Source organism: Emticicia sp. SJ17W-69 (assembly GCF_051209875.1).
In the GTDB taxonomy this organism is placed as follows: Bacteria; Bacteroidota; Bacteroidia; order Cytophagales; family Spirosomataceae; genus Emticicia.
Genome location: NZ_JBNTQY010000001.1, coordinates 3,344,947 through 3,402,617 on the forward strand (window position 1 = coordinate 3,344,947; position 57,671 = coordinate 3,402,617).

45 protein-coding genes, 1 tRNA gene and 1 riboswitch (1 of these 47 running past the window's edge) are annotated in these 57,671 nt (G+C 34.0%); of the genes, 28 read left to right on the forward strand and 18 right to left on the reverse strand.

Annotated elements, in window-relative coordinates; genetic code table 11:
• The 7 genes from ACQUQZ_RS13630 to ACQUQZ_RS13660 form a co-directional block, all read left to right on the forward strand.
• Positions 1 to 673, forward strand: partial view of an eIF2A-related protein gene (locus ACQUQZ_RS13630; RefSeq protein WP_435355549.1) — the end only. The gene continues 2,450 nt to the left of window position 1, outside the view; the window shows 673 of its 3,123 coding nt (coding positions 2,451-3,123); its start codon lies beyond the left edge, outside the window; its stop codon occupies positions 671 to 673.
• Between the two features lie 711 nt (positions 674 to 1,384).
• Positions 1,385 to 1,714 (forward strand): LytR/AlgR family response regulator transcription factor, encoded by a 330-nt coding sequence (locus ACQUQZ_RS13635; protein ID WP_435355550.1) that lies wholly within the window; start codon positions 1,385 to 1,387, stop codon positions 1,712 to 1,714.
• 38 nt (positions 1,715 to 1,752) lie between these two features.
• Positions 1,753 to 3,129: a hypothetical protein gene (locus ACQUQZ_RS13640; protein WP_435355551.1), complete on the forward strand. Its 1,377-nt coding sequence runs from the start codon at positions 1,753 to 1,755 to the stop codon at positions 3,127 to 3,129.
• Between the two features lie 32 nt (positions 3,130 to 3,161).
• The gene (locus ACQUQZ_RS13645; RefSeq protein ID WP_435355552.1) at positions 3,162 to 4,238 is read left to right on the forward strand and encodes a M43 family zinc metalloprotease; all 1,077 of its coding nucleotides are present in this window, start codon (positions 3,162 to 3,164) and stop codon (positions 4,236 to 4,238) included.
• A 126-nt stretch (positions 4,239 to 4,364) separates the two neighbouring features.
• Positions 4,365 to 5,468: a M43 family zinc metalloprotease gene (locus ACQUQZ_RS13650; protein WP_435355553.1), complete on the forward strand. Its 1,104-nt coding sequence runs from the start codon at positions 4,365 to 4,367 to the stop codon at positions 5,466 to 5,468.
• A 165-nt stretch (positions 5,469 to 5,633) separates the two neighbouring features.
• Positions 5,634 to 5,707 (forward strand) — tRNA-Ala (locus ACQUQZ_RS13655).
• Between the two features lie 306 nt (positions 5,708 to 6,013).
• Positions 6,014 to 6,346 (forward strand): hypothetical protein, encoded by a 333-nt coding sequence (locus ACQUQZ_RS13660; protein WP_435355554.1) that lies wholly within the window; start codon positions 6,014 to 6,016, stop codon positions 6,344 to 6,346.
• A gap of 163 nt (positions 6,347 to 6,509) precedes the next feature.
• Here ACQUQZ_RS13660 and ACQUQZ_RS13665 read toward each other — a convergent pair whose 3' ends face one another.
• The 4 genes from ACQUQZ_RS13665 to ACQUQZ_RS13680 form a co-directional block, all read right to left on the reverse strand.
• Positions 6,510 to 9,770, reverse strand: coding sequence for a VCBS repeat-containing protein (locus ACQUQZ_RS13665; protein WP_435355555.1), 3,261 nt, complete (start codon positions 9,768 to 9,770; stop codon positions 6,510 to 6,512).
• A gap of 93 nt (positions 9,771 to 9,863) precedes the next feature.
• Positions 9,864 to 11,468: a SusD/RagB family nutrient-binding outer membrane lipoprotein gene (locus ACQUQZ_RS13670; protein ID WP_435355556.1), complete on the reverse strand. Its 1,605-nt coding sequence runs from the start codon at positions 11,466 to 11,468 to the stop codon at positions 9,864 to 9,866.
• A gap of 12 nt (positions 11,469 to 11,480) precedes the next feature.
• A complete protein-coding gene (locus tag ACQUQZ_RS13675; protein WP_435355557.1) occupies positions 11,481 to 14,567 on the reverse strand; it encodes a SusC/RagA family TonB-linked outer membrane protein in 3,087 nt (1,028 codons plus the stop codon).
• 255 nt (positions 14,568 to 14,822) lie between these two features.
• Positions 14,823 to 17,420: a hypothetical protein gene (locus ACQUQZ_RS13680; RefSeq protein WP_435355558.1), complete on the reverse strand. Its 2,598-nt coding sequence runs from the start codon at positions 17,418 to 17,420 to the stop codon at positions 14,823 to 14,825.
• A 306-nt stretch (positions 17,421 to 17,726) separates the two neighbouring features.
• On the opposite strand from ACQUQZ_RS13680, the gene ACQUQZ_RS13685 reads away from it, so the two are divergent.
• The 8 genes from ACQUQZ_RS13685 (at position 17,727) to kynU (ending at position 26,718) form a co-directional block, all read left to right on the forward strand.
• Positions 17,727 to 19,163, forward strand: coding sequence for an alpha-L-fucosidase (locus ACQUQZ_RS13685; protein ID WP_435355559.1), 1,437 nt, complete (start codon positions 17,727 to 17,729; stop codon positions 19,161 to 19,163).
• Positions 19,160 to 20,188, forward strand: a complete 1,029-nt coding sequence (locus ACQUQZ_RS13690) for a sialidase family protein (protein ID WP_435355560.1) — start codon at positions 19,160 to 19,162, stop codon at positions 20,186 to 20,188. Before ACQUQZ_RS13685 ends, ACQUQZ_RS13690 begins: the two co-directional genes overlap by 4 nt.
• 59 nt (positions 20,189 to 20,247) lie before the next feature.
• Entirely contained in the window at positions 20,248 to 21,438 is a 1,191-nt protein-coding gene (locus ACQUQZ_RS13695; RefSeq protein ID WP_435355561.1) for an alpha/beta hydrolase family protein, read from the forward strand.
• Positions 21,439 to 21,569: 131 nt separating this feature from the next.
• The gene (locus ACQUQZ_RS13700) at positions 21,570 to 21,887 is read left to right on the forward strand and encodes a Dabb family protein (protein WP_435355562.1); all 318 of its coding nucleotides are present in this window, start codon (positions 21,570 to 21,572) and stop codon (positions 21,885 to 21,887) included.
• A gap of 92 nt (positions 21,888 to 21,979) precedes the next feature.
• Positions 21,980 to 23,269, forward strand: coding sequence for a WD40 repeat domain-containing protein (locus tag ACQUQZ_RS13705; protein ID WP_435355563.1), 1,290 nt, complete (start codon positions 21,980 to 21,982; stop codon positions 23,267 to 23,269).
• A 127-nt stretch (positions 23,270 to 23,396) separates the two neighbouring features.
• Positions 23,397 to 24,719 carry an APC family permease gene (locus ACQUQZ_RS13710; protein WP_435355564.1) on the forward strand — a complete coding sequence of 441 codons (1,323 nt, stop codon included), beginning with the start codon at positions 23,397 to 23,399 and terminating at the stop codon, positions 24,717 to 24,719.
• 47 nt (positions 24,720 to 24,766) lie between these two features.
• A complete protein-coding gene (locus tag ACQUQZ_RS13715; RefSeq protein ID WP_435355565.1) occupies positions 24,767 to 25,444 on the forward strand; it encodes an SGNH/GDSL hydrolase family protein in 678 nt (225 codons plus the stop codon).
• Positions 25,444 to 26,718, forward strand: coding sequence for a kynureninase (kynU, locus tag ACQUQZ_RS13720; protein WP_435355566.1), 1,275 nt, complete (start codon positions 25,444 to 25,446; stop codon positions 26,716 to 26,718). Before ACQUQZ_RS13715 ends, kynU begins: the two co-directional genes overlap by 1 nt.
• 108 nt (positions 26,719 to 26,826) lie before the next feature.
• On the opposite strand, the gene ACQUQZ_RS13725 is transcribed toward kynU, so the two are convergent.
• The 4 genes from ACQUQZ_RS13725 to ACQUQZ_RS13740 all read right to left on the reverse strand — a co-directional run bounded on the left by ACQUQZ_RS13725 (position 26,827) and on the right by ACQUQZ_RS13740 (position 31,012).
• Entirely contained in the window at positions 26,827 to 27,720 is an 894-nt protein-coding gene (locus ACQUQZ_RS13725) for an SDR family oxidoreductase (RefSeq protein ID WP_435355567.1), read from the reverse strand.
• A gap of 197 nt (positions 27,721 to 27,917) precedes the next feature.
• The gene (locus ACQUQZ_RS13730; protein ID WP_435355568.1) at positions 27,918 to 28,541 is read right to left on the reverse strand and encodes a YceI family protein; all 624 of its coding nucleotides are present in this window, start codon (positions 28,539 to 28,541) and stop codon (positions 27,918 to 27,920) included.
• Positions 28,542 to 28,598: 57 nt separating this feature from the next.
• Positions 28,599 to 29,060 (reverse strand): MarR family winged helix-turn-helix transcriptional regulator, encoded by a 462-nt coding sequence (locus ACQUQZ_RS13735; RefSeq protein ID WP_435355569.1) that lies wholly within the window; start codon positions 29,058 to 29,060, stop codon positions 28,599 to 28,601.
• 107 nt (positions 29,061 to 29,167) lie between these two features.
• The gene (locus ACQUQZ_RS13740; RefSeq protein ID WP_435355570.1) at positions 29,168 to 31,012 is read right to left on the reverse strand and encodes a hypothetical protein; all 1,845 of its coding nucleotides are present in this window, start codon (positions 31,010 to 31,012) and stop codon (positions 29,168 to 29,170) included.
• 137 nt (positions 31,013 to 31,149) lie between these two features.
• Between ACQUQZ_RS13740 and ACQUQZ_RS13745 the strand changes: the two genes are divergently transcribed.
• The 4 genes from ACQUQZ_RS13745 (at position 31,150) to ACQUQZ_RS13760 (ending at position 35,539) form a co-directional block, all read left to right on the forward strand.
• A complete protein-coding gene (locus ACQUQZ_RS13745) occupies positions 31,150 to 31,725 on the forward strand; it encodes a Maf family nucleotide pyrophosphatase (RefSeq protein WP_435355571.1) in 576 nt (191 codons plus the stop codon).
• Between the two features lie 74 nt (positions 31,726 to 31,799).
• Positions 31,800 to 34,586 carry an alpha-amylase family glycosyl hydrolase gene (locus tag ACQUQZ_RS13750; protein WP_435355572.1) on the forward strand — a complete coding sequence of 929 codons (2,787 nt, stop codon included), beginning with the start codon at positions 31,800 to 31,802 and terminating at the stop codon, positions 34,584 to 34,586.
• A gap of 78 nt (positions 34,587 to 34,664) precedes the next feature.
• Positions 34,665 to 34,910 carry a T9SS type A sorting domain-containing protein gene (locus ACQUQZ_RS13755; RefSeq protein ID WP_435355573.1) on the forward strand — a complete coding sequence of 82 codons (246 nt, stop codon included), beginning with the start codon at positions 34,665 to 34,667 and terminating at the stop codon, positions 34,908 to 34,910.
• A 74-nt stretch (positions 34,911 to 34,984) separates the two neighbouring features.
• A complete protein-coding gene (locus ACQUQZ_RS13760) occupies positions 34,985 to 35,539 on the forward strand; it encodes a Uma2 family endonuclease (RefSeq protein ID WP_435355574.1) in 555 nt (184 codons plus the stop codon).
• 70 nt (positions 35,540 to 35,609) lie between these two features.
• Here ACQUQZ_RS13760 and rho read toward each other — a convergent pair whose 3' ends face one another.
• The 8 genes from rho to ACQUQZ_RS13800 all read right to left on the reverse strand — a co-directional run bounded on the left by rho (position 35,610) and on the right by ACQUQZ_RS13800 (position 44,803).
• On the reverse strand, positions 35,610 to 37,316 hold the full coding sequence (gene rho / locus ACQUQZ_RS13765) for a transcription termination factor Rho (protein ID WP_435355575.1): 1,707 nt from the start codon (positions 37,314 to 37,316) through the stop codon (positions 35,610 to 35,612).
• 384 nt (positions 37,317 to 37,700) lie between these two features.
• Positions 37,701 to 39,674 carry an alpha-L-arabinofuranosidase C-terminal domain-containing protein gene (locus ACQUQZ_RS13770; RefSeq protein WP_435355576.1) on the reverse strand — a complete coding sequence of 658 codons (1,974 nt, stop codon included), beginning with the start codon at positions 39,672 to 39,674 and terminating at the stop codon, positions 37,701 to 37,703.
• A 9-nt stretch (positions 39,675 to 39,683) separates the two neighbouring features.
• Positions 39,684 to 40,814 carry a mechanosensitive ion channel family protein gene (locus ACQUQZ_RS13775; RefSeq protein ID WP_435355577.1) on the reverse strand — a complete coding sequence of 377 codons (1,131 nt, stop codon included), beginning with the start codon at positions 40,812 to 40,814 and terminating at the stop codon, positions 39,684 to 39,686.
• A 44-nt stretch (positions 40,815 to 40,858) separates the two neighbouring features.
• On the reverse strand, positions 40,859 to 41,842 hold the full coding sequence (locus ACQUQZ_RS13780; protein WP_435355578.1) for a YheT family hydrolase: 984 nt from the start codon (positions 41,840 to 41,842) through the stop codon (positions 40,859 to 40,861).
• 36 nt (positions 41,843 to 41,878) lie between these two features.
• Positions 41,879 to 42,823: a magnesium/cobalt transporter CorA gene (corA, locus tag ACQUQZ_RS13785; RefSeq protein ID WP_435355579.1), complete on the reverse strand. Its 945-nt coding sequence runs from the start codon at positions 42,821 to 42,823 to the stop codon at positions 41,879 to 41,881.
• A gap of 18 nt (positions 42,824 to 42,841) precedes the next feature.
• A complete protein-coding gene (locus ACQUQZ_RS13790; RefSeq protein ID WP_435355580.1) occupies positions 42,842 to 43,408 on the reverse strand; it encodes a phosphoribosylglycinamide formyltransferase in 567 nt (188 codons plus the stop codon).
• A 294-nt stretch (positions 43,409 to 43,702) separates the two neighbouring features.
• Positions 43,703 to 44,233 (reverse strand): hypothetical protein, encoded by a 531-nt coding sequence (locus ACQUQZ_RS13795; protein WP_435355581.1) that lies wholly within the window; start codon positions 44,231 to 44,233, stop codon positions 43,703 to 43,705.
• A gap of 45 nt (positions 44,234 to 44,278) precedes the next feature.
• The gene (locus tag ACQUQZ_RS13800) at positions 44,279 to 44,803 is read right to left on the reverse strand and encodes an OmpA family protein (protein ID WP_435355582.1); all 525 of its coding nucleotides are present in this window, start codon (positions 44,801 to 44,803) and stop codon (positions 44,279 to 44,281) included.
• A 267-nt stretch (positions 44,804 to 45,070) separates the two neighbouring features.
• On the opposite strand from ACQUQZ_RS13800, the gene ACQUQZ_RS13805 reads away from it, so the two are divergent.
• From ACQUQZ_RS13805 to ACQUQZ_RS13835, 7 genes are all read left to right on the forward strand, one after another.
• A complete protein-coding gene (locus tag ACQUQZ_RS13805) occupies positions 45,071 to 46,000 on the forward strand; it encodes a homoserine kinase (protein ID WP_435355583.1) in 930 nt (309 codons plus the stop codon).
• Between the two features lie 90 nt (positions 46,001 to 46,090).
• Positions 46,091 to 46,843 (forward strand): SDR family NAD(P)-dependent oxidoreductase, encoded by a 753-nt coding sequence (locus ACQUQZ_RS13810; RefSeq protein WP_435355584.1) that lies wholly within the window; start codon positions 46,091 to 46,093, stop codon positions 46,841 to 46,843.
• Between the two features lie 101 nt (positions 46,844 to 46,944).
• The gene (locus ACQUQZ_RS13815; RefSeq protein WP_435355585.1) at positions 46,945 to 47,994 is read left to right on the forward strand and encodes a CHC2 zinc finger domain-containing protein; all 1,050 of its coding nucleotides are present in this window, start codon (positions 46,945 to 46,947) and stop codon (positions 47,992 to 47,994) included.
• Positions 47,995 to 48,095: 101 nt separating this feature from the next.
• Positions 48,096 to 48,213, forward strand: a riboswitch (SAM riboswitch).
• 85 nt (positions 48,214 to 48,298) lie between these two features.
• Positions 48,299 to 48,778 carry a DUF1905 domain-containing protein gene (locus ACQUQZ_RS13820; protein WP_435355586.1) on the forward strand — a complete coding sequence of 160 codons (480 nt, stop codon included), beginning with the start codon at positions 48,299 to 48,301 and terminating at the stop codon, positions 48,776 to 48,778.
• A 38-nt stretch (positions 48,779 to 48,816) separates the two neighbouring features.
• Positions 48,817 to 50,562: a DUF885 domain-containing protein gene (locus tag ACQUQZ_RS13825; RefSeq protein ID WP_435355587.1), complete on the forward strand. Its 1,746-nt coding sequence runs from the start codon at positions 48,817 to 48,819 to the stop codon at positions 50,560 to 50,562.
• A gap of 2 nt (positions 50,563 to 50,564) precedes the next feature.
• Positions 50,565 to 51,575, forward strand: a complete 1,011-nt coding sequence (locus tag ACQUQZ_RS13830) for a homoserine O-acetyltransferase family protein (RefSeq protein ID WP_435355588.1) — start codon at positions 50,565 to 50,567, stop codon at positions 51,573 to 51,575.
• Between the two features lie 288 nt (positions 51,576 to 51,863).
• Complete coding sequence (locus ACQUQZ_RS13835) at positions 51,864 to 52,655, forward strand: hypothetical protein (RefSeq protein WP_435355589.1); 792 nt, start codon at positions 51,864 to 51,866, stop codon at positions 52,653 to 52,655.
• Positions 52,656 to 52,887: 232 nt separating this feature from the next.
• Here the strand turns inward: ACQUQZ_RS13835 and thrA are convergent, their stop codons facing one another.
• Entirely contained in the window at positions 52,888 to 55,347 is a 2,460-nt protein-coding gene (gene thrA / locus ACQUQZ_RS13840; RefSeq protein ID WP_435355590.1) for a bifunctional aspartate kinase/homoserine dehydrogenase I, read from the reverse strand.
• Between the two features lie 170 nt (positions 55,348 to 55,517).
• The gene (locus ACQUQZ_RS13845) at positions 55,518 to 56,441 is read right to left on the reverse strand and encodes an NAD-dependent epimerase/dehydratase family protein (RefSeq protein WP_435355591.1); all 924 of its coding nucleotides are present in this window, start codon (positions 56,439 to 56,441) and stop codon (positions 55,518 to 55,520) included.
• 189 nt (positions 56,442 to 56,630) lie between these two features.
• On the opposite strand from ACQUQZ_RS13845, the gene ACQUQZ_RS13850 reads away from it, so the two are divergent.
• Positions 56,631 to 56,930, forward strand: coding sequence for an autorepressor SdpR family transcription factor (locus ACQUQZ_RS13850; protein ID WP_435355592.1), 300 nt, complete (start codon positions 56,631 to 56,633; stop codon positions 56,928 to 56,930).
• An 82-nt stretch (positions 56,931 to 57,012) separates the two neighbouring features.
• Positions 57,013 to 57,624, forward strand: coding sequence for a hypothetical protein (locus ACQUQZ_RS13855; protein WP_435355593.1), 612 nt, complete (start codon positions 57,013 to 57,015; stop codon positions 57,622 to 57,624).
• Positions 57,625 to 57,671: the final 47 nt, after the last annotated feature.

Genomic DNA, 57,671 nt, shown 5'->3' on the forward strand with positions numbered 1-57,671 from the left:
ACTTTATATAGCTTATGTAGGAGATAATACTACCTTTGGAATGACCTCTCCACTCAATGGGTATAGGTATCGTTTTGAATTTTCAAAGTATTTTGGTGACTTTGCACATAACTCCATTACAGCTGATTTCAGAAAATATAAATTTATCAAACCTTTTACACTAGCTACTCGACTATATTATTATGGCCGTTTGGGGGCAAGTAATACCAATAATTATAATAAACTTTACCCCATGTTTTTAGGCTATCCTTGGTATATGCACGGACTTTGGGGTAGAGCATTAAGTAATCAAACCTCGACTTTGTCACTGAGTGAAGAACAATTAAAAGGTTCACAAATGGGTCTAACAAATTTTGAGATTCGATTACCTTTCACAGGTGCTAAAAAGTTATCATTGATTAACTTCCCTTATGTACCATCCGACCTTAATTTCTTTTTTGATATGGGTATGGCTTGGGATGACAAAAAAGCCATTGGACAAGAATCTCAATACAGTTTTAGTGATGGTAGTAAACAAACGCTAAAACTCAATCCAATTATAAGTACAGGTATAAGTTTGAGAATCAATGCTTTAGGATATTTAATTTTAGAACCGTACATGGCATTTCCAATTTATAATGGTAAGCGTCAATCTGCTGTAACGGGAATCAATTTTATGGTACCAGGCTGGTAATTTTTTAAATTTATATCACATAAGAAAGCAATTCTCAACTATGTGTAAGTCATCCTATATTTATTACTAAAATCAATATTAAGAACCGTTTTTTAAGAAATTGAGCAATCTTTTTTAGAAAATCAAATGTATTCTCTTCGTTATTACTCTTTTACTGAACTAATTAAAGTAAAAGTGCTATAAACCTTCATATTGTATAGTACAACAAATCAACCATTACTTCTGTAAATATTACCACTAACGCTACACAAATAAAAAATTATATTCGAAAATCTGATATTCATTTTTTACTATTTAGCGAATATTCCAAGGAAATAATTAAAAAAACTCTCCCAAAGCCGTATAATAAATAATTCTTAAGAATTACCAACTTTTCACAATTCTTAGCAATCAATTTATATAAATTTGTAGAGGATGCCAAATTGTATAAATAATTGTTTTATTAAAATACCCTTTTGCAGAATTAGGTAAACTAGGGTAGTATTAAAATTTGATAATTAACGAATTGTGTTATTTACATTCATTACCACAGATGTCAGTCAATACATAATTCTATTCCACTTATAGGTTCTTCTTTGTTAAAACACCACTATTTACTCATTTCTTCAATAGGAAATGATATTTATATATATACACATCGACTATAAATATCACGGCATACCGTGATTGACAAACGTATTTAATGTACATATTTTTGTATGAAAAAAGGTCATGAAAACAAATAAAAACATTCACGTTGGCTCCAGAACATATATACCTCCAGAAACAATAGTAATGATTCAGTCAGAGATTAATTACTCTTTAATTTATCTTATTGATGGTCAAAAATTTATCGTTTCTACTTGCCTCAAAAAACTTGAAGAACGCTTCGCAGTCATCCAATCTTTTGCACGTGTTCACAAATCTTTTTTGGTTAATCTTGATTACCTTAAATCTTACAATGAAGGTCATTTTTTGCTTGAAAACAACCTGACTTGTATTGTTTCAAGACGAAAATTCAGAAGGTTAAAAGAAGAGAAACGAGTAAATCTATTACAATAATAATCATTTTTATGTTAACCAATAAAACCCAATATACCATGAAAAAATTATTTATTACTGCGGTTATTTTATCCTTTTTAATTTCAAAAATAGGATTTTCTCAAAGTTTATTATTAACTCCAAATCAGATGAATTCAAAGCAAAGTTCATTAATTGATAATATAATTTTACAGGGAACTAACCCTCCAAACATTGTAGGTATTCGTTATAACGGAACTCTGGCAGTACCCACAGCAACCCCAGCTGATAGTTGGTTAATTTCAATGGAAGGTAAAGGCCATACTGGCACTGGTATTTCAAACACCAGAAGTGCTATTCGATTCATCACAACTCAAGCATGGACTTCAATAGCTAATGGTACTAAAACAGACTTTTATACGACACCTAACGGTTCAACCATACTCACTCATAGAATGGTTATTAATGAAGATGGAAAAATAGGAATTGGTACTGGTCCAACACAACCACCTACTGCAAGGTTACAAATTACACACGATGGAGGTGATACAGACCCACATATTAGACTACATACAACTGGGGCTAATTCAAGAATTACTTGGTCAACAAACACAAATGCAAATATTTGGACTGCTCAAAGTTATCTTGAAAATGCCACTGCGACAAACAACTATTGGGCATTAGAATATGGTGGGGCTTCACGATTTATTATCAAAGGTGATGGGAAATTTGGTATTGGAACAATTTCACCTGACACAAAACTTCATTTAATTGGTAATGAAAATGATGGAACAGATGCTTCCTTGAAAATTACAAGCGGTGCTCAAAATATGCTTTTTGATGGCAATGAAATTGATGCATTAGCTGCTGATTTATATTTAAACAATAATTCAAACCTAAATGTAATTCTTGCTCAAGGTGGTGGTAATGTTGGTATTGGTACAAATATACCAAGTTCAAAACTTCACCTGGTAGGTAACGAGAACGATGGAACAGCGGCTTCATTAAAAATTACAAGTGGAGCTCAAAGTATGCTTTTTGATGGCAATGAAATTGATGCTTTATCAACAGGCTTATACTTAAATAATAATACAAATCTTAATGTAATTCTTGCACAAGGTGGTGGTAATGTTGGGATTGGAACAACTACACCTAATAATAAATTAGATGTTTTGGGAGTCATTAGAGCTAATGAAGTGATTGTAGAAACAGGTTGGGCTGATTATGTTTTCAAAGAAGATTATCAACTCAAACCATTAGATGAAGTTGAGGCATTTATCAAAGAAAATAAGCATCTGCCTGCGATTCCATCGGCAGCAAATATCCAAGATAAAGGAGCTCATGTGGCAGAGTTAATGACCAAAATGATGGAGAAAATCGAAGAACTTACCCTTTATACAATTCAACAAAAAAAGGAAATTGATGCCTTAAAGAAACGATTAGATGATAAGAAATAAGTATTTTTTTTAACATTTAATCATTTCTCGATATGAAAAAGGTCTTAATTTTATTTATTTCAATGCTTGGAAGTTTTGTTTCCAAAGCTCAACAATTAGAATGTGGAACCAGAGCTGGAAGTGTACCATACATTTTTACAAAAGAAAAACAAGACAGTATCAATTCAATTATGGCAATCAATACTCCCTATTGTGTCAGGGTTTATATAAATGTTCTTGCAAATAATGATGGATCAAATCGAGCAGATACCGATGCCAATATTCTAACCAATTTTCAATATATGGTCAATGCTTTTAAATCTCATAATATTTGTTTTATGCTCATCAACATCAAACAAATCAACAATACAGATTTGAATAGTCATACAATTGCAGAGGAGTCCGAACTTTTGCCATATTTACAGTCAGAGTGTCTAACTATATTTATTCACAGTTCATTAAGTGGATATAACGGCAATGCTTATGCAATTCCAAACACGTATTTGAGTTTAAATGGGAGTAGTTATAATATCGCCACAATGGGACATGAAACTGGTCATTGCCTTGGCCTTTATCATACATTTCAGAAATTTGGTGACCCTGCTATTCAAGAAAATGTTACAAGAAATAGCGGAAACAGTTGTTATAACTGCAATACACAAGGAGATTTATTATGTGATACGCCCGCTGACGACGATGGTGGTGTAAATGGTGCTTGTGTTTATACTGGTGGCGGAACAGACCCCTGCAGTGGAGCTACTTTCGCCCCAATGACCTCAAATATGATGGCTTATGGGAATTTCATTTGTAGAACTACATTTACGGCTGGACAAGGTAATCGGATGCGTTCCACAATTCTTGGCACCCCTTCGATCAATAATTTGATAGCTGATGATATTGTTTACAGACCATCTGGAATTAATAGTACAATACTTTGGAATAATTCATCTGAAGGCTTTGAAACTGCCAGAGACGAATTATATATCAGTAATTTTACTAATGATGCCTATAATGTCACAGGAGCAGCAGTTCGTAGATTTATTTCGAAAAAGGTGTACTTAAAGCCTGGCACTCATTTTTATCCTACAACAGGAAAAGTTCATATTAAATCAAATCCTTATTGCAATTAAAGAAAAGAAGTGGAAAAAAACAGGAGGACTCTTTGTTAAAAAAGAACTCACTATTTTTATGCAAAATTAAAGAAGAAAAATGAAGAGTCTTGATTATTCTATTAAAATATTAAATCAACTTTCAAGATGAAAAAAAATATATTAATTCTTCTCCTCACCTTTCTTGTAAGTTTTGCTTTGAAAGCCCAGAAGGGAGAATGTGGAACAAATGAAGGAACAATACCTTACATTTTTTCAAAAGCAAAACAAGATAGTATCAATTCGGTTTTGGCAATCAATACTCCTTATTGTATTCGGGTATATATCACGGTTTTTGCCGATAATGACGGTACTAATCGAGCTGCAACTGATGCCGATATTTTAAGACAATTTCAAAATATGGTCAATCAATATCAGCCTCATAATATTTGTTTTATGCTTATCAATATTAAGCAGGTAAACAATACAGATTTGAATACCCACAATTATGACACAGAATCTTCTGAAGTCAGTCCTTATGTGCAATCAGGATGTCTAAATATTTTTCTACACAATTATTTAGACAGCAATGACGGCACTCTTAATGGTGTTGCATACGGTATTCCGAGTACAATTTTGAGTGAAGCAAGCTGGGCTATTGAAAGTACCACCAATATTTCTACTATGGGGCATGAAGCAGGGCATTGTCTAAGTTTGTATCATACCTTCTCAACAAGTTTCGGTGCAGAAAATGTTACTCGAAACCCTGCAAATTCTTGTTATGACTGTGATGCAGATGGCGATTTACTTTGTGATACTCCAGCCGATAAACTTAGTGATCCCGATGATGATGTAAATTCATCATGCCTGTATATAGGTGGGCGAACAGATGCTTGTGGTGTTGTATATACTCCGATGACAAATAATATGATGGCTTATGGATTTAGGCCTTGTAGAGATACTTTTACAAGTGGTCAGGGAAACCGAATGCGTTCGGCAATCGTGGGTACTCCTGCATTAACTGCTTTGATTAATGAAGATATTAAAAACAGTCCATCATCTAATAACAGTTTAGTTTTATGGAATAATAACGAAGGCTTTGAGACAGCACGAGATGCATTATATATCAGCAACTTCACTAATGATGGGTATAGCGTAACTGGTTCGGCAGTACGTCGTTTTATATCTAAAAAAGTCTATTTAAAACCTGGCACACATTTTTACCCAACAACAGGTAAAGTTCATGTTAAAACAAATCCTTATTGCAATTAATTAGATGGTATTAATTAAAGTTGTTAAGACTATTTGTTTTACAACTTTAATTTTTAGGCTCAAAACAAATTATTCGACTATTATAATTTTAGTAAATACGTTATTTAAATTTATCAATAAATTTTGCATTTGATTATTTCTATTGGATATTTGCAAATAGATCTCGGGGGTGTAGCTCAGTTGGTTAGAGTGCTTGCATGGCATGCAAGAAGTCGTGGGTTCGAATCCCATCTCCTCCACTATTACATAAAATCCTTATAATCAAATGATTGTAAGGATTTTTTTTGGCAGATTCCAACAAATCTGAAGTTGTATTACATAATTATATTTGTTTTAAGAATAAATTAAAAAAAAATCACTGCCAAATCTTCTCAAGTATCAGATATCAACTCTTTCAAAAAAGATAAAATACGACAAAAGCACAGCAAAAAAGATTATTTTGGCATGGTATTGGTGGTGGATAATTTATTACCTGCTATCATTATACAAGTATTATTACCATGAAAAAAAGAACGTTAATTTTCCTAATTCCCCTACTAACTAATATGTCCTGTTTTAAAGAAACAATAAAAAACAGTAGATATATTGGCACAAAATGGACTACCAATGATGACATTTCAGAATCAGTTTATGGCAAAAACTGTACAACTACCATTGAGTTTTTAAATCTTACAAATTGTCAAGTTATTGATAGAAGAGAAGTTAAAAACAGTAACCTTTCTGGTGTCTTTGTCAAAGAGGGTTTCTATAAAATCAAAGGTGATTCCGTTTTTTGGACAATCGACAAAGTTACCACTGGTGGTATTGTCAGAGGTAGTGTAATGGTCACAAATATGAAAACTATTACTGGCGGGAATCGAGTTTACTCAAAAAACTAAAAAACCTGTCTCTACAAAACATAAAAAAAAAGCTACTTAATAGTCATGAGTAAAAACTTGGGAAAGAGCCGAAAACTCTTTCCATAAGTTTTTTTGTCAAATTCCAATGAACTTAAAAAATGTATAAGGTATATATCATTGAAAAAAACATTAAATTTTAATTTCATTCTCTCATCTGATAGATCTTCATTGAAGCATTATTGATACCGCAAATTAATCTATTCCCTGAAAAAACAATATTTTTTACATCTCCACGCAAATTAAATCCTGATTTTGATTGTGGTATAAATTCAAAATTACCTTTGCCCTTATTGATAAATAATTGTCCGTGATTTGCGTCCAAATTTCCAATTCGTACTCTCATTTTTGAATTATTTCCAGCTAAAAACAAATCAAGTAATTTATCTCCATTTACATCTTTTAAAGTAATGGCATTGACCATAGAAAACTGTGCCTGAATAGGCAATCTACTATAAGTTAATTCTCCATTTTGATTAAGTAAAATTCCTGAAGATAGTTCGTTTATTTTATTGGTGAATGAATCTTTTTCACCTAATAAAGTAAGAATATCACTTGTTTGGGCTTCTGAATAAGATTGATAATTAGTATATTTTTTTCTAATACTCGGCACCTGTGCAGCCAATTCGTCTAAACTATACGCAGGGTGACTTTTACCTTGAATATAATAGGAAATAATTGGATCGATGAGGCCATTTCCATCAAAATCTTTTACTGTTAATGTAAATGGTTCATTTGTTGATGCTTTGTATTGTGAATTTAGACCAAAATTTCCTAAAACAAGATCTTCGTCACCGTCATTATCTAAATCAGCAGCTTCGATACTTTGCCAAAAACCATTCAGATTAGGCAATTCCTTTTTCTGAAATCTACCTTTCTTATTCATTAGCAAAGTAACTGTCATCCACTCACCTACTATGGCTAGATCTTTCAATCCATCTTTGTTAATATCAATAGCAACAGCATCTGTAACAATGCCTAACTTAGTAAAAATTTCATTCGATACTTCCTTAAAAAAACCGTTATCATTGAGCAATAAAGCACTTGGATTGTATGCAGGATAATGATGAGGAACAACATAACCTGTTAAAAACAAGTCTAAATCTCCATCATTGTCAGCATCAAATGGTACAACTTTACTTTTAGAATTTCGATTGACAGGCAATCTATCTTCTGATTTTATAAAATTCCCTTTACCATCATTCAAATAAAGCCGGTCTTGTAACAAAAAATCATCAACCAAATATTCATAACCACCACTTACTACGTATAAGTCAAGGTCTCCATCTTTATCGGCATCAAAAAAAGCTGCATCAGCGTCAGTACAAAGTTCATTTTGTTTAAAATCAACTTGTTCTTTCTCATGAAATTTACCTGTTTTATCCTGTAGAATAATTTTTCCTTTGAATCCTTTTCCTCCACCTAAGAATATATCTTCTAATTTATCACCGTTGACATCTCCAACCGCTAAAGCAGGGCCTTGATAAGAGTACATTTGTGGCAAAAGTAATTGACGGCTAAAATCATTGAGCGGCATTTGCTCGTGACTAAAATTTATATCTTGCAACTCATTAAAATAAGGATTTTGTTCGATAATTGGTTGATATTCAAGCCCTTTATGATATGCAATAGTATTGATTTTATTTATTGCGAGATTCTTAATAAGCTGTGTTGAATTATCATTCCAAACGACTCTGATACTATCAATTTTTTGATTTTTACCTAAGCCAAAATGTAACGGTGCAACCACACTACTTTGAAATCCACGTAAATTAGATGCCTCGATATATTGTTTCAAACCTCCTGAATAAGTATAAATTTTTGTTCCTTCAACGCTTTGATTATCTTTTTTTAAAGCAATTGAAACAAAATTTTGTGGGTCATTTTCTTGTTGTAAATTTTTATAAATGCTGGCTTCTTCATTCATATTATTGACAATCAATTCGAGGTCGCCATCATTGTCTAAATCAGCATAAACGGCTCCGTTTGAATTAATTGGAAGCTCAATACCCCAATCTTTTGTCAAATTTGAAAAAGTTAAATCACCATTGTTTTTAAAAATATAATTTGAACTAAGCGTAGCAGGCATTTCTTTGATAATATCTAAAATACTTTTGGGCGGCATTCCGCTCTGGCCACTGTTTTTTTGGTCGGCATAATATTTCATAAAATCCATATTCGTATAATCTCTCAAATAGCCGTTAGTAACAAATAAGTCTTTATAACCATCATTGTCATAATCGGCAAAAAGAGCTGACCAACTCCAATCTGTATTTGAGATGCCAGCCACTTGGCCAATTTCACTAAAAGTGGGTTCACCATTCGCACCATTCCCGTTATTCATCTGAAGCATATTCCGCATGATTTCTGGGTGAAAACCATTCTTCAACATAGACAAATACGCTTCATAATTATCAGGACCAAAAAGTAATTTCTGACGTTTATTATCTTCGGGAAGCATATCAAGCGTAATGATGTCTGGCAGTAAGTCATTGTTAAAATCTGCCACATCATTTCCCATCGAAAAATAACTTGTATGGTCAGTCATTTGGGCAATTTTATCACTAAAAGTGCCATTTTTATTATTAATATATAAATAATCTGATTCGATATAATCATTTGACACATAAATATCTGGCCAATTATCATTATTCAAATCAGCAATATGAAGTCCTAATCCAAATCCTATTGGATTGCCTTTAATACCCGCCTCAACCGAGACATCAGTAAAATGTCCACCTTCATTTTTCAGTAATTTATCTCCTGCTAGCGAATCACGCATGGCATGAATTGCTTGTACATCAAAGCGGTTAAAATCTTTAACATTATGATTCATAACATAGGCATCTAAATCGCCATCTTTGTCATAATCAAAAAATGCAGTTTGTGTGGTATAGCCATTGCAATCAAGTCCAAACTCAGCAGCTTTTTCGCTAAAAGTTAGATTTTTATTATTAATGTATAATTTATTTTTTCTTAAAGCAGCATTATCAATATTTCCTGAAATCGAAACATAAATATCATTCCATCCATCATTGTTTATATCTACTATTGATACACCAGTTTTCCATTCCCCTTTGTAAGTAATGCCTGCTTGTTCGGTAATATCTTCAAATTTAAAATCACCTTTATTGATATAAAGTTTATCACTAGAAAGATTGGCAGTAAAATATAAATCTGTCAAACCATCATTGTTAAAATCTGCCGCTGCAACGCCTCCACCATTATAAAAATACTCATAATTGAGTACATTTTGAGTATCATTTTCTTCGATTTTATTCACAAAATTGACACCAGTTTTATCAGAGCTTAGTTTATCAAATTTCTTGTTTTTAGACGAACAAGAAGTCAAAATCGTTAAGATAACGATAGAAAAGATATTTGCAGAAAGAAAATAACGGTTCATAATCTATAAAATGACTTGAGATTTGCTTTAAAAAGAAAGAAACGGAGCAAAGATAGCTCCGTTTCTAATTTAACTTACTATGAAACAAAACTACTATTTATCCCACCATACTTTTGCAGTGAAAGTATCACCACCAGATATAGCAGCCACAGCAGTCTTGTAATTTTCAGGGTTGTACGATGGTTCGGTTGATTTATATGGAATTCTTCTTGGAATTGTACCATTAGAAAATCCATTTGGATATACTACTGGAGTCAAAGCAGGATAGCCCGAACGACGCCAGTTAGACCAGTTTTCAATAAAATTGAAAGTAATACCCGTTGCCACCCAGATTTGCTCATTGATTTGTTTCAATGAAGCCTCTGTTGTACTAACATTCAATGGGTTTTTAGTTAAATAATCATCCATTGCTGCAACAGCTTTAGTAACAGCCGCATCAGCACTTGCAGATGAATTAAACTGTGCCAATGAGGCAGCAGCAGCTTTAACACCATTTTTGTAGTGTTCAGCAGCAGTAGTTGCTCCAACGTTCCAACCTTTTACTTTAGCTTCTGCCAAAAGCAATTCAGTTTCAGCATAAGTTAGTACAAAGTTTACACCGCTTCTGTCAACAAATATTGAGGTACGTGGACGAGAATATTTACCTACACGAGCTACATCAGCACCAGTACCAGAAGCACCAGGATATTGAGGATGCTTAGCAATGTCAGTTGCACCACCATTCAAATCATACCCATTTGGCAGACCGATTTGAGCTGCTTCAGCGTTATCACCAGCTAATCCTTGGTTTGTATTGGCTGCATAACCTGTTTGAGCAACCTCAGCAATCGCACTAACACGTGGATCAGAAGTAGCTTTCAAATAATCAATGAAAGTTTTGCTCCAACGTACTTCACGATAATCGTCAGGAACTCTCAAGGCTCCACTTGTATTGTTACCATTAGTAGCATTATCTGTCAACACTTTTGCATTGTCGTCAATACTAGTAAAAACACCACCAGCATACGCTTTTTCTGCCCATGTTTTAGCAGTAGCAGGATCAACTTTCGATAAACGCATTGCTAATCTTAACATTAACGAATAACCAAACTTTTTCCATTTAGCAACATTACCTGCATACATCAAATCGGCAGAAGGTCCTGCTTTTGAAGTACTAAGTGCAGTTATTGCACCATCTAACTCCGTTAACATTGCAGGATAAATTTTTGATTGCGAATCATACTTTGGCAAAGTAATTCCTTCTTTTGCTTTCAACGCTTCAGAATATGGAACATCACCATAACAATCAGTGATACGTGCTAAACAAAGCACTTTCATGATTGTTCCAACATTGTATAAGTTAGATAATTCAGGTTTATCTTTTACTAAATTTTGCATTTCGTAAGACAAGGATGCAGCACGATAAGTTTCTTCGTGTACACGGCCTTGATAAGCGATAAAGCTACCTGATGCTACATATTTATCTCCATTTCCATAGTATGAAAATGTAGAAGCCAATACTTGTGTCCACATACTTTGGAACAACAATTGCGAATAACCCGTATTGCCATATTCAAATTGTGATTGTGACAAAAGATAGTTTGGATTAAAAACAGCCGCACTTGTCTTATTCGGGTCGGTATTGATTTCTGCAAACTTGTCAGTACAAGAAGTTGCAAATACCGTTATTAGTGTTAATATATATCCTATTTTTTTCATATTAAGCCAAGTTTAGAATTTAACATTTAGGTTCAAACCGTACGTTCTGGTTGAAGGCAAGCTATTACCTTCGATACCTGCATAGCTCAAAATCGGTGAGAAACCAGCTTCAGGATCAATGTTATCAGTATGTTTCAAAAGAGTAAGTAAATTTCTACCTACAAATGAAAGTTCGATAGCTTTGATTGGAGTTTTACCCAAGATTTTAGGGTTGATTGAATAGCCTAAAGTAACTTGTCTAAGTTTGATGAAACTTCCATCCATTACATTTAAAGCCGAAATTCTTCTTGCTAAGTTTTGGTAGTAAGTTTGAGCAGGTACGTTAACAGAGTTTACACCACCATCTTGTGTAACACCAACAGCAACTACCCCTGTTTCACGACCAGCAAGTGTCATTTGGTTCAAACCTCTAAAAATTGTATAATAATTAGTAGCAGAAAGAACTTTATTACCAAAACGATAATCAATCAAGAATGAAAGATTGAAGTTTTTGTAGCTAAATTCGTTATTAAAACCACCATAAACTTTAGGTAAAACAGAACCCATTGGTGTACGTGCAGCTGCTTGTACTGGAATACCAGTTGCATCAATAACAATTTTACCTTGTGCATCATACACATAATCATAAGCCATGATTTGAGGGCCAGGTAAACCTTTGATCAATGCAGTATTAGCATTTAATGGACGGTACGTTCCTAAACCTAATTGTTGGTTTTCTGAACCAGAACCATCAATTTCTACGATTTTGTTTTTAATCCAAGTGAAGTTCAATGAAGTTGTCCATTTCAAACCGCCAGTTTCGATTGGCACACCCATTATCAAAGCTTCTAAACCTGAGTTTTGAGTAGAACCTGTACCAATTTGTTGGTTACTAAATCCTGTCGCTTCCGACAACGAACCATTGATGATTTCATTTTTGGTTTTACGATTGAAATAAGCTAAATCTAAACCTAAACGGTTTTTGTAGAATTTCAATTCAGTACCTAACTCAAATTCTGAAAGTGTATATGGTTTCAGGAATAAGTTAGGCAATGTGCTGCTGAATGAACCTGTTGTTGTTCCTTGAATAGCCGAACCAACGCTATAATACTGTGAGGTACTATATGGACTTGCTGGCTCACCACTTACTACTGCATACGATGCTCTGAATTTACCATAACTCAATTTTGAAGAATTCACTAATTCAGTAAAATCATAACTTAATGAAACTGAAGGAGTAAAAATACCATAATTGTTAACTGGCAAAGTAGAGAACGCATCATAACGACCTGTTGTTGATAGAATCAATTGATTTTTGTAATTGAAGTCTAATGAATAATAAGCCGAGTTGGTTTGTTTTTCGTTATAATCATAAGAACGATTGAACGAAAGAACGTTGAGTGGACTGTAGAAGAATGGTATTACGAATGGGCCACCGCCGATTGCCATTCTGTCGTATTTGTTTTTACGAACAGCTGCACCAACCAAGGCATCCATAGTAAAATCTTTAACCAAATTGAAGCTTCCGCCAACAATCGCATCTGCATTAAGTTCAGAAGTTGTTGATTTTGATAATTCATCAAAACCACCTTTCTGACCATTTGAATACGCAGTACCAGTCGGAGTAATTTTGAAAATTCCATCATTTAATTGATCATAACCTAAACGTACTTGTGAATAGATATTTTTTGTAATATCATATTTGGCAGTAATTGCCGAAATCATACGTTTACGTTTTACGTCATTTTGATAACGATTTACTACAAACCAAGGGTTTGTTACATAAATATCATCATTATATTGAATCTCATTACCATTTTCTGTGCTTGCATCATAACCAGGTTTTAAAACTGATTGGTCAACATTAGTTGCCAGGAAGTTAATATTATTGGCATTCATTGGACCATCACTTAGCTGTGGTTTATTGTTGTTTTTCTCATCAACATAATTGACCATCAAATCAACTTTCAATTTTTGTCCAAATTTTTGTGAACCTGTAAAGTTGAACGTCTTACGATCTAGACCACTATTACGAAGAATTGAGTTATTGCCTAAATTAGCCAAAGATAAACGGAAGCTACCAGTTTCATTTCCACTGGCAATTGCTAAAGAGTTTGTCAATGAAGAACCATTGCGATAAAAGTTTTTGATATTATCTTTAACCGCAGTGTAAGGATAACTTTTACCATCAAATTGGATAGTCGAAGCTCCGTCTAATTTTTCACCCCAACTCAACATACCACTATTTAAAGCTCCAACGGCATTGGTTGGTCTTTTACCATTCAAACCTTGTCCATAAACATATTGGTAATCTGTAAAGTTGATTGCTGATTCGCTTACTGCATTCAAATTATAATCAACTGACATCTTACCTTTTTTACCAGATTTGGTTGTAATTAAGATTACACCGTTGGCTGCTCTTGCACCATACAAGGCCGATGCCGAAGCACCTTTCAAAACTGACATACTTTCAATATCATCTGGGTTAAGGTTAGAGATACCGTCACCGTTATCTGCACCACCCCACTCACCAGCACTACCTCTTTGGGTATTGTCAATCGGCACACCATTCATTACAATTAGAGGTGAGCTTGCTGTAAAACTCGCCATACCTCTTAATAGAATTCTTGCCGAAGAACCTGAACCACCATTCGTACCTGAGATATTCAAACCAGCCACACGGCCAGCCATCGAATACGCTACGTTGGTTTCACGTGCTTTGGTCATTTGGTCACCACCAACAGTAGTCACTGCATAACCAACTTTACGAGCTTCTTTAGAAATACCCAAAGCTGTTACAACAACTTCATTCAAAGCCCCTGCTTCTGGAGTTAAACTTACATTAATTACACTTGAACTTCCCACTGTTATATTGATTGGAGCATATCCAATATAACTAAAAGTAAGAACACTTCCTTTGGCGGCCTCAATTGAGTATTCACCTTTGTCATCAGAAATTGTTCCTTTAGTAGAACCCTTTACGGCCACATTGACACCATAAAGTGGGGAACCTCCCTCGTCGCTCACTTTCCCTTTAATTTTCATGTTTTGGGCAAAACCCGCAACAGAAAGTAGAGAAAGCATGAAGGCGTAAAAAAACTGTCGTAGTGTTTTCTTCATACTTTTTAATTCGGTTAATAATTTATGAGTTTAGTTTAACTTAACTGCATTAAAAGTATTAACATACGAATAATTTTTTATTAATTTTTGATTAATAAGATTATAATTAGTTAATACTATATTAACCAATTTGAGGATAAAATAGTACCATATTGCCATAAAACATAGCAAAAAGGATTAAATTTTATATTTTTAAATTTTTTTAATAAATATTTAAAATATTATTTCAAGCAGAAGAGTAAGGAAGAGTTTTAATTAGGATTCCAATATTTCTTTGTAAGAAATGGCATATTCTTCTGAGTACAAACGCTGATAATCTTTAGCGAATTTTTCATAGGAAGTCTTGGCAAGGGAGTGTTTGCCTAAATGCACCAATGCTCTACATTTGAGCGACATAGCTGTTTCATCGACAGAATCAAATTTAAATATGTTGTCTGCAATCTCAACAATTTCTTCGGCGTGAGTGGCAATACTGAGTCGTTCACAATAGGCTAAATAGGCATCAATTACTTTATTAGAAATCTCACCTTTGAAATCATCCAGCCAATCATATTCAAGATTTGATAAAAAACCTCCACGATTAACGATTTCGGTCAACCCATATATTTGTTCTACGTTCAAAGATTTCTTAGCGTTAGTGAGTGTCTGAAATTCGGCATAATCAATATATACTTGAGTAGAATCAAAAACAATTTTCCAATTGCCTGTATCTTTTGTAAGCTGTATTGCTGGCAATTGCTCAAAAATCGTTTTTAATTTAGTGATATTAACAGAGCGATTATTTCTGGCACTATTGGTTGTTTTATCAAACCAAAACATCTCATTTAATTGACTTGAATCAATTCCTTTATTCCATTTAATCGAATTTAGCAGTAAATACAAAAACATCTCTTTCAATAAAGGTGTAAAATGATTGGTCATATCAACACCCTTATCATTCAAAAATTGAAAACCTCCAAATAGTAAAACCTTCCCTTTGATTACTTTCGATTCACCCAAAGTTGCTGTAATTTCCTGCTCAACAACTGATATTTCATGCGATTGTTCAACTGACTTCTGTACCGAAATATCAATCTCAGGATTTTGTATTTTTCCAACTCTCCTTTTGCGGACAAAATGAAACGCTAAAAATGCAATCAATAAAAATGGCAAAGCATAAAGTCCACTCATAACCGCTTTTTTCCATAAACTACCTTCTTTTTCAGCATCAATTGGAAGGTTGGAAGGTGGAAAATCAAGCGAATATATAATGATTTCAGTTGAATCAGCAGGTAAACGATCATGAAAACTTGTGACACAAAATAATTTTGAATTCGCTTTATCAATGTACAAATCAGCATTGCTTGCAACATCTATAAACTTATAAGGAATTTCTTTTGAAATTGTTCTAATTTCGGGCTTAGATAATGAGCCCTCGATAAGTTGTAAACTCGAATTAAACTTTAGTTGATTATAAATTAAACCATAAAAAGTATCTTTTTTTTCATTTAAAATCAAGGAAGAGGCTGCCACAAAGGGTGTTTCTGGTGATTTTAATTCATATATTTTTTTAATAGCATTAGTTTTCCAGTCTATTTCAAATAAATCATAATAATTTTGAGGGTTAAGCACCTGATCACCTGTTTTTGAGCCAAAACCTCCAAAAATATAAGATTTTGTTTCATTTTCATGACCCATACCAAACATGTAACGAGGCTCGATAACATCACCATTTAGCTTTACGTTAGACCATTTATTGGTTTGAAAAGAAAATTTTTGAAAGGTATTTTTATATTTGTATTGACCATATCCGCCAATCAATACAATAGCAGTATCATTTGGATAAATATATTTATTGTGATGCCAATATTCTGTCAGATTGTATTTTTCATTGGCAGAAATATTCCAAGAATTATTGCTTGCATTGTATTTAAAAATCTGCTTTTCATTGAGGCGAATATTGATTAATTGAGCTTTATGTTGCAAATAAACGCTCAAATCACCAAATGTAAATTTCTTATGTTTTAGTGCAAATTCTTTGGAAGAAAGCGAATCATTTCGAGTACTTAAAAAATAGGTTTTAATGTCTGTATTAATAATTATTTTCCTTGCATTTGCATCAAAAGAAAAATTTGAGTTTCCTTTGACTTTTATCTTGGCGAGCTGCTTCCATTCATAATGCTTGCGAAGAAGCCAAAGTGCATTTTTAGTAATTGCTTCTTGGTGTGCAAGTAAATCTTTAGAATAATTACCAAAAATCTCATTTAAAGGCCAATGATGCGTTGTTTCACCCCCAGACTTAAAAAAAACATTTCTCAAAAACATCGGTAAGACATCACTCGTTAAAAACTTAGGATGATTACATTCGCCAAAATAAATTTTGAAACATTCATTAAACCCAAACGGTATTGTACCCTCACCATAGAGTTTATTATTGCAAAAGATTTGAAGTTTTTTGTCCTGAATTTTAATATTGAATTGATTCCATTTTGAATATAATGAAACAGAATCTAATTGTTGATTCAATTTAATGTCTTTATCGCCCGAAATTATCCTAAAACTTTTTTGTTGACCATCAGCATTTGACTGAAATAAAAAATCTATATTTTTATTATCTTGGGTAATGATTCTGAAAACATATCCAAAATACGAGGTGACTTTTGGCTTAAATTTTAACTCGAAACTTAACTCAAAGTCATTTTTAGGGCAAATGATTTTATCATCGCCCAAAACCAGCGAAGTACGTTTATCCGAAACGACCTCATGTCCCAAAAACTCTAAGCCATATTCTTGCCCAAAAGCATTAATTGATAAAAACTGAACGAACAAAAATATAATATACAAGTATTTTAACTGTAGATTTTGTTTCAGCATCAGGTTTTAAAGTTGGTAAAGTAAAAAATAATAGGTTGTTGCTAAATTTTAATTTCTGCTACGACGGAGTTCCTTCTCCGTCAGTATAGAAATATAGGTCTTATTAATATCTTATTAATCTTTTATTTGTATAAAATTATACTTTTAAAAAATTAATATTTCAATACAAATCTATTTTTATTCCAATTGAGATACAAATTAAGCAATTCTTTTAATTAAAATATTTAATATATATAAGAATAATATTAAAATAATTAAGAATAATCCAATTAAAATCAAATATAATAGTTAGAATTCCAACTTAGCATGAAAAAAATCATCAAAATTCAACTCTTCTTTCTCCTTTCAAGCCTTTCGGTATTTTCACAGGGTGGCGTTCATTCTACTTCGAGTAAATATGAATATCCAAGTGACCCTCAAGTCAAACAAAAATTAGAATCATGGCGTGATCTTAAATTTGGAATGATTATTCATTGGGGCTTGTATGCAGTTCCTGGCATTATTGAATCATGGAGTTTGTGTAATGAGGATTGGATAAATCGTGACAGCACAAGCAAGTATGATGAGTACAAAAAATGGTATTGGGGGCTAAACAGTCAATTCAATCCTACAAAATTCAACCCCGAATCATGGGCAAAAGCTGCCAAAGATGCAGGAATGAAATACGTGGTTTTTACGACCAAACACCATGATGGTTTTAATATGTTTGATACTAAATTTTCTGATTTTAAAATCAGTAATGGTCCTTTTGCTTCAAACCCAAAAGCTGATGTAGCAAAGTATGTATTTGATGCTTTTAGAAAGGAAAACTTCATGATTGGAGCATATTATTCGAAACCCGACTGGCATTCTCAATATTTTTGGTGGGATAGATATGCTACTGCCGACCGTAACGTAAATTATGATATTCGAAAGTTTCCGTGGCGTTGGAATCAATTTAAAGATTTTACCTATAATCAAATCAACGAACTTACTACTAATTATGGCGGTATTGATATTCTTTGGCTGGACGGAGGTTGGGTTCGTCCACTCGAAACTGTTAATGACGAAGTGAGATCTTGGGGAGCAAGAATTCCAGAATGGAATCAAGAAATTGATATGCCAAAAATTGCAAAAATGGCACGTACCAATCAACCTGGTATTTTAATGGTTGATCGAACTGTTCACGGCCCTTTCGAAAATTATCGTACACCCGAACAAAGTATTCCAAAAATAAAATCAGATACACCTTGGGAAAGTTGTATCACACTTGGCGGGGCTTGGGGATATGTACCAAACGACCAATTTAAGTCTTCTACTAAAGTCATTCACTCACTCATTGAGGTTGTTTCAAAAGGTGGCAGTATGCTTTTAGGTGTTGGACCAACTGCCGAAGGCACACTACTTCCTGAACAAATTCTACGATTAAAAGAAATTGGAGAGTGGCTCAATGTGAATGGTGAAGCAATCTATAACACTCGTGCCATTGATGCTTTTAATGATAAGGAAGTATTTTTTACAAAAGGCAAATCAAAGTTTCATTATGCTTTGGTGAGAATTCCTGAAAATCAAAGTCCATCTGCTGTAATATCATGGACAGGCAATTCACCAAAAGCAGGAAGTAATGTGTTTTTATTAAGTGAAAATCTAAATCTGAAGTGGGAGAAAAAAGCTAATAAAACTTTTGTATATTTACCGTCAACATTAGTCGAAAAATATAAATCATACCCAGCCTTAGCTTTAAAATTTGAACTACAACAATGAAAATTAAACTGACCATCCTAACTTTATTTATCAATATTGCAGCTTTTTCGCAAGCAAAACTTATTAGAGAAGAATATATTAATCCAAATCCAGAAGAAAAATCATGTCATGCCTCAACGATTGTTGAGCTTACAAAGTCAAGTTTGATGGCAGCTTGGTTTGCTGGCGAACATGAAAATCATTATAAAGTTTGTATTTGGGCTTCTACTTTTAGCAATGGGAATTGGAGCAAAGCAACAAAAATTGCTGATGGAATTGTAAATGGTACCCAGTATGCTTGTTGGAATCCTGTACTTTTTAAATCGAAAGAAGGAAAACTTTTCTTATTCTATAAAGTAGGAGTAAATCCAAGAGAATGGTGGGGAATGATGAAAACCTCGACCAATGACGGTAAAACTTGGTCTGAACCTATACGATTGCCTGACAATATCTTGGGGCCAATTAAAAATAAACCAATTCAGTTAGCATCAGGCGAAATACTTCATCCTTCGAGTACAGAAAGTTTAGATAGTAAAATTTGGAAAGCTCATGTAGAAATATCCGATGCAAATGCTCAAAATTGGAAAAAAATCGACATTGAAAATGGCGAATATGGGGTAATCCAACCAAGTCTTTTAACATACCCCGATGGCAAAATTCAGATGCTTTTAAGAAGTCGTCAGAATAATATTATTCAATCTTGGTCATCAGATAATGGAAAATCTTGGGGCAAACTCTCTCCAATCAATTTACAAAATCCAAATTCGGGAATTGATGCCGTAACACTAATGAATGGTTCTCATGTATTAATTTATAATCCGCTTCCATCAGGAAATAAATGGTCAAATGGTAGAAACATCTTGAAAGTTGCTATCTCAAAAGACGGAATTAATTGGACAGATATTTACGAATTAGAAAACAAAGATAAAAGCGAATACAGTTACCCTGCAGTTATACAAACGCAAGATGGACTCATTCATATTACTTATACTTATGATAGAAAATTAGTAAAATATGTTGTTTTACAAGTTCCGACCGAAAAATAAAAGTAAGCATTCAAGAAAACGTTTTTTCTTTGTACTTTTGCCATACAATCAAAAACAACATGAAAACTAAATATTTTAAGTACGTTATCATTTCTTTTACGCTGACTTTATTAACGTGGTCATGCGGAAAAGTAGCAACCCCCGATCCACAACCAGTTGTTTTAGTTAGTTCAACTTTGGTGAAAGAATACACCAAAGAGCAACTCATTGCTTCACTTGGGCCATCTTTAGGTTCTCAAGTTTCATTATTTGTTCAGGGAGGCGTAAAACAATATAAAATTGTTTATAAAACAAAGAATACCGATGGTACTGAAATTCAAGCTTCTGGAGCAGTTATTATTCCAGTTGGAACGGCATTCACCAATGCTTTACCGGTATTAAGTTACCAGCATGGTACTATTTTTGACGATAAACAAGCACCATCCTATTTATCAGCCGACGGCGAAGGTGCAATTGCTTCATTCATTGCTACTTTAGGGTATATTGTGGCTGCTCCCGATTATATTGGTTATGGAGCATCAAATAATTTACCCCACACTTATGAGCAACGTGAGGGTTTGGCAACTGCTGGCTTAGATATGTTGCGTGCTACCAAAGAGTTTATTACGAAAGAAAAAGCGAATTGGAACCAAAGTTTATATATTGCTGGCTACTCAGAAGGTGGCTATGCTACGATGTCATTACAAAAGAAAATTGAAGAAGAAGCTCCATCAGAATTTAGTTTGAAAGCTTCAAGTTGCGGTGCTGGAGCTTATAATAAAACTTTGAGTTTCAAAACTTTAGCAACAACCAAATCAAGTGGAGATTCGCAACACAATGCTTCATATATTTGGGTACTTTTGACTTATGATAGAGTTTATAAACTCAATCGTCCGATGTCGGCATATTTTGCTGAACCTTATGCCTCTCAAATTCAGAAAGATCAACAAAATGTAAGAATTTCAGGTAGTTTAACAACTATTTTGAGTGATGCAGTCAAAAAAGGAGTTACTGAAGGAACCGATACTGCATTGCTTAATGCAGTAAAAGATAATGATATTTTTGATTGGAAGCCCAAAACCCCTACCCGTTTGTATCATGGAACTTCTGATACTTATGTTCCATTTTTCAATTCACAAACAGCTTTTGATGCCATGCAAAAACGTGGTGCCACCAATGTGGCACTATTCCCGATTCAGGGCGGTGACCATGGTTCATCTATCCAATCTTTTTTATTAGGAACACTTGAATTTTTTAGCAATACAAAATAATTTATTAAAGATAAATTGTTAATGTTTAATTGTAAATGATAAAAGCAACTGATTCATACATTTACGAAAATAAAAGTACCGTTAACAATTAATCATTCACCATTAATAATTTTAATAATTAATCAATAATCATGGCAAATTTAAAAACTGGCGTAGTTCATACTGTATTTTTTTGGTTAAAGGAAAAAGATAATGCAGAACATCAAGCCGCTCTTCATGCAGGTTTGAAAGAATTGGCACAAATTGATTTAATCAAAACTGCTTATGTGGGTAAGCCTGCTAATACTAACAGACCTGTGATTGATTCTTCTTATAGTTTTTCATTAACTTTTGTGTTTGATAATGCAGCAGACCAAGATACTTATCAAACTCATCCTGACCATCTTGTATTTATTGCAAATTGTTCTCACTTATGGGAAAGAGTGCAAGTTTATGATGCTGAAAGCTAATTTTTAGCAAAAAACTTTCAAAACCAGCTAAATTTTCAGAAATTTGCAGATCAAATCTGCAAACACTGGTTTGTTTTGTCCCCAATTTACCAATGAAAAAACTACTATTCTCAATACTTTTTATAGGAAACTTTACCGCCTTTTCTCAAAAACTATCTTTTGATGCAAAAGCTGTAATAGCCATTTCAGATGCAGATATGGCAGCTTCTGCCTACATTGATGGTAAGTTATTGAAGGAAAAAGGCTCTAAAGATGCTCTTTCAGTAATCAAATTTCCAATTGAAAAATATTCTGAAGAAATCAAAACCATCAGTGTATCCAATTCAGTGTTGAATTGGACAAAAGGAATGGTTCTTTCAAAAAACAACCATATTGCGTATGTAGTTGAAACTAGAGGTACACAGGCCGATAATGTTACTGAATTTAAAAACCTACATACCGATTTTCCATTGGGGGGCTTTATTTCAGTAGTAGATATAAGTGATTTATCTCAACCTAAAGTTTTATATAAATTCCCAACTGGCAAAAACCCTATCGCCGTTGATATTAGTCCTGATGGAGAGTATTTAATTATTTGTAGTGAGGAAGAAGAAAAAGAATTACAAGTATTAGAATTAGATTCTACAGGAAAACCTATCAGAATTATTAACAAACCAAAAGATTTTCCTACTGGCCGTATTACAGATGTAAGTTGGCACCCAAATAATAATTTCATAGCCTTTACTTTAGAAGATTCAAAAGAAGTTGGCTTAATTAAAGTAACAAGAGATGGGCCAACTGGCAAAATTGTTCGCATGGATTTAGCAGGCCATCCACTAAAAGTTGGGAAATTTCCTGGTGCAGGGCAGTTTTCTCCTGATGGTAAATATTATATTGTGCCAGACTTAAAGTGGGGAGATGATGCAAAAGCAGAGCAAGGATATGATGGTAAAGGGGATATGTTTGTCATAAAATTTAATTTTGAAGGAACAGGCGATCATTTCTTAATCACACGAGCTAAAGTTGGCGAAAATCCCGAAGGTTTTGCCATTAGCCCCGATGGAAGCATGATTGTGGTAGCTAATATCAAAAAAACACATTATCCCTGGGAAAACGCTGAATTTTCTAAAAATGCTTCTCTATCCTTATTAACACTCAATGCTGATGGAACCCTTACTAATGCAGGTGAATTTGATTTTGAAGGGATTTTACCACAAAATATACTTTTCGATAAAAACGGGGATAACATTGCCGTAACAGTTTTTGATTATTTCAATTATGGCAAACATATTGGTGGAATTGATTTTTGGAAAGTAAACAAAGGTGCAAAACCAAGCTTACAAAAACAGGATTTTAAGCTCTTTCTTCCTCATGGCTGTCATGCTTTTAGGTTGATAAAATAGCAATAAATATCAAGAAAAGCCTTCAAATTTCATCGTTTGGAGGCTTTTTTGTTTGGGTGAAAAAACTTAATTTTAAAACCAAATATACACTTCATAAGTTACAGATCTATATTACACCCCAAAACCAATGAATTCAACAAACAAAGTAGGTTTAAAAAGAGAAATTGGCGTATTAGGTTTGGCCGCAAACACCCTCAACCGAACAATCGGTGCAGGAATCTTCGTTTTGCCTGCTTTGGTAGCAAATATTTTAGGCAGTGCAAGTATTCTTGCTTATATCATTTGTGGTTTGTTGATGATGATTATTATGCTGTGTTTTTCAGAAGTTGGTAGTCAAATTACAACTACTGGTGGAGCTTATGCTTATATTCATGCAGCTTTTGGCCCTTTTGCCGGCTTTCTTGCCAATTCGATGTTTTGGTTTGTTGGAATTCTGGCTGATGCAGCCGTTGCCAATGCAATGGCTGATATGTTAGCAATCCATTTTCTAGCTTTATTTAATCCACTTTTTAGGGATATTTTCTTTTTCACTATTTTTGGAAGTTTTGCCTTCATTAACGTGTTGGGTGTAAAACATGGTGATAATGTAGTCAAAATCAATACTTTTATTAAATTAATTCCTCTGTTTATTCTGATTATTGCTGGATTTATAGGCACTTCTACTGAGAATTTACGTTGGGAATCCTTTCCTTCTTTGGAAAAATTAGGAGAAGCTTCTCTTCTATTATTTTTTGCTTTCGCAGGTGGTGAAGCATCATTGAATGTAAGTGGCGAAGTAAAGAATCCAAAAAAAGTGGTGCCATTGGGAGTATTATCAGGAATGGCAGCCGTAGTGCTTATTTACATTCTGATTCAAACGATTTCTCAAGGAGTGCTTAGTACAGATTTAGCCTTACAAAAAGAAGCTCCTCTTGCCGTGGTTGCCAACAAAGTTTTAGGAAAATTTGGTTCCACGCTCATTATTGCTGGTGCAGCCTTCTCAATGTTTGCCGCTCTAAGTGGTTCAATTTTATCTTATCCTAGAGTGATTTTTGCTGGAGCAAACAAAGGATGGATGCCATCATTCATGGGCAAAATTCATCCTAAATTTGCTACTCCTTATTGGGCTATTATTTTTTATGCCTTATTTGATTTTATTTTTGCTATTTCTGGGGGATTTAAGGAATTAGCAATTATCGCAAGTGCCTCATTATTAAGTATTTATATGGGCGTTGTTTTAGCAACCATTCGATTAAGATTGAAGAACAATAATCCACAAACTGATTCTTTTAAGCTCCCTGGAGGTATCATTATTCCTATTTTTGCCGCCTTGGCAATTCTTTGGTTTTTATCGCATTTGGCTCAAAATGAATTTATTGCTCTTGGTATTTTTCTAATAGTTTTATCTATCATTTACTTCTTGATAAACACTTTCGGTAAGAATAAAAATGTAGATTCCTCAATCTTTTAGTGATCAAAATTCGTTAGTATGGCTATCTCATAAAAATCTTTTAACTCATGAAATATCTCATCATTAGCTTATTTATACTTACCTTTTCATGCAATTTAACTTATAGAAAACCAGAAATGAACAATAAATTAACATATTTAGCATTAGGCGATAGTTATACAATCGGTGAAAGTGTTGCTGAAAATGAGCGTTGGCCTGTTCTATTGACCAAGAATTTAAATAATGCAGGAATCGATATTTCAGCTCCAAAAATCATTGCACGAACGGGCTGGACAACAGATGAATTGAAAGCAAAAATAGTTTCTGAAAACATTACTCAAACCTACGACTTAGTCTCTCTTTTAATCGGTGTAAATAATCAATATAGAGGAAGAAATGCAGAGGAATTCAGAGCTGAATTTGCAGATTTACTCGACATTTCAATCAAATTTGCAAAAAATAATCCTGCTCATGTTATCGTAGTTTCGATTCCAGATTGGGGAGTAACACCTTTTGCCTCCGATAGAAATAAAAAAGAAATAGCAGATCAAATCGATCTATTTAATGCCATAAAAAAAGAAGAAACTGAGAAAAGAGGTGTTTTATTTGTTGATATAACACCTATTTCCAGACAAGCTGTAAATGATAAAAGTCTTATTGCAGATGATGGCTTGCACCCTTCAGGAAAAATGTATCAACTTTGGGTTGAAAAAATTACACCAGCACTATTGAAAAAACTTTATTGATGAACTTAGAAAGCTATTACCAAAAAGCACTTGAATTTGACAAAAATGATTCTCTTGCTTCCTTTAAATACCAATTTGAATCACATGATGAGATTTATTTAGATGGAAATTCTTTAGGAAGACTTCCCAAAAAGACAATCGAATTAACAACAGATTTGATACAAAATCAATGGGGTAAACGTTTGATCAGAAGTTGGAACGAACACTGGATGGAACTTCCCAATAAAATTGCGGCCAAAATAGCTAAAATAGTTGGTGCAAGAGAAGATGAGATTTTTGTTGGAGAAAGTACTTCTATCAATTTTTACAAATTGGCTTACGCAGCACTCAATTTTGACAATACTCGAAAAAAAATCATTAGCGATTCTCTCAATTTTCCTACCGATTTATATGTTTTGCAAGGTCTAATTGAGCAACAATTCCCCTCTCATTCTTTAAAAATTATTGAAAGCAAAGATGATATTTGTATCACAGAAGAACAAATTGCCAATGAATTAGACAAAAACACAGCTTTTCTTACCCTAAGTCATGTTGTTTTTAAAAGTGCATTTATGTATGACATGAAAAAAATCAACGAAATGGCTCATCAGCAAAATGCTTTTGTGATTTGGGATTTAAGTCATGCCGCAGGTGCTGTTCCCATTCATTTGAACGATTCAAATGCAGATATGGCAGTAGGTTGTACTTACAAATACCTGAACGGTGGGCCAGGTTCACCTGCTTTTTTATATATAAGAAAAGATTTGCAAGAAAAACTCATCAATCCAATCTGGGCGTGGTTTAGCCATCAAAGACCTTTCGAATTTAGTTTAGAATATCAAGCTAAAAGTACAATTCAACGTTTTTCAACTGGAACACCGTCTGTACTCTCATTGGCTGCGACAGAGCCTGGTTTGGATTTATTGATTAAGGCAGGAATATCAAACTTACGTCAAAAAAGTGTTTTACAGAGTAGTTTCTTATTGGAAATGGTACAACAATATTTGGTTCCAATTGGATTTTCAATTGCATCACCATTGAATATCAACCAAAGAGGCTCACATATTTCAATTCAACACACAGAAGGTTATAGAATCAATCGAGCAATGATTGAGCCTTTTGATAGTTCAAAACCTATCATCCCCGATTTCAGACCACCTAACAATATTCGTTTAGGCATTGCCCCTCTCTACAATACTTTTCAGGAATTATATGAAACAGTGGTGAGAATCAAGCAAATTGTTGAAGAAAAACAATACGAACATTTTAGCCAAGAAAAACTCAAAGTAACTTGATTGAGTTCTGAGTCATGAGTTCTGAATTCTGAGGTAAAAAGACAAATAAGTCTTACCTATTCAAAATTTTCACTCTCACACTCAGAACTCATAATTCAGAACTCAGAACTACTTTTTCGTTTTATCCTTTATCACCGCTTGAATAATATCCCACATTTCGCTTGGAATTTGATTCAAATGATTGAATTCTCCTGCACCATTAATCCATTCGCCCCCATCAATCGTGACAACTTCTCCATTGATATAAGATGAAAAATCAGACATTAGGTATGCTGCTAAATTGGCCAATTCTTGATGCTCTCCTACCCTTTTCAAAGGCACATTACCAAAATCGGAGAATCGCTCACGCAAATGTTCTGGAAAAGCATCTACTGGAAAAAGTCTATCCCATGCTCCTTTGGTTGGAAATGGACCTGGGGCAATAGCATTGAAGCGAATACCATATTTTGCCCATTCAACTGCCAAACTACGTGTCATTGCCAATACTCCAGCTTTGGCCATTGCCGAAGGCACTACAAAAGCGGAGCCTGTCCAAGCATAGGTCGTTACAATACTCAATACCGTCGCTTTTTGTTTTTGTTCAATCCAATGTTTACCAAAAGCCAAAGTCGAATAATAACTTCCTTTCAAAACAATATCCACTACCGTATCAATAGCTCTGTGCGAAAGTCGCTCTGTTGGCGAGATAAAATTTCCTGCTGCATTATTTAATAAGCCATTTACCTGACCGAATTCTGCCAAAGCTTTGTCTTTCATCGCTTCAATTGCACCATAATCACGCACATCACAAGCAATAGGCAGCACTTTACCACCCGTTTCTTTTTCTAATTCATGAGCGGTTTCTTCCAAAACTGCCAGTTTTCTACTAGTGATAACCACATTTGCTCCGAGTTCAAGAAAATATTTCGACATTGCTCTGCCGAGCCCGGTTCCACCCCCTGTAACCACAAAAGTTTTACCATCTAATGAACCTTCTTTTAACATTGGTTGATTGTAAGCCATTTTATTTAATTTTTAGTGTTGAGTATTGTATATAATTAGTTGATTGCCAATAGACCACAGTCCACAGAAATTTACTAATCTACAAATTAAAGCAAAAAAGCCACAAATGAGTAACTCATTCATGGCTTTTTTATAAAAAATATTCGATGAATACAAATCTTTATACTATCGGCTTCTAATCATCGAAGCAATAAAAATTATTTTGAAGCAACAATTTTTACATCAACTTGGAAGTTGTCATAAATCATTTTGTCACCAATCGACTCAAAGAATGATTTTGAACCAAATTTACTGCCAAATTTTGTACGATCAACTTCAAATTTTGCAGTCGCCGTTGTTGCATCTTTAGCAACTGTTACAACCGCAGGGAATGTAATTGGCTGTGTAACACCATTGATTGTCAAGTTACCAGCAATATCATAATTTGTTGCAGTTTTTGCCGTTGCTTTTGTGATTTTCAAAGTAGCAGTTGGATATTTTGCTACGTCAAAGAAATCTGGAGAAGTTAAATGACCCACTAATTTTGCATTATAACCTGCATCTGTCAAATCCAAACATTTAATTGATTTCATATCAATCGTAAATTCACCACCCGATAATTTTCCGCCATTCACTACTAAACTTCCACTTTGAACACCAATTGTACCATTGTGTTCGCCTGTAAACTTCTTACCTAACCAGTTAAATGTACTTGTTTTTGCATCAACTTTCAAAGCTACTGGAGCGGCACTTTTTGAAGCTTTTTTTCCACCATCAGCCATTGCTGAAACACTTACCAATGCAGCAAAAGCTACAAACATCAAATTTTTAACAACTTTCATCTTTACTAAATTTTGGTTTAAACGTAATATAAAAAATAAAAAAATACTCCTATCCAATCAATCAATACTTCCTCTCAACTTATCTAATAAACTGCTTAATGTTTCTGCTTCCTCCTCTGTAATTTTTTTCAGAGCCATTTCCCATTCATTTTGCTGACTATCAATCATTTCTAACACTTCTTTTCCTTTATCTGTAATTCTAATATCACAAGCTCTGCGGTCATTTGCATTATCGCATCTTGAAACTAAGCCTTTCAACAAAAGCTTATCAACTAAGCGTGAAGCATTAGACATTTTATCCAACATCCTTTCGATAATACCATTGACAGTAATAGGAGTTGGGTATTGCCCTCGCAAAATCCTTAATACATTATACTGCTGAGAAGATAAATCATAAGGCTTTAATAAGCCTTGTTGCTCAAAATTCATCCAATTAGAGGTATAAATAATATTTACCAATAATTTCTGGTAAGGACTCTTAAAAGGCTTTTGCTGCTTAATATCTTTTTCTATTGACATGTCTATATTGCTGTTTAATGAATATACAAATATAATACATTAACAATAAATGTTGCTACATATATTACAAAAGTTTTTTTTGTTTAGTTCAAATTTAATAAAAAAAATTATCGAAGTGGTACAATCGAAGGTGCAGAAATATCAAAATCTCGGAGCCTTAAAGGCTGTGAACCATCGAAAGCAAAACGAAAAGCAGAAGTAATATCTGGGATATTTGGGTAATATCCCAAGCGAATTTGAAAAGTATTGATGGTAAGGTTTTCATTTCTTAAACGAAATCCAATTCCATAACCTTGATATAACCTACTGGAAATCAATGATTTATCTTTTAGACTTACCAGGCCAAAATTGGCAAATGCAAAATGTGCCACTCTAAATCCAAAAATGCTTTTGTATGAAAACAAAACAGATTCAAAACCAAGTGTCAATCTTTTATCACCTCTCAAACTTTCGCTATTGACACCCAAAATTCCATCATTTCCACTGATATTTAGATAATCTAAGGCATCACGATTAAGTCCATAAGTAAATCCCAAATTAATAAATTGACGTCCATTAGCTTTGCCAAATTTCATTAATTTACTGAAATAAAAACTTTGAATACCGATTGTTCCTTGTTGTATTTCTTTTTGTTTAAGGTAAGTCCCTGCATTTGCCAAAGCATAAAAATAACCCTGATTTTTGTGTAAATACATCCCTCTTGCAAACTGTACTCCCGCATAATTTCTATTACCAAATTCGGTATTTTCAGTACCAAAAGTCAATGAAAATAAATTTCCAATAGGAACGTCTTCTGTACGTCCAAAACCATAAATCAATATATCACGTTGATAATTACGATTAGAATACCCGATACTTCCAAGCCAAGTGGTACGATTCCAGTAAATTTTATTGGTATCAGCTCTTACTTCAGGACGCTTGGTATAGTCAAAACTGCTTCTTCTAGCTGCAATTATGATACGTTTGTTTGGATTTAAACCAACTATTTTGAACGATCGCCCATACCACACATCCGAATAAAAACTACCTACTTGATAAACCAATGAACTATCTATATTATTGATTATCAATCTTTTATACTCTCTTACTTTGACGTAACCAAGTTCAAATGAGCCTGCATTACGGGTTTCTGTAGTTAAAAAGGAACGATTTATTCTCGCAGCAAATTGCGTTAAATCACGCTCATAAATAGCCCTTACTTGTCCTGTAATAAAAGTTTTACCAATATATGGAATTGTATATATACTTCGTAATCCTAATCTTTGGTAAGGGTCATCAGCTCGCCATGTTATTTTATTTAGAAATGAATGTCCACGCCCTTGAAAATTTCTATCTTCCACCCCAAAAACAAAATTATTCAATCCATTTGCCGAAACATCAAAATTGATTGACCAAACATCTTGTATCAATATCAAAATATCAACCATCCATTTGACATCTTTTCGTTCAACCACTAAAATACGGGCATCATGAATGATCGCATTAGCTCTTAATAATCGTTCATTATCTTTTAAAGTTTTTGGATTGAGAAGGTCACCTTCTTTAAAGAGAAGAAAAGATTGTCGAATCACTCGTTCACGGGTATTATAATGAAACGTTTTGCTGGCAAAATGCTCAATTTTATTTCCTTTTCGGGTAGTATCATTGACACTAGGACCAAATATTTCAAGCTTTTTAATTAAAATTTTACCTATAACTTTTCCATCATATTTTTCAAAAGGGTTAATTTCTAATTTGTTTATTTCTTTTTTTTGAGCGTTAGTATTATACACATCTCTAAAAACAGCACCATAAATCTCACGCCCTACTCGGCTTTTAGTCATTCGTTGTTTCAATCTTGCATACATTACACTATCCTCCACAGATTTTCCACTGTCAAGGCTGTCGGCTCTACTTTTTTGTGCCAAGCTTACTTGAGTAATAAAAAACAATATAGCCACTATGAACTTCATTCCTAAATTACTGATTTTTAATCAATCTACTTACTTTTCAAGACATAAGCAATTTATATTCAAATTAGAATTATGATTTGTACGGATTTATTGCTTAAAAATAGTTTATTTCGTCTTTTGAAAACATATTATAAAGAATGAAATTATCAAAACCTTTAGTTTTAGCCTCTAATTCTCCACGCCGTAAAGAAATCATGCACAATGCTGGATATGACTTTTCGGTGAAAGTAATTCCGACCGATGAAAGTTTTTCGAGTGATATGCTCGTCGAAGAAGTGCCAATCTTTTTAGCTAAAACCAAGGCTGAATGTTTTAGAAAAGATTTAAAAGATGAAATCATTCTTTGTGCAGATACCGTTGTTATTGTTGATAATGAGATACTTAACAAACCAGCAAATGTAGCTGAAGCTACCGAAATGCTAAAAAAACAGAGTGGTAGAGTGCATAAGGTCGTTACTGGTGTTTGCATTATGACCCAAGAAGAAACGATTTTATTTTCAGATACCACTTTTGTATATTTCAAAGAATTGACTGATTGGGAAATTGATTACTATATCGAAAGATGCAAACCATTTGATAAAGCAGGCAGTTATGGAGTACAGGACTTCATTGGAATGATTGGAATACCTCGCATCGAAGGATCTTTTTATACAGTCATGGGTCTACCTATTCATCGGGTTTATGAAGCATTAGAAAAGTATTTAGTATTGTAAATCAAATTTCTAATTTGTGTATCGCTTAACCACAATTGAAGCAATTGTAAACAAAATACTTTAACTTATTACCTATGAAATCTTATATTTTATATTTATTTATTTTCTTTTTTGGTTTACAAGAGGCTTATAGTCAATTAGTTACAACTGATTCTTACTTTCCCAATGGAGATAATAATTTTACCATCATTTTTGATTTAAAACAAGCAAAAGATACTCGTGCAGCAGGACTTTTAGGCAAAACTTCTGATATTTATTTATGGTCAGGTGCAGGAACAGCAGATAATGCCTTCGAATATCAACCAACTGGACAAACAAATTTCTCAGTTCCTTTTGAATTAGGCAAAATGACTTCTCTTGGCAATGATCGATGGAGTATTAAAATCAAGCCAAGAGATTATTTTAAAGTTCCTGCAGATAAGTTGATCAAAAAACTGGGTCTGTTGCTCAAAAGTGGTGATGGACGATCTCAAACGGAAGATTTTATCTTATCATTATATGATAATAAACTCTATTATAAAGTTATAGAACCTGACTTAAACACTTTTTTTGAAGAAAATGAGACCATAAAAATTAGCCTCAAAACCTCAAAAAAAGCTGATAAAATTACGTTTGCATTCAATACTACAAGAACTGATTTTATTTCACATCTTGATATAAATAATTTTGTGAGCAAAAATACAGATTCAGTAAAAATTTCAATGTCTCCCACACCAAAAAATATGTTTCTTCAAATCAAAAGGGATAATGAAGAAATAATTGACGAAATTATATTTAAAATCAAACCTAAATTAAATATCTTGAATCTTCCACCAAACATCAAAGACGGCATCAATTACATCAATGATAACACCGTTACTTTTTCATTTTATGCCCCACAAAAAAGTTTTGTTTATCTCGTTGGAGACTTTAATAATTGGCAAGTAAATCCCGATTATTTAATGAATCAAACACCAGATGGCAATCGTTATTGGTTGACTGTCAATAATTTAGAAAAAGGTAAAGAATATGCTTTTCAGTATTATATAGATTATAAAATTGCCGTAGGCGACCCTTTTTGTGAGAAAATTCTTGACCCAAAATTTGATAAAGCAATTCCTTCGACCTCGTATCCAAATCTAAAATTATATCCTGCAAATAATCCTTTTGGCGGAACGGTTTCAGTTTTACAAACTGGGCAAGCCGCTTATGAATGGAAAGTAAAAGATTTTAAACGTCCTGCGAAAGAGAATTTGGTAATTTATGAGCTTTTAGTTCGAGATTTTATTAATTCCCGAAGGTACAAAGAAGTAGCTGACTCGATTGCTTATTTCAAGCGTTTGGGCATAAATTCCATCGAATTAATGCCAATAAATGAGTTTACTGCAAACGATTCGTGGGGCTATAATCCAACCTATTATACCGCCCCGGATAAGGCTTATGGCACAAAAGATGATCTAAAATTTTTGATTGATAAATGCCATGAAAATGGCATTGCAGTCATTTTTGATGTGGTTTTCAACCATGCTGACCTCGAATTCCCTTATGCAAAAGCCTATTGGAATGGATCTCAACCATCCGCTGATAGTCCGTTTTTGAATCAAAAGGCTACACATCCTTACTCCGTTTTCTTTGATTTTAATCATGAAAGTATTGCTACACAAGCTTATTTCGATAAAGTATTAGAATTTTGGTTAAAGGAATATAAAATTGATGGCTATCGTTTCGACCTATCAAAAGGTTTTACTCAAAAACTCACCGACCCTAATGTTGGTCTATGGAGTCAATATGATGCAAGCAGAATTAAACTTTTGAAGCGTTTTTATGATAAAATTCGAGTTTATGACAAAGACTGTTACTTGATTTTGGAGCATTTAGCCGAAAATAGTGAAGAAGTAGAATTAGCCGACTATGGATTTATGCTTTGGGCCAACATGAATGGAAATATAAGAAACATGATCAAAGGCACAAATAATAGCCTTACAGGGCTAAGTTATTTAGATAGAAATTGGCGTGAACCCAACTTGGTTAGTTATATGGAAAGCCATGACGAAGAACGTATTGTTTATGATGCGGTGAATAATGGCAAAAATGAAGTTAAAAACCTAAATACTGTTCTTGAGCGAGCAAAAGCGGCAGCAGCATTATTTTTTGCATATCCTGGGCCAAAAATGCTATGGCAATTTGGAGAATTTGGCTATGATATAAGTATTGATTTTAATGGACGGACTGGTGTAAAACCTCAAAAATGGGAGTATTTGAAAGATGTAAATCGTCTAAAACTATTCAAAGTTTACGCCGAATTGATTAAACTTAAAACTACTCAAGCAGCATTTTTATCGAAAGATTTTAGAGAATCAACAAGTGGAATTGTGAAACAAGTAGCATTGAATCATCCATCTATGAATGTTCGTATTATAGCAAACTTTGGATTAGGTGCTGAAAAGGGAATTATAAATTTTGAATCAACTGGGAAGTGGTATGATTATTTTACTGGTACCGAAATAAATATCAGTGAAACAAACCCTGAAATAAATTTGGCAGCAGGAGAATTTCATGTTTTTACCAATGTTAAACTACCAACTCCTGAGGCTAACTTAGTTCCTTGGCAAGGAATAACTACAATTACTGCCAATGAAATTCCAATACAAAATTCAAGATTTCAAGTTTACCCAAATCCAACAACTGACCGAGTAACTTTGAAGCTAAATGGAGAAAAAACACAGATTTCCTTAGAAGATTTGTGGGGAAAAACATTGTTTACTACCCAAACTAAGGAAATTGAACCAATCCTTGATTTATCCAATTTACCAGAAGGAATGTATTTGATTAAAACAGCCCAAAAAGGAAAAACAAGAACAACCAAAATAATCAAGAATTAATGTAGAACGAGTTTCCTAACTCGTTTGTTATTTAACGAAAAAAGATGGATTAGGAAATCCGTCCTACAAAATCAAAATATGAGCAAAGACGACTTAGTGATATATTATAACGAACCTGATGAAAAGGTATATGTAAAAGTTCCCCCAGGATACGAAACACAGTACCAACTTTCCAATTTATCAGGCAAGATTTTGCAAGAAGCTGTACATGAAAAAGCTTTGCATGACTTTGACTTATCGGGTCTTCCCGAAGGCATTTATTTTGTAATTGTCAACCAAGACGATGTGATTAGGTCGAAAAAAATTATAAGGAATCTTGACTAATAGAAATGTAAAAAATATCATTCTTATTTGAATTAAGAGCAAAATCTTATAAATTTGACTAAAACATTAAGATTATGACGGCAATAAGTGGAGCTGAAAACCCTATATCGACATTTCCAAAAACCTTAGAAGAGTTTTTGGAATGGGAGCCTGAAGATGGTTTCAAGTACGAATGGAATGATGGGGAAATCATACAATTTACTGGGATGGATAGAAAACATCTTTTTATTTTTGAAGCAATTAATGACCTTTTTATTGCAAAGGGGCTTTGGAAAACAGGTACTTTAGTTGCTGAACAAAATATAATGCTAACTGGTATTCAAATGCGACGACCTGATATTGTATATTTTACCAAAACACAGGTAAAAAACATGAAAGATTTCGAGGTTATTCCCGACTTTGTAATTGAGATTATTTCAACGTATGATAACTTAAATAAAGTGGAAGAAAAAATAACTGAATATTTTAAGGCTGGAGTAAAAGTTATATGGAATATCCTTCCTGAACAAAAATTGATTTATGTATATACTTCACGCAAACAAGTACAAATTTGTATGGATGATGATATTTGCTCGGCAAAACCTGTTTTGCCTGAGTTTGCGATAAAAGTAAGTGAAATTTTTGTTTAAAAATTATTAACAATTAAAAAAGCCCTTTCAATCAAAAATTGAAAGGGCTTTTTTTGTACATCATGTATTTTTATCTATTCATTGTCAATAAAAACTCTTCATTATTACGAGTTCCTTTCATTTTGTCAAGTAAGAACTCCATCGTTTCCATTGGGTTCATATCTGCCATGTATTTGCGGAGCAACCAAACTTTTTGAAGTGTATCTTTATCCATCAATAAATCTTCACGACGAGTACCAGATGCCAAAATATCAATGGCAGGATAAACACGTTTGTTAGATAATTTACGGTCAAGTTGGAGTTCCATATTACCAGTTCCTTTAAATTCTTCAAAGATAACCTCATCCATTTTCGAGCCAGTATCAATCAAGGCGGTAGCGATAATAGTCAGAGAACCGCCATGTTCTACATTACGAGCCGCACCGAAGAAACGTTTTGGTTTGTGAAGAGCATTGGCATCAACACCACCCGAAAGAATTTTACCAGATGAAGGAATAACAGTATTGTAGGCACGAGCCAAACGAGTAATCGAATCAAGCAAAATTACAACATCGTGTCCACACTCAACCAAGCGTTTTGCTTTCTCCAACACTACACCCGAAACTTTTACGTGACGGTCGGCAGTTTCATCGAAAGTTGAAGCAATAACCTCAGCACGCACACTGCGTTGCATATCTGTTACCTCTTCTGGACGCTCATCAATCAACAAAATAATCAAATAAATTTCAGGGTGATTACGAGTGATCGCATTGGCAATTTCTTTCAAAAGCACCGTTTTACCAGTTTTTGGTTGTGCTACAATCATTCCACGTTGACCTTTCCCAATCGGAGCAAATAAGTCGAGTACACGAGTCGAATAAATATCTGAGCGACTGCTCAATTTGATTTGTTCTTCAGGGAAAAGTGGAGTTAGGTATTCAAATGGAATACGGTCACGAATCTCTTCAGTTGTTTTACCATTGACTGAAAGGACTTTCAGTAGGGCAAAATACTTTTCACCTTCTTTTGGCGGGCGAATAGCTCCTTTCACAGTATCACCTGTTTTTAAGCCAAAAAGTTTGATTTGAGAAGGTGATACATATATATCATCTGGACTGGCTAAATAGTTATAATCGGCCGAACGCAAGAAACCATAACCTCCTTCTTGCATAATTTCCAAAACTCCTTCATTTTCAATAATTCCATCAAATTCTTTGATTAAATTATTGAATTGCTTTTTAATATCTTTAGTATAAGTATCAACGTAACGTTTATCTTCTTTCGGTTCTGGAACATCAGGAATAATATCCTCAGTAAGTCGAGCGAATTCATTCATTTCAGCATCAATTGCTGCCAAATCAAAATCAACTGGCTCTTCTAAATTCAAAACAGGCTCTTCCTCATTTTCATTTACACGCATATCAGTAAATGATTCGGGCTCTGTTTTCTTAACTTTTTCAAAAGGTTTTTTATTATCAGTTTTTTTAGGAGCACTCACCGGTGCTTCATTGGCAATGGCGGTAGTATTACTTAGAACAGGCTTTTCATCTGTTTTGGGTAAACGTTTGCGATTTTTTGCTATTTTTTCGTCATTGAAAAGTGGTTTTTCAGGGGTGACAGGTTCTATTGGAGATACCTCTCTCGGCATATTGAAGGCAGCATTATTGGTCTGTTGCTCTAAAATTTTTTCAATCAACTCTGTTTTAGAAGCAGTTCGGACATCCTTGATGCCAAGTTCAATACAAATTTTTCTTAACTCTGAGAGAAGTTTGATGTTCAGTTCTTCTGATGTGTACATACGAGAGAATTAACGATACGTTTCGATGCTATGGTTAGCGGTTAGATTTTTACAGGTGTTACTTAGAAAAGACACTTACAAGAATTTATAGAATTTATCCAAATACTTGGAGATTACTCGAAAAAAACAGAAATTTTGTTGGATACAATTGGCTGATTCAAATATGTTTGGTTCTGAGAACAGAAGAGCCGATTGAAGCGTTAGTTGGATTTGAGTGCAATGTTATAACTATTTTTTCAAATATCAATGTATTTCTTAAATATTTTTTAAAAAATATTGAGAAATTTTAAGTTTTACACTGACAATAAGTTTTATAACATTGAAAACATTTATTGACGAGTTTAAAGAGTATTCATAGCTTAGCCATGAATACTCTTTAAAAATTTATTTTTTTATTCTGAAAACCTTAAATGAATAGGGTTCTAATACAATATTTGCTTTACTTTTAGTAATACTGATTTCAGATTCAGCAGGGATAATTTTGTTTGGCTCGTTAATAGTATTATAATTTTTAATATCTTTTTCTATCATCGAAATTACTTTGCCAACAGCATTTTCAGCTAAACCATTGATATTTAAATCAATCGTATGTTTATCACTTGAAGTATTCACCAATTTCAAAATAACTTCATTGTTTTTTTCATCGAGAGAAGCAGCTCCATAAAGGCCATTTTTTCCAATAAGATTCTGTCCATTACTTTTTATTGAAATAGTTTTTGTACCAGCATTATTTGCGTAAAGTTTTTGTACATAATAATTGGCTGTACCGAATGAAGTAAGATTATCGAACCAAATCAAATCGGGAGTCCATTGCCAACGATTGACATGAGCAAAAAGTGGTGCATAAGAGGTCATATAAACTACATCTGCATTGCGTTCTAATCCTGTCATAAAAGCAGCCTCTGATAAGGCACATTCCCAGTTGTTTTTGTTATCAGGACTTACAGTCGCTACACTTTGAGCTGCATATTCTCCCGCAAAAATCTTGTAGCGATTACGGTCATAATTATCATAACGAGCTGCATTTTCTCTAAACCATTTCGGTGAATCATAATAATGTTCATCAACCAAATCGGGTTTCAGAACTGTCAATGCTTTTTCGGCAGCTTCAAACATTTCTCCTTTTGAACCAGGTCCAGTACCCGAAACAAGCTTTATAGTAGGGTATTTTGCACGAATTGCCTTAGAAAACACTTCATATCTTTCAAAATATTCTTGTCCCCACTGCTCATTCCCAACACCAATCGCTTTTAAATTAAACGGTGCAGGATGTCCCATTTCGGCACGCAAAGCACCCCATTTTGTATCTGTTCCGCCATTAGCAAATTCGATTAAATCCAAAGCATCTTGCACAAATGGCTCAAGTTCTTCTAAAGGAGTGGTTTCGGAAGAATTAAATTGACAAGCTAAACCACAAGATAAAATTGGTAAAGGCGTAGCCCCAATGTCTTCACATAATTGAAAATATTCAAAGAATCCAATTCCAAAAGTTTGATAATAATCAGGAGCTGGACGATGCTGAAATTCCATATTCCAACGATTTACCAATTGTTGACGATTTTCCACTTTGCCCACCGTTTTTTTCCACTGATAACGCTCAGCTAAAGTACGTCCTTCTACAATACAACCTCCAGGGAAACGCACAAAACCAGGTTTTAAGTCAGCTAAAAGTTGCACTAAATCCTTGCGAAGGCCTCCTTTTCTACCTTTCCAAGTATCTTGTGGGAAAAGCGAAATCATATCAATATCTAACTGTCCACCACCTTTAAAAATCACATTAACTTTGCACTTAGGGTCAGTTTCGGTAGCTGTTATCACTCCTTCGACTTTAGTCCATGTAGCATTTTTAAGTGCAACTGTAGTACTTCCAATTATTTGATTTTTGCTATTAACTATTTCAACCAATAAACTTATATCTCCTTTTTTTAATCTGGCAAATGCCGAAAAGTCATACTTTTCTCCTTTTTTGATGCCAATTCCATCAAATCCTTCATTTTGAAGTCCTATGTCTTTTGTGGCATCACGTTTATCGACCCTTACTATTCTTGGATTTGCTGCATTTTCACGAGCATTGTTAAAAATAGTAAGTTCGTTTACTAAATTGAAACGAGTTTCAGCTTCAGGAAGATGCTTCCATGCCATCCAAGGATATTCAAACTCAAACGAACGGTTTTTGATTAATTCGGCATATAAACCACCATCAGCAGCAAAATTTATATCCTCGAAAAAGATTCCGTACATGGTTGGTTGAATTACAACCAATGGCTTGGTGGCATCAACATCAATTTTAGTAGTTTTTTGTGCTGAAACATTGATACCAAACAATGCGGCAATAATAAGGGTTGTTATTTTTTTCATTTTATAAAATTAATAATCATAGTCAATATTTTTTTCGTCGGCAATACCGAAAAGTGTGGTAGTTGGTTGAGCAAGTTCGACTTGATGTTTTTCTAATATTTTAGAAATTACAAAATTCATGTCTTCTCTAATCGTTTTACTTTCCCAATAATCAGGGGTGGCAGCAAAAAAAACAATGAGTATATTGAGGGAGTACTCTCCTATTGAGTCAAATTTCACATGGCTCTCGTGTTCGCTTGTTAGTTCATTAGTAATGAGAACATCTTGAATTTCATCAACCACCAATTTAATTTTAGATAACGGTGTATCCAATTTTAATCGAACAAAAAACTTATGTCGGCGGTCTTTTCGTTGGGAAAGATTATTGAGTGTTTCAGAAACCAACATTTGGTTAGGTACTATTACCAGACTTCCATCTACATGACGAATACGAGTACTACGAAAGCCAACCTTTTCGATTTTCCCAACCATTGTGCCTAATTCAATATCATCACCAACAATAAAAGGTTGTTCGGTAAAAAGAGTAAATGATGCAAAAAGATTCTCTAAAGTTGCTCTTGCTGCCAATGCCAAAGCTACACCACCAATCCCTAAACCAGTGATTAAACTAATGACATCTTGTCTAAATACAAACCCTAAAATCAAGAAAAAAGAGCAAAAAACTATCAAAGCAATAATTATATCTCTAAAAAAAGGCACCAAATGTTCATCGGCTTTTGTTTCGTTTTCTTCGGCACGTTTGAGAAAAACAATGGCAAAAAATTTAATTAATCGAATAATTATCCATGTGATAGCAATGATAAACAAAGTATCCAATAATTTATCAGCAAAATCACTCACTCGCATTTTTCCGAAAGGAATAATCCGCCATTTCCGAGGAAAAGAAACTTCATCGACTGCCATATAAATAATTAGCAGACTTAAAGTAAACTCAACTGGGCGTTTCAATAAATCAACAAATTTTGCAACAGGAACATTTTGTGTTTCTTTTTTGATAAGTCGATAAGCAATATTACTTACTAAAACTGAAAAAACACGTTTGAATAGCCAGCCAATGAGTAAAATACCTAAAAACCAAAGCCAGTTTTCAAGCGAATTATATAAAAAAGTGGTTTTTAGAATTTTATCTATTTTGTTCATTTAGAATCGTTACTGGAAAATTTTGTTAATTTGAATCCTTCTGCTCAATTTTTATGCCCATTAATAAAATCAATCACCCGACATTCTACCCAAGTTTCATTTGAATTAGGCAACATAAAACCTACATGCCCCCCAAGTTCAAGCAACTGCAAGTGAAGATTCGGATTATTTGTTGCATCACCTAAATCAAGGCATTCGGGTGAGAGAAATGGGTCGTTTTTGGCCTGAATAATTAAGGTCGGAATATTGATTGACTTCAGAAAAGGTTTGGCGGCTGCTTTGTGATAAAAATCATGGGCATTTTTAAAACCAAACATTCGAGCGGTATAACGATCATCAAACTGTTCAAAGTTTTTTATTTTTTTATATCCATCATGATTAAGCAATTGATTATTAGGATGTTGCGTTGCTTTGACTTTAATTTTCTTGCCTAATTTATCAATAAATCGTTTCATATAAAATCTACGTCCAGGCTTGTAGAGTTCATAAACAGAAGTGAATAGATCTAATGGAACTGAAACTGCAATACCAAATTTTACTTGGTTTGGAAGTTGTTCAGGTTTTTCACCCATCAATCGAAGTGTCATACTGCCGCCCATACTAAATCCGACCAAAATCACTTCTTCATAATTGTATTTTTCAATGGCATAATTCACAACAAAACGAATGTCATCAATATCACCATGATGGTAGAATCTTGGTAAACGGTTCATTTCACCGCTGCAACTGCGACAGTTCCAACCAAGTCCATCGTAACCATTATCATTCAACTTTTTCACCATCCCCGTTACATAATGTCTTGTCGAATCTCCTTCTAAGCCATGTGTAACAATCACTAATTTTTTGCGATTCGATTTTTCAATCAAAGACCAATCTAAATCTAAAAAATCACCATCAGGCAATTCTACTCGTTCACGCTTATAATCAATTGGAATTTTACGAAATAAACTTGGGTAAATAGTTTGAATATGGGCATTAAATTGCCATCTCGGTGGTCGATAAGTTGAATTTGTTGGTAAAATGGGCATTAAATAACAAATTTATAAGGTTTGTTAATGAAACAATTAAATCCATTTTCTTCGTTTGAAGAAAAATAAAAAGCCTAAAGAAGAGCAAACCATCAAACCAACAGCAATCCAAAATCCATAAGGATGATTGGATGATGGTATTACTTGATAATTCATTCCAAAAACGCCTGCAATGAGTGTTGGTGGTAAAAAACAAATCGTTACAACCGTGAAAATCTTAATAATTTCATTCTGTTCAAGATTAATCAAACCCATGAATGTATCTTGTAGGTATTCTAAACGCTCAAAATTAAAAGTCGTATATTCCAGCAATGAATTGATGTCTTTTAAAACAATCCTGAGGCGTTCTTTTCTATCTTCAGGAAAATACATACTACGCAAAATCTGAGAAAGTACTCGTTGCTTATCAATGATACTTTCACGAATCATCATCGTATTTTCTTGTAGGTTATTAATAGTCAATAGCGAATCTTGTTTCGGCTTTTTCTCTCGACTCAATGCTCGGCTTATATTCTTTACATCTTTCGACATCGCCTCCAATAAATCAGCATCCGACTCTATGCGAGTTTCGAGCAATAATAGTAAAATATCGACCCCATCTTTAAAAATTTCCTCCCCTAATCGAATTTTTTTAACTGTATCTGCAAATGTTTTTGAGTCTCCTTGCCGAAATGTAAACAATATATTTTCCCGAATCATAAATGATACAGGATAAAAATGATACCCATCACCATCAGTTATCAGAAAATTGGAATTGGCATTAATGGTATTATTTTGCTCAAAATACCTTGCACTACTTTCAATTTCAACGATTTCTTGAGGCGTTTGAAAACTGATATTGCACTTTGTTTCAACCCATTCTTCTTCTTCATTCGTGGCTGAATGTAAATCTACCCACATCAAGTTTTTAAGAATACCTAATTCTCTAACATCGGTTTCTTTTTTAACTTGTTTTCCTTCTTTATAATAAATCCTAACCATATTTACATAGGTTTAGCACTAATTCACAATCAATTTTTCAATAATCTCAGGAAAATATTTGTGTTCGAGTAATTGAACTTTATGGGCTACATCATCGGGTGAGTCACTTGGTAAAACATCAAATTTTGCTTGAAAAATTACTTTTCCTTCGTCATAACGTTCGTTTACAAAATGAATTGTAATTCCAGATTCTTTTTCTTTATTTGCCACCACAGCTTCATGCACGAAATGTCCCCACATACCTTTTCCTCCATATTTTGGCAAAAGTGCAGGATGAATATTAATGATTTTATCGGGATATGCTTTGACTAAATTTTCAGGAATCAACCACAAAAAACCTGCTAAAATAACATAATCAATGTGTTGATTTTTGAGTAAATCTACAATCTTATCCGTTTTAGCAAACGTCTTTTTGTCAAACAAAACAGTTGGAATACCCAATCTTCTTCCACGTTCAATGACTCCAGCTTGTGGATTATTCGATAAAAACAAATCTACACTAATCAACTGACTATCAGTAAAATAACTGGTGATTCTTTCAGCATTGCTTCCCGAACCAGAAGCAAAAATAGCAACTTTCTTCATAGAGTTCTGTATTCTGAGTCCTGAATTCTGAGTTAAAAACTCAATTTACATTCAATTTTAATCAGAAAACTCAGAAATATAGCAGCAAAAAATACTACTTAGAACTCAGCATTCAGAACTCAGAATTATTTTATTTTCCTGCGAATCACGGTATTTTTTTTGAAAAAAACATCTATTTAATCAAATAAAAACGCCTCTGAAATAATTTCAAAGGCGTTTTGTATTTGATTAAAAAAGTAAAAGCAAGAAACGTTATAAAATTCATAATTCCACATTCATAATTCATAATTGTATTTAACGTTTACCTTTATAAAGTTCGTCTTGCCATTTTTTCAATTCATTCCATCTACCATCACGAGCTAAAGCTGATTGTTCGCCCCAAGTAGATGGGTCATGGATTTGAAAACGTGAGCCAGCGGCATCTAAAATGGCTTTCATTTTTTCAACCGAAGTATCTGCCAACTGGGCAAAGGTATAGATTCCTGCATTATTGAATAACTCTTCAATTTTAGGGCCAATACCTTCTACAATTTTTAAATCATCTTTTTTCACAGTACCTCCAAATGCAGCTCCTGACAAACCTGCTCCTCCAACAGTAGCAGCTGCAGCTGCAACATTGGCAGTACCTTCCACTGAAACTTTTGATTTACGGCAAGCGTCCAACTCACCCTCTAAAAAATTGATTTTATCTTGCAACTCACTTGCTTGAGCTTTCAATTGATTGATACGGCGAGTCAACCACCACCATAACAAAAGGAGTGGCAATAACCAGAAGAGAAATATATCCCAAGGGAAATTAGTAAATAAGCATTTTAAATTTTCCATTATCTTGATATTTTTAATTTTTTAATTTTCTTAAATGATGATTTCTTATTCTTTTAATCTGATAGTACTACGGCGATTTTTAGCTTTACCTTCAGCAGTATCATTGGAAGCCGCAGGTTCTTTTTCTCCTTTGCCATCTGTTACGATTTGAGTAGCTTTAATACCGTCTTTTACTAAGAATTCTTTGGTTTTTAAAGCACGATTTTCTGAAAGTCTCTGATTTAATTCATCAGAACCATCGCTATCAGAATGTCCTGTAATCAACAATTTTTTATCAGGATATTTTTCAAGATACTTTTTAGCCGTGGTGATAAAACTATCAACCTCAGCCGTTTTCTTGATACCAAATTGGTTTATATCAAAATAAACATCAAGTGGTGTAAAGAGTATTTGCTCTTCTTCACTTGCTACTTTTAAGGTGTCAACTGGTGGTGATGGTGCAACTACCGTTGAAGTAGTATCTGCAATAATCGTTTCACCCGAGCAGTAGGGTTTACGATGGCAATTCCAAAACCAGCTATACGCCAATGACCAAAGTAGAATCAGAAGGGGTAATAGGAATCTGTTCATTTCTTGATTTAGGGTTTATGACAATTTAATTATTTATAAAATTAGGTTTATGAAGCGAAAAGTAACAAAAAGTAACTAAAAAACAAGTTTTTTTATTATTTAAACCATAAATTTATTAAACATATAACAAAACAATCACACTTATTTTATAATTGACCCTACTTAAATATTGGAGTTCTGGATAAAATGAAGAATAAATTTCAATTAATGACCTAAAAAGCCTAATTTTGAGGCTACATAACAAAGAAATTTCTTTACCTTAGTTTGATGGAATCAATTAAAGTTTTTGCCCCTGCCACAGTTGCTAATGTTGCCTGTGGTTTTGATATTTTTGGATTTGCTGTTGATGCCCCTGGCGATGAGGTGATTGTTAGTAAAAGAGCTGATAATCAAATTATTATAACCAATATTACTGGTGAAGAGGGTAAATTAACTTATGATTCAACAAAAAATGCTGTCACCGTCCCAATCATAAAATATTTAACTAAGCTTGGTCTTGGACATGGCTTCGATATTGAACTTCATAAAAAAATGCCGCTCGGCAGTGGTCTTGGAAGTAGTTCAGCCAGTTCAGTAGCTGGCGTTTTTGCAGTCAATGAATTGTTAGACAAACCACTCAGTTCAAAAGAATTACTCCCATTTTCAATGGAAGGTGAACGTATTGCGTGTGGATCAGCTCATGCTGACAATGTTGCTCCTGCCCTATTAGGTGGCTTTGTAGTGGTCAGAAGTTATAGTCCTCTAGATGTTTTTAAAGTAAAAACACCCGATGAATTATACGTTACCATTGTTCATCCTGATATTGAGGTAAATACCAAAGATGCTCGACATATTTTACGCAATGAGGTTTCGATGAAAAATACCATTGCTCAAATGGGAAATGTAGCAGGAATGATAGCAGGCTTGATGCAATCTGACTATGACTTAATTGCCAGTTCAATGGTAGATTTTATCATTGAACCAGTGAGAGCCATTTTGATACCTGAATTTTGGGAAGTAAAACATGCTGCCTTAGAAGCGGGTGCATTGGGTTGTAGTATTTCAGGAGCAGGCCCTTCAATTTTTGCCTTTAGTAAAGGCCGTGAAACCGCCGAAAAGGTAGCCATTGTCATGAAAAATAGCTTTGAAAAAGTTGGAATTCATGGCATTTCTTACGTTTCGGGCATAAATCAATTCGGGCCGAAAATAATTGGCTAACTTCGACTAAGCTCAGTTACTAATAGCCACGCTTATGTAATGTTAGTAAAAATTTGTTAATCGTCATTCAAAAGTCGTAAATTGTTAAAAATGAATAGAATAGCCCTTATCACAGGAGCAACATCAGGTATTGGAAAAGCTACTGCCGAAGCATTTGCCAACAATGGCATTGATTTAATTCTTTGTGGCCGCCGTCAAGAGGTTTTAGACGAGCTGAAAGTTTATTTCTCAGAAAAAGTAAAAGTTACAACGCTAACTTTTGATGTCAGAAATCAAGAAGATGTATCAAATGCCATTGCATCTTTGCCCGAAGAATGGAAAAATATTGATATTTTAGTCAATAATGCAGGAAATGCTCATGGCCTTGAACCAATTCAACAAGGAAAAATCGAAGATTGGGATGCTATGATTGATGGCAATGTAAAAGGTTTATTATATGTTTCGAAAGCAGTAATGCCTACTATGGTCGAGCGTCAAACTGGGCATATTGTTAATTTGAGCTCAGTTGCTGGCAAACAAACGTATGCCAATGGTGCGGTTTATTGTGCATCTAAGTCAGCCGTTGAAGCCATTAGCGAAGGGATGAGATTTGACCTTACGCAATATGGCATCAAAATCACAAATATTGCCCCTGGAGCAGTAGAAACTGATTTTTCATTAGTGCGATTTAAAGGTGATGCCGAGCGAGCTAAAAAAGTTTATGAGGGCTTTGAACCTATTCAGCCAGAAGATGTTGCCGATGCGATTTTATACGCTATCAATACTCCTGCACGAGTCACAATCGCTGATATTGTACTTTACGCCAAAGCCCAAGCTGCTCCAACTGTAATTTATAGAAAGTGATTTCATCATTTGAATGACGAATTTTGAATACCGAATGACGAATATATCAATCGAAATTTGAATTCGTAACTCGTCATTCGTAACTTGTAACTGGCAAATTCGTGGATAATCTTCTTCAACGTGTAAAAGAAATTGACATTCGGCAAGTTGCACGAGATTTGGGTTTTGATATTGTGCAAAGTCGCCGAATGAATTGTCCTTTTCATGTTGAAGACTCTCCTTCTTTGGTATTTTACCCTCCTCCACAAAACGAATTTCATTGTTTTGGCTGTGGTAAACACGGTGATGTTATTAATCTTTATGCCGAAACTTGTCAGATAGATTTTAAGACGGCATTAGAAGAATTAGCAACTCGCTACATTCCTGCTTATGATGGCTCAAAAAATATAAAATTTCGCAAAATAGACATTAAAAGTGTTTATTCGAATAAGCCATTACCAGAAAAAACCTTTATTTTCAAACCAATTTATAGCGAAATCTACGAAAAATTCCAGCAATATTGTTTAAATCAAAATCCAACAGAGTCAACTCGAAAAGCAGCAGAATATTTACGAGGAAGAGGAATTGATGATTGGACAATCAGGCATTTCAAACTTTTTGTATTAAAAAACTATGGTGCTGCCAATGAGTTTCTGAAAACAAATTTTGCAATCGAAGACCTAAAGGCCTGTGGAATTGTGAATGAAAAGGGTAATTTAGTTTTCTTTGTTCATCCCATCATCATCCCTTATTTTCAAGATGGAAGAATTGTTTATTTACAAGGAAGAACCATTGGTGAGCCGCCCGAAGGAGCAAGTAAATATCAATTCCTTTCGGGAGTACCTCGTACTATTTTCAATATTGATTCTATCAAAAAACTTCGTCCCAATGCCGATGTATATATCACGGAGGGTGCTTTTGATTGCATGACTTTAGTAAAAAATGGCATGATAGCAGTAAGTTTAGGCAGTGCCAAAATCTTCAAAAAGGAATGGATTAAATACTTTAAAAAGTACAAAGTTTGGGTAAGTTTCGACAATGATGCTGCTGGTACTAAAGGAGCTGATGATTTGGTTGAAGAATTACTCGAAGCTGGAATTTTAGCAGAAAAAAGAGATTGGAGCAAAGGTTTTAAAGATATTAATGAATATTTTGGTAGAACAATTTTCTAAGTTGTTCTGCTATAAACAATTTAGAAAATTATTCTACGAAATTTGTTTTCTAACAATTCACACAGCATCTTTGCAATATCAATTCTTCTTCATAGAAAATTGATTTATACAGACGAGGGGAGAGAATAGGCTCTATGAACCCCGGGCAACCTGTCCCGCTACTTGCGATAAGGTGCCAATACCTACCGAAATGGTCAAAACCATTCGGACTTATAAACCAATCAAATAAAATCGTTGGTTTTAGATAGTACCTAAGTTCAAAGTGCCAATAGCACTCTGTATTTAACGCAATATTTTTAATTTTATGCCAAACGATATTATTCATTTCAAAGAAATTATAAAAAAAATGCCACCTAATCCTGCGGGTGCTTGGCATTATATTGATTTCCCAGAAAATGCTTATGAAGTTTTTGGCAGGCGAAACTTTGTAAAAGTTAAAGGTTTTATCAACGGAAAACCTTTCAAAAGTAATTTATTTCCAAAAGGAAATGCACTTCATGCCATTACTATTCCCTTGAAATTACAAAAAGAATTAGGTGTAAAACTAAATGATGAAATTACTGTTTCGATAGAAGAAGATTTTGAAGTGGTAATCGTCCCAATGCCAGTTGAGCTACAAGAAGCCCTTGATTTTGATGAAGAAATGGCTGAATTATTCTTTAAACAATCAAAATCTGTTCAAAAATTCCAAAAGATTTGGATAAATGATGGCAAACAAATAGAAACAAGAATCAATAGAGTAGTGGCACTTTCTGAAAAACTTAGAAAAAAGCGAAAACAGTAGCATTACAAAATTTCATCAACTAACATACTCATTTCTTTATGAAAAAAATACTTTTACTATTGTTGGCGTTGGTTACAATTCAGTCTCTTTTTGCACAAAAAAGCACTGGTCGTAGAGTAATTTTTAAAGTTGTAGCTGATTTAGAGAAATTTAACAAAGCAGAATTTCCTCGTGACACCATTAGTGACCATCCATTGGGTTCTTTTTCCGAAGAAGATTTGTTAAGAAGATATAAATTTCAATTAGCTGCTTATCAAACGCTTGAAAAAATAGATCAAAATACGCTTCCCTTCAATGACAAAATCAATTTAGAGTTATTAAAGCATGAAATTAAAAATCAGCTTACTTATTTTGAGTATCAAGAATATTTGAATCCGATCTTATCAGATGACGGTTTCCATATTGATATTGCTTTTATTGCAAGCAACAATTATAAAACTAAAAAATCTGTCGAATTATATATCCAAAAACTTAATGCGATTCCAAAATATACCGAACAGCATTTAGCATTGATAGCAAAAGGCTTGCAAGTGGGTATTTCTCAGCCAAAAGTGGCTTTGAAAGGCTATGAAAGTACTTACGAACAACACATCGTTGATGATGTAACAAAATCAGTATTTTGGAAGCCCTTTACTACAAAACCTTATGAAGTTAGCGATGCTGACTGGGAAATATTACAAAAAGAAGGCAAAAAAGCTATTTTTGAGCAAGTCATTCCTTCATTTCTACAAATAAAAACCTTTTTCGATAACGAATATTATCCAAAAACTCGCACTACTCTTGGAGCAAGTAATTTTCCGAACGGCAATGCGTATTATGCTGAAAAAGTTAAGTTTTTTACCACTACCAATCTTACTCCAAACGAAGTTTATAATATTGGTTTATCAGAAGTTGAGCGAATCAAAAAAGAAATGTATGATGTGATGAAAGAAGTAAACTTCACAGGTTCACTGAAAGATTTTATTCAAACATTAAGAACAGACCCTAAATTCTACCCAACCTCTGCAGAAGGTTTATTGAAAGAAGCTTCTTACATCGCCAAGAAAATTGATGGAAAATTACCTTTACTTTTTGGCAAACTCCCTCGACAACCTTATGGTGTTGTTCCTGTTCCTGATTTTTTAGCTCCATCTTATACAGGCGGGCGTTATTCTGGGGCATCTATTAATAGTACCCGTTCAGGAAGCTATTGGGTAAATACTTATAACCTCAATAGTAGAACGCTTTATACGCTCGAAGCTCTTACGCTACATGAGGCTGTTCCAGGGCATCATTTACAAAGTGCTTTGACGCAGGAATTAACGCATTTGCCTAAATTTAGACAAAATTTATACATCAATGCTTTTGGTGAAGGCTGGGGATTATATTCCGAATATTTAGGTACTGAATTAGGACTCTTTAAAGATCCTTACAGCCGTTTTGGGAAATTAACTTATGAAATGTGGCGTGCTTGTCGTTTAGTAATCGATGTGGGTATCCATGAAAAAAATTGGTCACGAGAACAGGCTGTTAACTATTTGGCTGATAATACGGCATTGTCGTTGCACGAGGTAAATACTGAAATTAACCGCTATATCTGCTGGCCTGGACAGGCGTTGGCTTATAAAATGGGAGAAATTAAAATAAAAGAATTGCGAAAAAGAGCAGAAAACCAGCTCAAAGACAAATTTGATGTGAGAGCGTTCCATGACTTGATACTTTCTGAAGGAACAGTTACACTTTCAATTTTGGATAAAATGGTTGATAGATATATTGCGGCAGAGTTGACGAAAATTAAAAAATAAGAATGGAAAATAAAGTATTTCATTACGACGAACCTTTTCAATTGGAATCTGGTCAGTGGCTACCCGAATTTGATTTGGCATACACAACTTATGGAAAACTCAATGAGGCGATGGATAACGTTATATGGGTTTGTCATGCTTTTACAGGAAACGCTAATCCATCGGATTGGTGGAATGGCTTGATTGGGGAGAAAAGATTGTATAACCCCAGCGAACATTTTATCATTTGTGCTAATATTTTAGGTTCACATTACGGCTCGACTAATGCTTTGAGCAAAAATCCAATTTCTGGCGAACCATATTTCCATGATTTCCCATTTTTAAGTATCAGAGATGTTGTAAATGCTCTTGACATTTTACGTAAAAGTCTAAATATCAACAAAATACAAACACTTTTAGGTGGTTCGCTTGGTGGGCAACAAGCCATTGAATGGGCAATTTTACAACCTGATTTGATTGAAAACTTGGTACTTTTTTCTACAAATGCGATCCATTCACCGTGGGGAATCGCCTTTAACGAATCGCAACGAATGGCGATTGCTGCCGACCCAACCTGGACAGAACGCAATCCAAAAGCGGGAATGAATGGCATGAAAGTTGCACGTTCAATAGCACTTTTATCTTATAGAAATTATGCCACTTATGGCCGTACACAATCGAGAGATGAAGGACAAGTTGATTTTTTTAGGGCCAACACTTATCAAAATTATCAAGGTGAAAAATTGGGTAAACGCTTCAATGCGTTTTCATATTGGACGCTTTCGAAAATGTTTGATTCGCACGATGTTGGACGTGGGCGAGGCAAAGTGGAAGATAGTTTGAAAGCAATAAAAGCTAAAACTTTGGTTATTGGAATTAGTTCTGATGTTCTTTTTCCACCCGATGAGCAAGCATTTTTAGCAAAACATATTCCTGATGCTCAATATGCTCTCATTGACTCCATCTATGGGCACGATGGTTTTTTGATTGAATTTGAGGCAATGACAACTACGATAAAGGCGTGGATGAAGTAGTTGTAACTTCTACGAAAATTATTTTCGTAGAATCAAACGACAGAAGCGATGTAGTTTTTATAGTGTGTAAGTAAATATTTTTTCGATTTTGTGAGGATGTTTTTGTTATTTAAATTAGATTTTAACTTGGTTTAACAAAGTTAAAATACTTTGTAAGGCTTTTTTTTGATTGAATTTGAGGCGACGACAGTGGAGATAAGTACTTGTAAGCCAGAAAGGCTTGATCAGTTTTTTTTAAATTTATAATCTCGAAACTCATGTTGAATTTACACCCTATAAAAAAAGAAAATGAAAAAAAAGTTTTTTATCCTACTGCTGTTAATTAGTAATCTAAAATCATTGGCACAAACGCAACAATTAGATTCATTGTTTACTATTGAGGGTCTTTTCTTTGTAAATGTTACAGAAATCACAAAAGATGAAGTCAAATATAAGTTCCCCAATGAAGATTTGTTAAATGTTATTCCTAAGAATACTGTATTAAGAATTCGGCTCAAATCAGGTAGAAATCTGACTTTTTTGCCTATTTTCAATCCAATTAATAGTCCAAATCAATGGTCAAAAGTAAAAGTAGTTTATACTGAATCTGAAGTAAAAGGTGCTATTAAATTAACTGAACCCATTTCTAACGATAACAAAAGCTGGCTTTTTAGAAGTGCCTCAAAAGTCCAGTTAAAAAGTCTTGAAAAATTTAAAAAACAGACCGCAATGCTGGGGGGCAATTTAGTTTATTTGAGTTCACATAAGGCTGATGCTTTTGGCATTCCGTATTCGAGTAGAAAATTGGTGCTGAATGACTATGTAAAATATCATGGAAATAAAATGGAATTTCAATTGACAAAAAAAGAAGAATTTAATTTCAATAGTCAAAGTGAAATTGAGAGCAAACTTTTTCCATCTCAGATAGTTACTTTAGAAGATTTTCAAGAAAAGAAAGATGGCTTGTATGTGAATACAAAAATTCCAAAATTAGCCAATGCTGAACTTCACAAAATTATTTATGTTGATTCAAAAAAAGTTATATTGATGTTGAATGACAAGTCAAGAATCATTAATTATACATTAAGTAAATTGGAATAGATAGAATTGGTTGGGCACTTTCTAAGTGATCAATGAAGCAACAAAGGAGAGCCATTCATCTTTCATCTAGAGGGTTTATACTTCATCAACGGCTTACATTGCATAAAGTCAACTATTCTTGCCCTCATTTTGGTTTTGTTCTTAAAATGCCTTGAAATTTCTTGAGTTTTACAATTTAAAAAGGGATTTCACGCAAAGCGAAATCCCCTTTAAAAGCAGTTTTAAATGATTCCTACACCAAATAACTACTAATACTCATAATATCAGCAAAAACACCCGAAGCGGTTACCTCTGCTCCTGCTCCTGGGCCTTTCACTACCAATGGATTATATTTATAACGTTCGGTTGTAAACGAAATAATGTTTTCTGAACCAGCCAAATTGAAAAACGGATGACTTCTTCCCACAGTTTTAAGACCAATACTTGCTTTGTTATCATCTAAAGTGGCAATAAATCTAAGCACTTCATCATTGGCTTCTGCTTCTTTCAAAAGTTTTTCAAAACGTTCATTGTCTTTTTCTAATTCTTCAAAAAAAGCATCAACAGTTGGTGCGTTCAAGCAAGCATCATTTAATAAATTGATAATTTTCACATCTTCTGGTTCGAGTTTCAAACCTGCTTCACGAGATAAAATCAAGATTTTGCGAGCAACATCCATTCCACTCAAATCGTCTCTTGGGTCTGGCTCGGTATAACCTTTGGCTTTTGCTTCTCGCACCACATCTACAAACCTATCTCCTACTTTAAAATTATTGAAAATGTATGCCAATGTTCCTGACAAAACCGCCTCAATTTTATTGATTTTATCTCCACTTGTAATCAAACCCTGTAAAGTATTGATGATTGGCAAACCTGCCCCCACATTGGTTTCATATAAAAATTTCACACCATGTTTTTGAGCAGCTTTTTGTAGCATAAAATACTGTTCATATTTGCCCGAATTAGCCACTTTATTAGGCGTGACAATCGAAACGCTGCTATTGAGCAAAGAATAATAATATTGAACAATATTTTTATCAGCCGTACAATCTACAAAAACACTATAAGGCAAATTCAAATCCTGCACATCTGAAACGAATGCTCCGATATTGGCAATTTCTCCGTTTTCGAGCAATTCTTCTTTCCAATTATCTAAACTAATGCCACCTTCATTCAATAACATTTTCTTAGTATTTGTCATACCTACCAACCTGATATTGAGGTTTTTACGTTGTTTCAAATACTCTTTTTGTTCTTGAATTTGACGCAGAAGCGTGCTTCCAATCAAGCCTGTTGCACCTACTAAATAAAGATTAAGTGTCAAACCATCAACTTGAAAAAAAGTTTCGTGGATGGCATTTAGGGCTTTCGTAATATCTTTTTTATAAATAACTACCGAAATATTCAGCTCCGACGAACCTTGTGCCGTTGCCACCACATTGATTCCATTTTTGCCTAAAACAGTAAATAATTTCCCTGAAGTTCCAGTACTTGACTTCATTCCTTCACCCACAACAGCAAGCACCGAAAGATTTTGCTCAATCGAAATATTATCTACTAAACCTTGTGAGATTTCCAAAGCAAAACCCTCTTCCAAAATTTCTTTTACACCATAGGCTGATTTTGGATCAACGGCAAAGCAAATCGAATGCTCGGACGAAGCTTGCGAAATCAAAATCACACTTATTTTATTCGCTGCCAAAATCGAGAATAATTTTGCAGAAACTCCAGCAACTCCCATCATTCCTCCACCTTGCACATTCACCAATGCAATGTCATCAATCGAAGAAATTCCTGTGATTGGATATTCTTTGATTTCAGCGGTTTTACTAATAAAAGTCCCAGAATGATGATGATTAAAAGTATTGAGGATTTTCAGTGGAATATTTTTCTGAAAAGCAGGCGTCAAACTTGGTGGATAAATAACTTTTGCCCCAAAATGCGACAATTCCATTGCTTCGGCATAAGTAATGGTTGGAATCGTAAAAGCATTTTTTACTTTACGTGGATCCGACGTAAGCATTCCATCAACATCTGTCCAAATCTCAATAACAGACGCATTGAGAGCTGCACCAAAGATAGAACCAGTATAATCAGAACCGCCACGACCGAGCGTTGTTGTTACACCATCAATTGTAGATGCAATAAAGCCAGTAATACACTGCAATTTATTAGTTTGAGCAAAATGCTTGCGAATCAATTCATTCGTCAAATCGAAATTGACATCAGCGTAGCCGAAATGGTCATCAGTTTTAATCACTTTTCGAGCATCCAAATATTCCGCTTCGATGCCACGATTTTTAAGTGCTTCGGTAATAATTGTAGTCGAGAGTCTTTCACCAAAACTTACGATAAAATCATTTGTACGTGGAGAAAGCTCTTTTATCAAGAAAACACCTCTCAATAAATCCTCTAATTCATTGAAAAGCCCCTTTACTTTGGCAATACTTCCACTTTGATTTTTTATGTCAATCAAGCCTCTGACCGCATTAAAATGGCGTTCTTCGACTAATTTCAATTGCTCTAAATAAGTCAAATCAGATGTTGAAGCCAATTTCCCAATTTCGATAAGGCGATTGGTTACACCACCCATTGCTGAGTAAACAACGGCAATTTTTCGCCCTTCATTAATATTTTCCTGCAAAATCTGAATGACTTGCTTGATACTTTCGACAGTTCCGACCGAAGTTCCTCCGAATTTTAATACTTTCATAAACCTCCAGCCCCTAAAGAGAAGCTAATATTATAATTGAAATTATTTGAAAAAGACACCCCTTTCAAATGAACGGCGTGTCTTTCTGCAAATATAATAATTTATATACCAAAGTAAGCATTTTGATTAGAAAATTGTGTTTTTCTAAGAATCGGCTTTTAAAAACTTCACTATTTTTCACTCAAAATCTCAGTAATCCCATCTTTCAGCGAAGTAGTTTTGAATTCTGTAAAGCGTTTATTAAACTTTGAACATTCAAAAACATAGTCTTGCTCCCATTGGTAAATCAACTCAACTACTTCCTGTATGTAGGGTACAAACAGACCAACTATTTTAATCAACCAAGGTTTCATGACTGTATATTTAAGCTCTTCACCTTTTACTTCCGAACACAATGAGATAAATTCTTTGGTTGTCAGTCTATTTGTATCGCATGGTAAATGCCATGTTTGATTATATGCGTCAGGAGTATTTCCGAGTAAAGCGGTGGCTCGACCCGCATCTGGTGTAAAAATGATCGTACGCAAAGTTGAATCTTTTACTAAAACTTGTAGTTTCTTGCCTTTTTTTATATTATCAAAAATAGTAGCGTTTGTCCCACTCAGGGTATTTCTAGGGCCATAAAACTCTGGAGCTCGGCAAATCATGGCTGTGAGTTGCTTATTATTAATCTCATTTAACAGCATTTGAGCAATTTTACCACGCACTTTGCCTTTGATACTTACTGCCTTAAAAGGTGTTTCTTCGGTCATTGTACCTAAAACTTGACCGTACATATAGACATTATCAAAAAAAACTAATTTCGCTTGATGCAACTTACACGCATCAATTACATTTTGCATCAAAATTGGCCATTGTTCATGCCAAATCTTGGAGTTATAAGGTAGTCCAGCAGTAAGATAAACAATTTCACTGCCTTTTACTGCATCTGCTGTTTGTTGAGCATTCAGTAAATCGGCCTTGAAAAGTTCATCTGTTTCATTCACTTTTTTAGGATTTCGACCAACTAAGCGAATGTCTTTTGTATAATTTTTATGTAATTCTTTAGCCAATTCATTGGCAATAATGCCACCAGCTCCAAGTATAGTTTGCATAGTTTTATAAGTATAACGTCATTAATAAAGGCTAATTTAAAGTTTATTTTAATCATTTCAATAATAAAATAGCATTGTTTTTAATTAATATATAGCAATTAGAGGATTATCTAAATATTTAATATATTATTTGTTTATCAAAAAAATGTTTTACAAATTTGTATAATTAAAGTTAAAACTTGAACCACAATGAATATTCTTTTTAGGGCATTAAATGATGCTACTCGTCGTGAAATTTTAGAGCTTTTAAAAGATGGTGATATGACTGCTGGTGATATTGCTGACCACTTTGAAATGAGTAAACCAAGTATTTCACATCATTTAGACCTCCTTCGACAAGCCGATTTAGTAGCGTCAGTGAAAAAAGGACAATTTGTACTATATTCACTCAATCTGACTGTTATGGACGAAATTATGGTTTGGTTTATGCAATTTAAACCTGCGGCTCAGACAGAAAAACCCCGTATTCGCTTACAGGTAAACAAGTAAAACAAGTTTTCAACTTGTTAAAGTAATATTTCATTGAAATTGTCAAGTCAGAAACTTGTGCTACAATTTAGATAAAAATTCGATGAAAAAACACATTCCATTTGAGCTGTGTATAATAGCAATTATCCTTTCTCCTTTTGCATATTTAAGTATCAATTGGAATGATGAAACAAGGCTAAATCTTCAAAACAGCATCTATTTATATGGAATTTCAATCAGTTTCTTCTATATTTTTCCACTTTTGATGCAATATTTAGATAGCCGAAAGCCCAATGCCGAATTGCTCATAAGAAGCGATAAACGCATACGCTTGATTTGGTCTTCCTATTTAGCCGCTCTTGGATTTATTTTATTTTACTATTTACTCAATAACCTCGAAAACGATCAACCTCGTCTGATGGGTGTTGCTTTGTCTTTATTTCTATTTGCGAGTGGAAATTTTAGACAAAATATTCATCCCACAAGTATTTTTGCAGGGAGCAATTTCAAAGATAAAGCCCAACAAGCTTATGAAGAGCGAAACCTGCGACAGATTCAACGATTTAATGCTCGATTTTTCTTCTGGGTTGGTATTGCTGGTACTATCTTTTTCTTGTATTTCAACCAAAAAAACCTTACAACTTGGGGACTAATATTTGTTTGTTTGGTTATTTTCTATGGAATTGTCATAAGATTAATCAGAAATGTTGTGTAGGTTATAGGTAATAGGAATTAGGAGTTAGGAGTTAGCACCTATAAACC

Bases quoted from the DNA above. Each gene is read 5' to 3' on its own strand.
- ACQUQZ_RS13800 (WP_435355582.1), bottom strand. From the start codon at position 44,803: ATGAACAGATTCCTATTACCCCTTCTGATTCTACTTTGGTCATTGGCG.
- ACQUQZ_RS13640 (WP_435355551.1), top strand. From the start codon at position 1,753: ATGAAAAAATTATTTATTACTGCGGTTATTTTATCCTTTTTAATTTCA.
- ACQUQZ_RS13680 (WP_435355558.1), bottom strand. From the start codon at position 17,420: ATGCTGAAACAAAATCTACAGTTAAAATACTTGTATATTATATTTTTG.
- ACQUQZ_RS13850 (WP_435355592.1), top strand. From the start codon at position 56,631: ATGAATATTCTTTTTAGGGCATTAAATGATGCTACTCGTCGTGAAATT.
- ACQUQZ_RS13750 (WP_435355572.1), top strand. From the start codon at position 31,800: ATGAAATCTTATATTTTATATTTATTTATTTTCTTTTTTGGTTTACAA.
- ACQUQZ_RS13790 (WP_435355580.1), bottom strand. From the start codon at position 43,408: ATGAAGAAAGTTGCTATTTTTGCTTCTGGTTCGGGAAGCAATGCTGAA.
- corA (WP_435355579.1), bottom strand. From the start codon at position 42,823: ATGGTTAGGATTTATTATAAAGAAGGAAAACAAGTTAAAAAAGAAACC.
- ACQUQZ_RS13825 (WP_435355587.1), top strand. From the start codon at position 48,817: ATGAAAAAAATACTTTTACTATTGTTGGCGTTGGTTACAATTCAGTCT.
- thrA (WP_435355590.1), bottom strand. From the start codon at position 55,347: ATGAAAGTATTAAAATTCGGAGGAACTTCGGTCGGAACTGTCGAAAGT.
- ACQUQZ_RS13670 (WP_435355556.1), bottom strand. From the start codon at position 11,468: ATGAAAAAAATAGGATATATATTAACACTAATAACGGTATTTGCAACT.
- ACQUQZ_RS13645 (WP_435355552.1), top strand. From the start codon at position 3,162: ATGAAAAAGGTCTTAATTTTATTTATTTCAATGCTTGGAAGTTTTGTT.
- kynU (WP_435355566.1), top strand. From the start codon at position 25,444: ATGAACTTAGAAAGCTATTACCAAAAAGCACTTGAATTTGACAAAAAT.
- ACQUQZ_RS13705 (WP_435355563.1), top strand. From the start codon at position 21,980: ATGAAAAAACTACTATTCTCAATACTTTTTATAGGAAACTTTACCGCC.
- ACQUQZ_RS13770 (WP_435355576.1), bottom strand. From the start codon at position 39,674: ATGAAAAAAATAACAACCCTTATTATTGCCGCATTGTTTGGTATCAAT.
- rho (WP_435355575.1), bottom strand. From the start codon at position 37,316: ATGTACACATCAGAAGAACTGAACATCAAACTTCTCTCAGAGTTAAGA.
- ACQUQZ_RS13685 (WP_435355559.1), top strand. From the start codon at position 17,727: ATGAAAAAAATCATCAAAATTCAACTCTTCTTTCTCCTTTCAAGCCTT.
- ACQUQZ_RS13735 (WP_435355569.1), bottom strand. From the start codon at position 29,060: ATGTCAATAGAAAAAGATATTAAGCAGCAAAAGCCTTTTAAGAGTCCT.
- ACQUQZ_RS13700 (WP_435355562.1), top strand. From the start codon at position 21,570: ATGGCAAATTTAAAAACTGGCGTAGTTCATACTGTATTTTTTTGGTTA.
- ACQUQZ_RS13665 (WP_435355555.1), bottom strand. From the start codon at position 9,770: ATGAACCGTTATTTTCTTTCTGCAAATATCTTTTCTATCGTTATCTTA.
- ACQUQZ_RS13830 (WP_435355588.1), top strand. From the start codon at position 50,565: ATGGAAAATAAAGTATTTCATTACGACGAACCTTTTCAATTGGAATCT.
- ACQUQZ_RS13745 (WP_435355571.1), top strand. From the start codon at position 31,150: ATGAAATTATCAAAACCTTTAGTTTTAGCCTCTAATTCTCCACGCCGT.
- ACQUQZ_RS13855 (WP_435355593.1), top strand. From the start codon at position 57,013: ATGAAAAAACACATTCCATTTGAGCTGTGTATAATAGCAATTATCCTT.
- ACQUQZ_RS13760 (WP_435355574.1), top strand. From the start codon at position 34,985: ATGACGGCAATAAGTGGAGCTGAAAACCCTATATCGACATTTCCAAAA.
- ACQUQZ_RS13660 (WP_435355554.1), top strand. From the start codon at position 6,014: ATGTCCTGTTTTAAAGAAACAATAAAAAACAGTAGATATATTGGCACA.
- ACQUQZ_RS13650 (WP_435355553.1), top strand. From the start codon at position 4,365: ATGAAAAAAAATATATTAATTCTTCTCCTCACCTTTCTTGTAAGTTTT.
- ACQUQZ_RS13845 (WP_435355591.1), bottom strand. From the start codon at position 56,441: ATGCAAACTATACTTGGAGCTGGTGGCATTATTGCCAATGAATTGGCT.
- ACQUQZ_RS13710 (WP_435355564.1), top strand. From the start codon at position 23,397: ATGAATTCAACAAACAAAGTAGGTTTAAAAAGAGAAATTGGCGTATTA.
- ACQUQZ_RS13725 (WP_435355567.1), bottom strand. From the start codon at position 27,720: ATGGCTTACAATCAACCAATGTTAAAAGAAGGTTCATTAGATGGTAAA.
- ACQUQZ_RS13820 (WP_435355586.1), top strand. From the start codon at position 48,299: ATGCCAAACGATATTATTCATTTCAAAGAAATTATAAAAAAAATGCCA.
- ACQUQZ_RS13835 (WP_435355589.1), top strand. From the start codon at position 51,864: ATGAAAAAAAAGTTTTTTATCCTACTGCTGTTAATTAGTAATCTAAAA.
- ACQUQZ_RS13775 (WP_435355577.1), bottom strand. From the start codon at position 40,814: ATGAACAAAATAGATAAAATTCTAAAAACCACTTTTTTATATAATTCG.
- ACQUQZ_RS13795 (WP_435355581.1), bottom strand. From the start codon at position 44,233: ATGGAAAATTTAAAATGCTTATTTACTAATTTCCCTTGGGATATATTT.
- ACQUQZ_RS13695 (WP_435355561.1), top strand. From the start codon at position 20,248: ATGAAAACTAAATATTTTAAGTACGTTATCATTTCTTTTACGCTGACT.
- ACQUQZ_RS13675 (WP_435355557.1), bottom strand. From the start codon at position 14,567: ATGAAGAAAACACTACGACAGTTTTTTTACGCCTTCATGCTTTCTCTA.
- ACQUQZ_RS13740 (WP_435355570.1), bottom strand. From the start codon at position 31,012: ATGAAGTTCATAGTGGCTATATTGTTTTTTATTACTCAAGTAAGCTTG.
- ACQUQZ_RS13730 (WP_435355568.1), bottom strand. From the start codon at position 28,541: ATGAAAGTTGTTAAAAATTTGATGTTTGTAGCTTTTGCTGCATTGGTA.
- ACQUQZ_RS13690 (WP_435355560.1), top strand. From the start codon at position 19,160: ATGAAAATTAAACTGACCATCCTAACTTTATTTATCAATATTGCAGCT.
- ACQUQZ_RS13715 (WP_435355565.1), top strand. From the start codon at position 24,767: ATGAAATATCTCATCATTAGCTTATTTATACTTACCTTTTCATGCAAT.
- ACQUQZ_RS13805 (WP_435355583.1), top strand. From the start codon at position 45,071: ATGGAATCAATTAAAGTTTTTGCCCCTGCCACAGTTGCTAATGTTGCC.
- ACQUQZ_RS13810 (WP_435355584.1), top strand. From the start codon at position 46,091: ATGAATAGAATAGCCCTTATCACAGGAGCAACATCAGGTATTGGAAAA.
- ACQUQZ_RS13755 (WP_435355573.1), top strand. From the start codon at position 34,665: ATGAGCAAAGACGACTTAGTGATATATTATAACGAACCTGATGAAAAG.
- ACQUQZ_RS13780 (WP_435355578.1), bottom strand. From the start codon at position 41,842: ATGCCCATTTTACCAACAAATTCAACTTATCGACCACCGAGATGGCAA.
- ACQUQZ_RS13635 (WP_435355550.1), top strand. From the start codon at position 1,385: ATGAAAACAAATAAAAACATTCACGTTGGCTCCAGAACATATATACCT.